The sequence below is a fragment of the Galbibacter sp. genome, assembly GCF_035306585.1.
Taxonomy (GTDB): Bacteria; Bacteroidota; Bacteroidia; order Flavobacteriales; family Flavobacteriaceae; genus Galbibacter.
The window spans coordinates 1-57,671 of sequence record NZ_DATGNU010000010.1; the positions used below are offsets into that span (position 1 = coordinate 1).

Annotated in this window: 49 protein-coding genes and 1 tRNA gene (1 of these 50 running past the window's edge); 20 read left to right on the top strand and 30 right to left on the bottom strand. The window is 39.2% G+C overall.

The window, feature by feature from the left end:
- Positions 1-2,661, bottom strand: a 2,661-nt coding sequence (locus VKY50_RS01280) for an AsmA family protein (RefSeq protein WP_324298045.1), incomplete at its 3' end; no start/stop codon positions are given.
- A gap of 334 nt (positions 2,662-2,995) precedes the next feature.
- Here VKY50_RS01280 and VKY50_RS01285 point away from each other — a divergent pair.
- Positions 2,996-4,576, top strand: a complete 1,581-nt coding sequence (locus VKY50_RS01285) for a M28 family peptidase (protein ID WP_324298047.1) — start codon at positions 2,996-2,998, stop codon at positions 4,574-4,576.
- Between the two features lie 269 nt (positions 4,577-4,845).
- On the opposite strand, the gene VKY50_RS01290 is transcribed toward VKY50_RS01285, so the two are convergent.
- The 6 genes from VKY50_RS01290 to VKY50_RS01315 all read right to left on the bottom strand — a co-directional run bounded on the left by VKY50_RS01290 (position 4,846) and on the right by VKY50_RS01315 (position 11,716).
- Positions 4,846-4,921 (bottom strand) — tRNA-His (locus VKY50_RS01290).
- Positions 4,922-4,984: 63 nt separating this feature from the next.
- The gene (bshB1, locus tag VKY50_RS01295; protein WP_324298049.1) at positions 4,985-5,701 is read right to left on the bottom strand and encodes a bacillithiol biosynthesis deacetylase BshB1; all 717 of its coding nucleotides are present in this window, start codon (positions 5,699-5,701) and stop codon (positions 4,985-4,987) included.
- Between the two features lie 57 nt (positions 5,702-5,758).
- Positions 5,759-6,928, bottom strand: a complete 1,170-nt coding sequence (locus VKY50_RS01300; RefSeq protein ID WP_324298051.1) for a trans-sulfuration enzyme family protein — start codon at positions 6,926-6,928, stop codon at positions 5,759-5,761.
- Between the two features lie 89 nt (positions 6,929-7,017).
- Complete coding sequence (locus VKY50_RS01305; protein WP_324298053.1) at positions 7,018-10,248, bottom strand: cytochrome c biogenesis protein CcsA; 3,231 nt, start codon at positions 10,246-10,248, stop codon at positions 7,018-7,020.
- 195 nt (positions 10,249-10,443) lie between these two features.
- Positions 10,444-10,911: a DinB family protein gene (locus tag VKY50_RS01310; RefSeq protein WP_324298055.1), complete on the bottom strand. Its 468-nt coding sequence runs from the start codon at positions 10,909-10,911 to the stop codon at positions 10,444-10,446.
- Positions 10,912-10,990: 79 nt separating this feature from the next.
- Positions 10,991-11,716 (bottom strand): M15 family metallopeptidase, encoded by a 726-nt coding sequence (locus tag VKY50_RS01315; RefSeq protein ID WP_324298057.1) that lies wholly within the window; start codon positions 11,714-11,716, stop codon positions 10,991-10,993.
- A gap of 219 nt (positions 11,717-11,935) precedes the next feature.
- Here VKY50_RS01315 and nirB point away from each other — a divergent pair, with 219 nt between their 5' ends.
- The 7 genes from nirB (at position 11,936) to VKY50_RS01350 (ending at position 23,514) form a co-directional block, all read left to right on the top strand.
- Complete coding sequence (gene nirB, locus VKY50_RS01320) at positions 11,936-14,449, top strand: nitrite reductase large subunit NirB (protein ID WP_324298059.1); 2,514 nt, start codon at positions 11,936-11,938, stop codon at positions 14,447-14,449.
- 67 nt (positions 14,450-14,516) lie between these two features.
- Positions 14,517-14,894 carry a nitrite reductase small subunit NirD gene (gene nirD / locus VKY50_RS01325; RefSeq protein ID WP_324298061.1) on the top strand — a complete coding sequence of 126 codons (378 nt, stop codon included), beginning with the start codon at positions 14,517-14,519 and terminating at the stop codon, positions 14,892-14,894.
- 12 nt (positions 14,895-14,906) lie between these two features.
- Positions 14,907-15,491: a DUF4202 domain-containing protein gene (locus tag VKY50_RS01330; RefSeq protein ID WP_324298063.1), complete on the top strand. Its 585-nt coding sequence runs from the start codon at positions 14,907-14,909 to the stop codon at positions 15,489-15,491.
- Between the two features lie 33 nt (positions 15,492-15,524).
- On the top strand, positions 15,525-17,294 hold the full coding sequence (locus tag VKY50_RS01335) for a PAS domain-containing sensor histidine kinase (protein WP_324298065.1): 1,770 nt from the start codon (positions 15,525-15,527) through the stop codon (positions 17,292-17,294).
- A gap of 56 nt (positions 17,295-17,350) precedes the next feature.
- Positions 17,351-17,992: a response regulator transcription factor gene (locus VKY50_RS01340; RefSeq protein ID WP_324298068.1), complete on the top strand. Its 642-nt coding sequence runs from the start codon at positions 17,351-17,353 to the stop codon at positions 17,990-17,992.
- Positions 17,993-18,453: 461 nt separating this feature from the next.
- Complete coding sequence (locus VKY50_RS01345; RefSeq protein WP_324298070.1) at positions 18,454-21,978, top strand: molybdopterin-dependent oxidoreductase; 3,525 nt, start codon at positions 18,454-18,456, stop codon at positions 21,976-21,978.
- Between the two features lie 72 nt (positions 21,979-22,050).
- Complete coding sequence (locus VKY50_RS01350) at positions 22,051-23,514, top strand: rubredoxin (protein ID WP_324298072.1); 1,464 nt, start codon at positions 22,051-22,053, stop codon at positions 23,512-23,514.
- Positions 23,515-23,535: 21 nt separating this feature from the next.
- On the opposite strand, the gene VKY50_RS01355 is transcribed toward VKY50_RS01350, so the two are convergent.
- The 5 genes from VKY50_RS01355 to VKY50_RS01375 form a co-directional block, all read right to left on the bottom strand.
- The gene (locus VKY50_RS01355) at positions 23,536-24,420 is read right to left on the bottom strand and encodes a molybdenum cofactor synthesis domain-containing protein (RefSeq protein WP_324298074.1); all 885 of its coding nucleotides are present in this window, start codon (positions 24,418-24,420) and stop codon (positions 23,536-23,538) included.
- 33 nt (positions 24,421-24,453) lie between these two features.
- Positions 24,454-24,894, bottom strand: coding sequence for a molybdenum cofactor biosynthesis protein MoaE (locus VKY50_RS01360; protein ID WP_324298076.1), 441 nt, complete (start codon positions 24,892-24,894; stop codon positions 24,454-24,456).
- A gap of 27 nt (positions 24,895-24,921) precedes the next feature.
- Entirely contained in the window at positions 24,922-26,088 is a 1,167-nt protein-coding gene (locus VKY50_RS01365) for a molybdopterin molybdotransferase MoeA (protein ID WP_324298078.1), read from the bottom strand.
- A gap of 138 nt (positions 26,089-26,226) precedes the next feature.
- On the bottom strand, positions 26,227-26,781 hold the full coding sequence (locus VKY50_RS01370; protein WP_414652267.1) for a glutathione peroxidase: 555 nt from the start codon (positions 26,779-26,781) through the stop codon (positions 26,227-26,229).
- Positions 26,782-26,853: 72 nt separating this feature from the next.
- Complete coding sequence (locus tag VKY50_RS01375) at positions 26,854-27,810, bottom strand: helix-turn-helix transcriptional regulator (protein WP_324298227.1); 957 nt, start codon at positions 27,808-27,810, stop codon at positions 26,854-26,856.
- Positions 27,811-28,133: 323 nt separating this feature from the next.
- Here VKY50_RS01375 and VKY50_RS01380 point away from each other — a divergent pair, with 323 nt between their 5' ends.
- Positions 28,134-28,625, top strand: coding sequence for a DinB family protein (locus VKY50_RS01380; protein WP_324298080.1), 492 nt, complete (start codon positions 28,134-28,136; stop codon positions 28,623-28,625).
- A 681-nt stretch (positions 28,626-29,306) separates the two neighbouring features.
- On the opposite strand, the gene VKY50_RS01385 is transcribed toward VKY50_RS01380, so the two are convergent.
- The 6 genes from VKY50_RS01385 to rpsF form a co-directional block, all read right to left on the bottom strand.
- Positions 29,307-30,080 (bottom strand): PI-PLC domain-containing protein, encoded by a 774-nt coding sequence (locus VKY50_RS01385; RefSeq protein WP_324298082.1) that lies wholly within the window; start codon positions 30,078-30,080, stop codon positions 29,307-29,309.
- A gap of 116 nt (positions 30,081-30,196) precedes the next feature.
- Entirely contained in the window at positions 30,197-31,570 is a 1,374-nt protein-coding gene (gene hisS / locus VKY50_RS01390; protein WP_324298084.1) for a histidine--tRNA ligase, read from the bottom strand.
- Between the two features lie 98 nt (positions 31,571-31,668).
- The gene (locus VKY50_RS01395; RefSeq protein WP_324298086.1) at positions 31,669-32,139 is read right to left on the bottom strand and encodes a DUF6495 family protein; all 471 of its coding nucleotides are present in this window, start codon (positions 32,137-32,139) and stop codon (positions 31,669-31,671) included.
- Positions 32,140-32,237: 98 nt separating this feature from the next.
- Entirely contained in the window at positions 32,238-32,690 is a 453-nt protein-coding gene (rplI, locus tag VKY50_RS01400) for a 50S ribosomal protein L9 (RefSeq protein ID WP_324298088.1), read from the bottom strand.
- Positions 32,691-32,703: 13 nt separating this feature from the next.
- Positions 32,704-33,003: a 30S ribosomal protein S18 gene (rpsR, locus tag VKY50_RS01405; RefSeq protein WP_008991037.1), complete on the bottom strand. Its 300-nt coding sequence runs from the start codon at positions 33,001-33,003 to the stop codon at positions 32,704-32,706.
- Between the two features lie 5 nt (positions 33,004-33,008).
- Positions 33,009-33,347 (bottom strand): 30S ribosomal protein S6, encoded by a 339-nt coding sequence (rpsF, locus tag VKY50_RS01410; protein ID WP_008991038.1) that lies wholly within the window; start codon positions 33,345-33,347, stop codon positions 33,009-33,011.
- Positions 33,348-33,558: 211 nt separating this feature from the next.
- On the opposite strand from rpsF, the gene VKY50_RS01415 reads away from it, so the two are divergent.
- The gene (locus tag VKY50_RS01415) at positions 33,559-34,251 is read left to right on the top strand and encodes a LytR/AlgR family response regulator transcription factor (RefSeq protein WP_324298094.1); all 693 of its coding nucleotides are present in this window, start codon (positions 33,559-33,561) and stop codon (positions 34,249-34,251) included.
- Positions 34,252-34,263: 12 nt separating this feature from the next.
- On the opposite strand, the gene priA is transcribed toward VKY50_RS01415, so the two are convergent.
- The 4 genes from priA to nadC form a co-directional block, all read right to left on the bottom strand.
- A complete protein-coding gene (priA, locus tag VKY50_RS01420) occupies positions 34,264-36,726 on the bottom strand; it encodes a replication restart helicase PriA (protein WP_324298096.1) in 2,463 nt (820 codons plus the stop codon).
- 65 nt (positions 36,727-36,791) lie between these two features.
- Positions 36,792-37,214, bottom strand: a complete 423-nt coding sequence (locus tag VKY50_RS01425; RefSeq protein WP_324298098.1) for a DUF2147 domain-containing protein — start codon at positions 37,212-37,214, stop codon at positions 36,792-36,794.
- 32 nt (positions 37,215-37,246) lie between these two features.
- The gene (locus VKY50_RS01430; RefSeq protein ID WP_324298100.1) at positions 37,247-38,188 is read right to left on the bottom strand and encodes a YihY/virulence factor BrkB family protein; all 942 of its coding nucleotides are present in this window, start codon (positions 38,186-38,188) and stop codon (positions 37,247-37,249) included.
- A gap of 1 nt (position 38,189) precedes the next feature.
- Positions 38,190-39,047 carry a carboxylating nicotinate-nucleotide diphosphorylase gene (gene nadC, locus VKY50_RS01435; protein WP_324298102.1) on the bottom strand — a complete coding sequence of 286 codons (858 nt, stop codon included), beginning with the start codon at positions 39,045-39,047 and terminating at the stop codon, positions 38,190-38,192.
- A 213-nt stretch (positions 39,048-39,260) separates the two neighbouring features.
- On the opposite strand from nadC, the gene rlmH reads away from it, so the two are divergent.
- The 4 genes from rlmH (at position 39,261) to VKY50_RS01455 (ending at position 43,189) form a co-directional block, all read left to right on the top strand.
- Entirely contained in the window at positions 39,261-39,734 is a 474-nt protein-coding gene (rlmH, locus tag VKY50_RS01440; protein WP_324298104.1) for a 23S rRNA (pseudouridine(1915)-N(3))-methyltransferase RlmH, read from the top strand.
- A gap of 20 nt (positions 39,735-39,754) precedes the next feature.
- Complete coding sequence (locus VKY50_RS01445) at positions 39,755-40,324, top strand: non-canonical purine NTP diphosphatase (RefSeq protein ID WP_324298106.1); 570 nt, start codon at positions 39,755-39,757, stop codon at positions 40,322-40,324.
- A gap of 198 nt (positions 40,325-40,522) precedes the next feature.
- On the top strand, positions 40,523-42,250 hold the full coding sequence (locus VKY50_RS01450; RefSeq protein ID WP_324298108.1) for a DEAD/DEAH box helicase: 1,728 nt from the start codon (positions 40,523-40,525) through the stop codon (positions 42,248-42,250).
- Between the two features lie 171 nt (positions 42,251-42,421).
- Entirely contained in the window at positions 42,422-43,189 is a 768-nt protein-coding gene (locus tag VKY50_RS01455; protein WP_324298110.1) for a carboxypeptidase-like regulatory domain-containing protein, read from the top strand.
- A gap of 6 nt (positions 43,190-43,195) precedes the next feature.
- Here the strand turns inward: VKY50_RS01455 and VKY50_RS01460 are convergent, their stop codons facing one another.
- A complete protein-coding gene (locus VKY50_RS01460) occupies positions 43,196-43,852 on the bottom strand; it encodes a TrmH family RNA methyltransferase (RefSeq protein ID WP_324298112.1) in 657 nt (218 codons plus the stop codon).
- A gap of 296 nt (positions 43,853-44,148) precedes the next feature.
- Between VKY50_RS01460 and VKY50_RS01465 the strand changes: the two genes are divergently transcribed.
- The 6 genes from VKY50_RS01465 to VKY50_RS01490 all read left to right on the top strand — a co-directional run bounded on the left by VKY50_RS01465 (position 44,149) and on the right by VKY50_RS01490 (position 50,970).
- Positions 44,149-46,674, top strand: a complete 2,526-nt coding sequence (locus VKY50_RS01465; RefSeq protein WP_324298114.1) for a PIG-L family deacetylase — start codon at positions 44,149-44,151, stop codon at positions 46,672-46,674.
- Positions 46,675-46,785: 111 nt separating this feature from the next.
- Positions 46,786-48,513 carry a sodium:solute symporter family protein gene (locus VKY50_RS01470; RefSeq protein ID WP_324298116.1) on the top strand — a complete coding sequence of 576 codons (1,728 nt, stop codon included), beginning with the start codon at positions 46,786-46,788 and terminating at the stop codon, positions 48,511-48,513.
- Positions 48,497-49,486 carry a Gfo/Idh/MocA family protein gene (locus tag VKY50_RS01475; RefSeq protein ID WP_324298117.1) on the top strand — a complete coding sequence of 330 codons (990 nt, stop codon included), beginning with the start codon at positions 48,497-48,499 and terminating at the stop codon, positions 49,484-49,486. Before VKY50_RS01470 ends, VKY50_RS01475 begins: the two co-directional genes overlap by 17 nt.
- A gap of 25 nt (positions 49,487-49,511) precedes the next feature.
- The gene (locus VKY50_RS01480; RefSeq protein WP_324298119.1) at positions 49,512-49,886 is read left to right on the top strand and encodes a hypothetical protein; all 375 of its coding nucleotides are present in this window, start codon (positions 49,512-49,514) and stop codon (positions 49,884-49,886) included.
- Positions 49,887-50,095: 209 nt separating this feature from the next.
- Positions 50,096-50,428, top strand: coding sequence for a hypothetical protein (locus VKY50_RS01485; RefSeq protein WP_324298121.1), 333 nt, complete (start codon positions 50,096-50,098; stop codon positions 50,426-50,428).
- Between the two features lie 62 nt (positions 50,429-50,490).
- Positions 50,491-50,970: a hypothetical protein gene (locus VKY50_RS01490; protein WP_324298123.1), complete on the top strand. Its 480-nt coding sequence runs from the start codon at positions 50,491-50,493 to the stop codon at positions 50,968-50,970.
- Between the two features lie 74 nt (positions 50,971-51,044).
- Here the strand turns inward: VKY50_RS01490 and VKY50_RS01495 are convergent, their stop codons facing one another.
- The 7 genes from VKY50_RS01495 to VKY50_RS01525 form a co-directional block, all read right to left on the bottom strand.
- On the bottom strand, positions 51,045-51,425 hold the full coding sequence (locus tag VKY50_RS01495; protein WP_324298125.1) for a MauE/DoxX family redox-associated membrane protein: 381 nt from the start codon (positions 51,423-51,425) through the stop codon (positions 51,045-51,047).
- 200 nt (positions 51,426-51,625) lie between these two features.
- Positions 51,626-52,777: an alpha-hydroxy acid oxidase gene (locus tag VKY50_RS01500; protein ID WP_324298127.1), complete on the bottom strand. Its 1,152-nt coding sequence runs from the start codon at positions 52,775-52,777 to the stop codon at positions 51,626-51,628.
- 13 nt (positions 52,778-52,790) lie between these two features.
- Entirely contained in the window at positions 52,791-53,123 is a 333-nt protein-coding gene (locus tag VKY50_RS01505) for an L-rhamnose mutarotase (RefSeq protein ID WP_324298129.1), read from the bottom strand.
- Between the two features lie 12 nt (positions 53,124-53,135).
- Positions 53,136-54,443 (bottom strand): L-fucose:H+ symporter permease, encoded by a 1,308-nt coding sequence (gene fucP, locus VKY50_RS01510; RefSeq protein WP_324298130.1) that lies wholly within the window; start codon positions 54,441-54,443, stop codon positions 53,136-53,138.
- The gene (locus tag VKY50_RS01515; RefSeq protein WP_324298132.1) at positions 54,444-55,235 is read right to left on the bottom strand and encodes an L-fucose dehydrogenase; all 792 of its coding nucleotides are present in this window, start codon (positions 55,233-55,235) and stop codon (positions 54,444-54,446) included.
- A gap of 4 nt (positions 55,236-55,239) precedes the next feature.
- Entirely contained in the window at positions 55,240-57,303 is a 2,064-nt protein-coding gene (locus VKY50_RS01520) for an alpha-L-fucosidase (protein ID WP_324298134.1), read from the bottom strand.
- A gap of 12 nt (positions 57,304-57,315) precedes the next feature.
- A protein-coding gene (locus VKY50_RS01525) for a glycoside hydrolase family 95 protein (RefSeq protein WP_324298135.1) crosses the window boundary here: on the bottom strand, positions 57,316-57,671 show its 3' end. Its footprint extends 2,020 nt past the window's final position; the window shows 356 of its 2,376 coding nt (coding positions 2,021-2,376); the start codon falls outside the window, past its right edge; the stop codon is at positions 57,316-57,318.

The following is a 57,671-nucleotide window of genomic DNA, read 5'->3' on the forward strand; positions in this document are numbered from 1 at the left end:
GATTGCTTTCCATTCTAGTCCTAGATCCATGACTTGACGGGCGCCTTTGACATCTAACTTTAAATCGTCAATTACATTATCCTGATAGTTCAAATGGGGCGCATCCACATGCGCTAATAACGTTTGCTTGTTTTGATCAAAATCCAAAGCCAAACTAATTGTATCCATGGCCTTCAGCCCTGGCAAAAGCACTTCACTTAGCAGCGGTCCATTTTTTAGGTGCAATTGTAGATCCACTACTGCATTTTTCCCCATCAAAGTAGAATCCGCGACAATGGAGTCCGTAGTGTAGTCTTTAAAGTAAGCTTCCAAGGCGCTGCTGAGTAGCTGTGGATTCACATTGGAACGCAGGGCTCCTTTGATAATATCATGATTGATCTTAAGACGAGTCTGACTTTCAGAAATCCTAGCACTTAGTTCCATCAACCCAATATCATAGGAACTATTTTGTACAACCACCACACCGTCCTTCAAATAACTATCGAAGGTAAAATCCTCTAAATTTCCAAGAAATTTTGCGTTCAGGTTAAAAGCGGTTCTAACATCTTTATGTGTTAAACCAAGTTTATACAAATTAGCACCCTCCACTTCCAACACAAGGTTAACCGCAGAATTCACAGTGTCCAATTTCATATCAACATCAGTACGCAAGTCTAAATTGTCATCCTTGAAAGCCATTTGAATGGAGCCTTTTCCATTGGTTATTTGACCAAGTAATTTTAGGGGACTAAGGTCATATCCGTTATAGTAAAGTGAATCAAATTCAGAAGTCAATGAAGCTGTTAGGTTATTTAAGGAACTTCCACCTCCCATACTTTTTAAAGAAACCGTAAGCGGTTTTAAGAGCGTGTCACCAACAATACGACCTAGGTTGAATTCTTGGGTTCGAAGATCCATAGCGTACTTGATGGTATCTGCGTATACTAAATTCCCTGCCAAAGACACATCGCCTTGGGTAGAGTGCAAAAGCAGATCGGCTATTACATGCTCGAGTCCCCCTGACAAACTCCCACTTAATTGTAGACTATCGGGTAATTCTAAAGCCAACTCTTCTTTGGAGATGAATCGGTACATATCAGTCCTATTGGACTGCAGCATCAATGCTGGAAGCTCTACATGCAGTTTTTCGGTTTCCATAACCGAAGTCGCTAGTCCTTGGAGATTTACCAGACTGTTATGCCATTGTACTACAAAGGATTCGATAGTAAGACTATCCAAACTACCTTTGGAGGTTAGTTTTCCACTTAACCCATCAGTGCTCAGGGTCTGCATATATGGGTTTTCTAAAAGTTCCGGTTGGAAATAACCAAGATCCTTTACATCCAACTCAAAAGGGAGATTTAAAGAAAATAGCGCAGATTCAGGATGCTTTAAAAACGTCTCAACAGAGGTATAGGTTAGATCAATATCTCCCTGTACTCGTGTAGACCCAGTAGAAAATTCAAGTCCAGATAAACTGGCGGATTCCTTTTGTATTCCTAGGTCAAAAGCTAAGTTTTTCAGCCAAAAGCGATTGGCATCCTTAAAGGTGAAGGCTTCTAAATTCGCCTTCAGTTCCCCTGGTGCATAATGTAATTCATCTGCCTTTAATGTTAGAGCTTCAATTTGAAAGTCGGAGGCATTAAAATGTTGATGTGGCTCCACCAAGGCGTCCTTATAATATATCTCATTATTGATTAGAGAGAGTTCTTGAACATCCACCTGGTAGTCTGGCCATAGAAGTGGTGTATCCACACCTTGAGAAGTAGTATCTATTGTAACTTCAGTAGTAGAAAGATCTGTATACCCAATATGAGTATCCTCCAAAACAAATGAATTCAAAGCTATCTTTGCTTTCGGGAGGTCGAAATCTGCATCTTTTAAGGCAGAATTACCCAGCTCCAAATCAAGGGATACCCGCTCCAATGGCAAGTCATAAGCTACCTTGAGGTTTTTCAAATGAAGTTCCTGTATTTTTAATTTGGGAACAGTAGATGAAGCATCAGTAGAGGCCGTACTGTTTGGTGTAGCTTTGCTTTGTTTATAAACCATTTTGCTATCGCTAAGCTCAAGGGAGGCCACATCAAAATTCATTTGGTCCAAGTCAAACACATCCATTTCCAGTAGCAAACTCCCCAGATCGAGATCCGCTAACATTCCCTTTTGTAAATCCTGATAACGCAATTTTATATCACTTAAAGCTAAGGCATCTATCAAAAACACCGTGGAAGAAGTCGTATCTACTGTCGTAGTATCCCCGCTATCAAAAGCCTCCACGATATAATCAAAATTAAACGACCCCGCCTGATCGCTATGGATGTTTGCCCTAAGTCCTGTCCATTCGAGATTTTTAATATGAACCGTACTGCCTTGGATTAGTGGCATTAAAGCCACTGATACCTGCAAGTTCTTTGAATAGATCAAACTGTCCCCTTTTTGATCTTCCATATACAATCCTTCTAGGGACAAATCACCGGAAAATGTGAGATACAACTTCTCAATACTGACCGGTGTTCCAATTTTATCCTCAATGTAAGTGACTGCTTTGGAAACTATGATATCCTGACCCCATTTGCTTTGTATGAAAATGATAAGAATTACAAATAACAAAATGAGTGACAGCGCTATTCGCAGCAGTATGCTTAGCCATTTGGGTCTTGTAATCTTTTTTTTATCTAACATACTGCTTTTTGACCTTAGAAAGAGGCAGTTCAGGGTACTGACAAATATACGCAGGTAATTGCGGAATCAAAAAGACCAAGACAGTTTTGGCTACAATAAAACTTAAGTCTATCGTTTTATAATACCGTCAAGGTAATACGCAGCGCAAACAATTGTACCTGTCCTTATAAAGCAAGCCTTAGCACAAGACCATAGAGAAGCGCAAATTATCAGTAAATCATTCCTTACAAAAACGAAAACAGTCAATTTTAACAAGTAATTAGGTCAAAAATTACCAATATATCAAAGAGTCAACTTATATTTGAAAAATAACACGCTAAATAACAATCTAAAGATGAATAAAGTTTTATTCGCAGGGCTATTTATAGCCATGTCATGTAATAGTGCGCAACACACTCAAAGCACTACGAGCAGCAATGAGGCTCAAAATGAAGTTGCTACTCATAAGCAAAGGGTTGCCTATGGAGAAACCATTACCGAGGCTGATTTAAAAAAACACCTTTACATCTATGCCTCTGATGAATTTGAAGGAAGAAACACAGGAGAACCAGGTCAGAAAAAGGCTGTGGAGTATATTAAAAATTACTACCAAGATATAAATGTTGCCGCTGCACAAGGAGGCGAGAAGTATTTCCAAAAAGTTCCTATGGAAATCAATGGAATCCCAAGTGGGACTATCACTGTTGGAGATACTGATTACACTTTAGGGGAAGGTATCATTACCTTTTCTACCATACCAAACCAATCCTTTGATATCGTTTATGCGGGTTATGGTATTGAAACTGAAGATTACTCAGATTACAAGGATCTTGATGTAAAAGGAAAATACATCCTTTTCAAAATAGGAGAGCCAAAAGATGCCAATGGAAATTACATCCTAACTGGAAGTGATCAACCAAGTGTTTGGTCCAACTGGAGAGAGACCCTAAGTCAACGTGTCGATATTGCAACGGCCAAAGGTGCTGAAGGAATTATCTACTATGACGATCAATACTACGAGCGTTCAAAACGTAGATATGATTATTTCATCCAATCAGAAACTGGTGGAAATATGGCACTAAAAAGTGATGAAAAGAAACTTCCTTACATCTTCGTTAATAAAGCTGTTGCAACCAGTATATTCCCAGAGATCGACAGCAATAACACAGCTCAAGATTTAGAAGAACAAATTACCTTAAACGTAAAAAGCGTTACTAAAGACGTCGATTCTGAAAACGTAGTTGCTTTTATTAAAGGGAAAAGCAAACCAAATGAATATGTGGTTATTTCTTCTCACCTAGATCACGTAGGTGTTGATCCAAGTGGAGATGTATTTAACGGTGCTGATGATGATGGTAGTGGTACCGTTGCCATGTTAGAAATAGCTGAGGCATTTAAAAAAGCCGAAGCAGATGGAAATGGTCCAGAAAGATCTATTGTATTCCTTCACGTTACCGCTGAAGAAAAAGGATTATTTGGATCACAATACTACACAGATCACCCAATTTTCCCATTAGCAAACACTGTTGCTGATCTAAATATTGATATGATTGGTAGAATCGATCCAGAAAGAGAAGGAGACAGAAACTACATCTACCTTATCGGTTCTGATAAACTAAGTACAGAATTACATGAATTATCGGAAGCAGTAAACAAGGAGTATACTCAAATAGAACTGGATTACACCTATAATGATGAGAACGATCCGAACCGTTTCTACTACAGAAGTGACCACTATAACTTTGCAAAACACAACATTCCAATTATATTTTACTTTAACGGAACCCATGAGGACTACCACAAGGTAACTGATACTCCAGATAAGATCAATTACGATCTATTGAGAAACAGGGCTAGATTGGTATTCCAAACTGCTTGGGAAGTTGCTAACAGACCTGATCGTCTTGTTGTAGACAAAGCTACTCCACAAGAGTAAGAAAAGCATAAAAAATCAGATTACTGATTATTTGATCAAAGTGTTTCTTCTAGCAATAGAGGAAGCACTTTTTTTATGGGGTTAATGGTAGTTCCCGATCCGTGTTAAGTGAGCGATTTTGAGAGGCAACTACAACTCTAAATTGTTTAGTAAGATTAAAGAGGTCTCCAAGTATTCTTATTTTGATGTGACAAAAGTCGAAATAACAGTTATCACTCATATCCCCCAATAAAAAAAGCTCCTTAAAAAAGGAGCTTTTAAAAGCATTCGGGTGGAAGACCGGGTTCGAACCGGCGACCTCTGGAACCACAATCCAGCGCTCTAACCAGCTGAGCTACAACCACCGTATAATTGCGGATGCAAATGTAAATTAATTTACCTCATTTGCAAAGAAAATTATCAACTTTTTTAGATAATATCACCTAACTCATTCACTCCCAACAATCGCTCTACAGTAAACCCTTCTGCGTGACTCACTCCAATGAGCCTTCCAAGGTCCTGAGCCCTGTAATCAACGCTGTCAAAAAAGTTCTTACTCGTTATTGGAGTTTCAGGTTCTTCACTATTGGGATCGTAAAATTGCGAAGAATATGCCTTGATGGATGCCATCTTTGTATCGATAAAACCGCTAACATCCACCACAAAATCAGGCTCCAAGTTTTGCCATTGTATATAGTGAAACACCTGTTTTGGTCTCCACTGATTTTGAGACACACCTTGATGGCTGGTCTGAATCTTTAAAAGTCCACTCAAAAAACAAGCATCACTGACAAGCTTACTCCCCTTGCCATGATCGATATGTCGATCCTCGACAGCATTACACAAAACAATTTCTGGTTGATACTTACGGATCATCTCAATAATTTTCAATTGATGCGCTCTATCATTGACAAAGAAGCCGTCTGCGAAGCCTAAATTCTCCCGCGTAGCTACACCAAGTATTTTAGCAGATTGCTCCGCCTCGGTTGCTCTAATAGCCGCTGACCCCCTAGTACCTAACTCGCCTCTTGTCAAATCGACAATACCCACGGACTTTCCCAGTGAAATTTCTTTGGCTATAGTTGCTCCACAGCCCAACTCTACATCGTCAGGGTGTGCTCCAAATGCCAGAATATCTAATTTCATTTAAATTTTGATTTTTTAATGTAATGTATCGCAATACAATTATTCCTTACAGCTAATCTATGCCTGTAGTTGTTCTGCTCTTACCTTTGCAATGGCCTGTTCAAAATCGGCAATCAAGTCCTTCCTATCCTCGATTCCTACTGAAAACCTTAAAACACGATCACTAATCCCTTGAGCCTCTCTTTCCTCAGCGCTCAACAAAGCGTGAGAAGTTTGTGCCGGAGATAGTATTGTACTCTCTACCCCTGCCAAGCTCATTGCAGGTTTTATAATCTGTAGTGCATCCATGAAGCTGGAAACATCGATATCTTCATTTAATTCGAAGGACATCATACCTCCATACCCCTTCATCTGTTTTTTGGCAATATCGTGATCTGGATGAGATGAAAGTCCAGGATAGAACACCTTTGAAATCGCTTCGTTCTTACTGAGGTATTTGGCGAGTTTTTTAGCATTCCTATTCTGAGCCTTAACTCGAACGCCAAGAGTCTTGATGCTACGCTCAAGAAGCCATACCGTATAATCACTTAAGGTTCCTCCTAGGTTTTTCGCTAGAGAATAAATCTGTTGTATATGTGCTTCGCTCCCACACACCGCTCCCGCAAGAATATCACTATGTCCACCTAAATATTTAGTTGCACTGTGAATTACAAGATCCACTCCGAGTTTAATTGGGTTCTGATTTACAGGAGAAGCGAAGGTATTATCGATCATTGATAGCACTCCTTTTGATTTTGCCATCTTAGCAATGGCCTGAATATCTACCACTGATAATAATGGATTCGAAGGAGATTCTAAATAAACAACCTTGGTATTGGGCTGCATGACTTTTTCAAATTCATCGACATGTCTCCCTTGCGCAAAACTATAGTTGATTCCAAAACGCTTGAATTCCTCAACGATGAAGTTATGGGTTCCTCCGTAGAGTTCCTTTTGAAGTACAACATGATCACCAGATTTTAGAAATGCCAATACGGTGGTGCTAATGGCAGCCATACCGCTCCCAAAAATAAGGGCAGATTCTGCATATTCTAAAGCCGCCAATTTCTTAGCTAAAGCCTGTTGGTTAGGTGTATTAAAGTACCTTGGATAACGTTTTTGGTCCACATGTTCAAAAGGGTAAGCGGTTGAAGGAAATAGAGGAGAAACTACTCCTCCAAATTGTTTATCTTCAAGCTCACCCACATGTGTACAGATGGTGTTGAGTTTAAAATTTTCCGTTTTCATAAGTTTTTTTGCTTAAAGTTCAAAGTTAAAGCTTTTGTCTTTAATTCAATATCCAACTTACAAGAACATCTGTTATATTATTTCAACGATCAATCGATGTTTTTCTTTTTATACATCTTCTTAAAGCGCCAGTAACTGATTGCACCAACAATAACAACAAAGGCTACTGAGTAATATACCGAGTTTGGCGTGATCACCTTGTCTCCACTAGCATAAGAATGCAGTCCAACGAGGTAGAAGTTCACTCCAAAATACGTCATCATAATACTGAAATAAGCAACAACACTAGCAAAACTAAATGCCCACTTACTTCTTAGCCCTGGCACAAGACGCATATGGATTACAAAAGCATAAACCATAATACTAACAAGTGCCCAAGTTTCTTTTGGATCCCATCCCCAATAGCGTCCCCAACTCTCATTAGCCCATTGTCCACCAAGGAAATTCCCGATAGTTAACATCACTAAACCTACAGTTAAGGCCATTTCATTGATAATGATAAGCTCTTGGACATTGATGCCCATACGTTTTTTGTTTTTCTCCGTGGTGAAAATCATTAAGAACAATGTAACTAGTCCTAAGATCATCCCAAGGGTGAAAGGGCCATAGCTTCCAACAATCACAGATACGTGGATCATTAGCCAGTAGCTATCCAAAACAGGTTGCAGATTGGCAATCGATGGATCGATCCAGTTCAGGTGTGCTCCAAACAATATAATAGCTGTCACAAAAGCCGTTGAAGCTATTGTTAAGTCACTTTTACGTCCAAATATCAATCCCAAAGCCGCAGTACTCCAACCCACAAATAAAATACTTTCATAAGCATCACTCCAAGGTGCATGTCCGCTGATATACCAACGCGCAATCAATCCTGCTGTATGCAGTAGGAAACAAACAAAGAGTGCGATTTTACCGAGCTTAATGATAGTTGTGTACACGGACTTCTCCTTGAATATTTGCAAGATAATCACCGTGAACAATAGGATACCGATAAGACCATACCAATTCAGAAGCTCTTCAAAAATATTGAATTGATTATACTTTAGCTCAACTTCAATTTTACGATCCGACGGCATAACCTCAGCACCATAGTTTTTTTGGTTTTGCTTAAATGCCTCAAGTAACTTATCCGCTTGACTGTAGTCTCCAGTGCGTTTCGCATTCTCCAAGGTCATTAGGTAAAATGACAAAGACTTGTTGATAAAGTTGGCATAAAGACTATCACTTACATGGAAATCCCCTTTCTGGTAATCCGTTAGCGAAATCCACTTATTATTTTCGTCTTCTGGTAAAGGAAAAATACGTAGAATGTTCCCACCTAAGGCCTGATTTAAAAGACCCAGTTTTAAATCAAAGTTTTTGAAATCCGTTTGAAACTGATTAGGTGTATTGGTGCTATAGGCCTCCTCTAAATATGGACCTAACTTATAATCAAGGCCTTCAAAGAAATCAACAGCTTTGAGGTACTTTTGACCCTCTGGCGCATTGACTATCTTACGAATACTATCATTCTTCTTTGTGATATAGACAAACTCCACATTATACCACAGTGGAGGGTTTTGTAACATGGAGAGTAGGATCTGATTTTCATCCATACCGTTGAATGTTTCAGAACCATGTATTTTACGCATCAATTGAGATGCAAATGTGTTTACAGGCTTCATTCTTCCTTCGTAATCCTGAATCACCAAGGCTCCAAATTTGGCAGCGTGTTCTTTGCTTACTATGGTCGTTTTTAAAATAGAATCAACCTCATGCTTGGTCGGTGCTCTATGGAGGTGGGCATTGTCAACAGCCTCTACTTCCTCTTGCTGAACATGCGCATGTTCGTGCTCATCCTTGTTGGGTTCATTCTCATAAACCTGGGCCCAAGTATTTCCTACAAGAAATAGTGCAAGAACAGCAGTCATAGTTGCTTTCTTAGCCTTAACTTTTTTAAGCATTTTTCCTAATTTTCTAAATCTTGTGTTCCCTACAAACATAATGGCGATAAGACCGATATACAATATTGTGTAACCGAGGTATGTTATCCAAGTTCCCCACCAGTCGTGATTCACAGAAAGTATGGTTCCTTTTTCATCAGGATTAAAACTTGCTTGGAAGAAACGGTGACCACCGTGATCAAGCACGTGGTTCATATAAATATCAAAATCAAAAGTACGCTCATCATTTACGGTAATTCTACTCATATAAGAAGAATAGCCTTTTTCAGTCCCAGGATATTTCTCAGCGACAAAGTCGTTTAATGTAATACTAAATGGTAATTCTACCTTAATAGAACCAAAACTCAGGTGAAAGTCTAAACCTCCAACAGAAATAGATTCTGGTTTACTAATAATCCCACTACCTCCTAGAAGTCGTACTTGTTTCGTTTCACCGTTGGTAGTGACATCTAAAATCAAAGCATCAGCCTGATTCGCCATTTTTTGCTCCGTCTCTACAATTCCGTAGTATCCCTTAACCACAGGGTCTGGTAGCACAAACTGCATTCCAGCCATGGAATATAGCGAACGATACATTAGCGGTTGTACACTATCCTTAGTCACCTCCCCTTGGAATTGGTCTGCCATACGCAAATAGGTGCCTTCAAATGGAGGTTCAATAGTACTTAAAGTATCTGTAATGGTGATATTGACAGCTCCTGGTGTGTGCTTGTTTAAAGCAAATAAGATATTGTGGACATTGGCAACTTCGCCTTCTTTTAAATAATGATCATGGCGATCTCCTCCACCAGCTTCAACAAGCTTGAGGTAAGTCTCACCATTTTCGTCTTCAACAAGCCCCTCTTCGGCTCCTTGAATAAAACCGGCATAGGAAATTTCAAAATCCTGTCCGTTGAAATCCGACTTCCAAGGAAGGGATGTTTTGCGTCCCATTTTGGAAACCATTATTTCGTCTTGCAACGATTTTCTTTTTGGCTCACCATTGATCTCCCCGTCAACCAGTACAGTCACATACTTTTTCTGGGTTAACATGTAGTCTACAGTTTGCCCCTCACGTATCGGCATGATTCCTTCATAACCTATATAACGAGTAACGCCTGCTCCTATCAGTATGATAATAAATGAAAGGTGAAGCATTAAAACGGGCCAGTTTTCTTTTTTGGCCAAGTTATAACGCTTGATGTTACCGCAGAAGTTGATCACAAAGAATAACATGATCAATTCAAACCACCAGGTGTTATATATCCAAATTTTTGAGGTTTCTGTATTGTACCAACTTTCGATAAAGGTACCCATGGCCAAGGCTACTGCAAATACTACAAACAAGATGGCCATTAAACGCGTAGAGAATAGTATTTTCTTAAGGGAGTCTAACATTAGATATTCTGATTTTACCAATTGATTTTCCGACGGCAAAAATAAGGCCTTTTTAGGAGTTTAAACGTTAAAAATTCATTTAATTATGGGGATTTGAGAGGAATCCGACAATATTGCCCTAATTAGAACCACAGCAGTCAAATTCAGTGTATCGTTAAAAAAAAAGTTCAAGAAAGTTCAGCAGATTTTGCCCCCCTAAACAAACTTTAAAAGCAGTACAATTTGACCAAGATGATAGGCGTCATGTTGTAATATGCCATGGATATGTTTGTAATAATTCATCTGGTTTGGGGCATATACTTTTGCCAAATCATCTTCAGTGATCGTCTCCAAGTATAGTATCCATGCTTGTTGGCTTTGCTGAAAGGCTTCCAATGTTTTTATCCATGCTCTATCAGAGGTGTCCATAATTTCTTTAAAATAATTATTCTTTGGAGTCTTCAACACCTCTCCATTAACGCGCTTCAAGACATTTTCCCTCCAGTTTATCATGTGATAAACAATCTCCCATATGGTATTACAATTATCAAGTGGTCTTGCCGCAGCCTTGCTTGCGGTAAGACTATTCAATTTTGAAACAATGGTCACATCCAACCATGGCTCTTGGTTATACAAATCTTCAAAAAGACTACTCATTCGCATTCCTTCGGCTGATTGATCCATGAGGTTTGATTTTTTTGCTTTAATTTATCAGTAGATTTATAGTATAAGTAGCCTTATACAGCAATTCAGCAAAACGCCTCTACTCACAGTCCCAACGAAAGTTGGCTATCGGATATCCCAAAGTGGGGCGGTAATTATAATGCCACCATTCAGATGTAATTGCTCCAAAACCATAGGCTTCCATTCCCGACTTCAAGAGCTTTCTATTATCCAACACCTGCTTAGGAAGTTCTTGATAAGCATGTCTTGCCTTTCTTCCAAAAAAGTCAAATGTAGTTCCCATATCGAGTTGCTCCCCCTCTAAGGTAGTCAAGGTGATATCTACCGCTCCACCTTTATTGTGTATGGAACCCTTTGCCGGGTTTGCCACATAAGTAGCATTTGGAACAATCTCCCACATTTTCTTTTGCACGTCATGAGGGCGGTAACAATCAAAAAACTTGATACGATACCCTTGCTCCATAAAGGCTTTGTTTGCTTTTATTAGAGCCTTGGCGGTAATCGCCCGAACGTAGCACTCCCCACATTGATATACCTGAGCTTTTAAAAAATTATTTTCAGTAGCATAGCGCATGTCGTACACAAAGTCATCACTATAATCTGCTAGTCGTACAAAGGTGGTATCGGCAAGGGTACTTAAATCGGGCACTTGTTTTTTCACCACCTCAGGCAACTTTGCAACGGTATCTACTGCTGCAACTGTGTCAACTGTTGCAAGGTTCAGCTGCTGGATTGATTTCTTTTGCGAGGGCTCTTTACAACTCATAAAGAGGCCAACTATACTAAGTACTAAAAATAACTTCATGTAAAAAACTTGTTTTTCAAATGTAGAAAAAATTTAGGGATCCCCATTTGATCGAACATTCAAATCGGAAGTTCAACCCCCTTAATTTTAAACAATCCTTAAAATGAGCGCTCAAATTTTCAATATCCTTAAAAATAGATACTCTACGTAGTTTTAACCTCTATTATCAAACTACAAATAAGTATTTATACGTATATTTGATACGTAAATCACTTATATATGAAAAAACTTATTGTAATCGGAAATGGTATGGTCGGGTATAAGTTCTGTGAAAAACTGGTGAGCTCCGACAGAAGTGATGAATTTGACATTACGGTTTTTGGAGAAGAATCAAGACCGGCATATGATAGAGTTCATTTAAGTGAATATATGAATGAAAAATCCGCGGAGCAGCTTTTGCTCGCTTCGGCAGATTGGTACAAAGAAAACAATATCAAATTACACACCTCTTCCTTGGTGTCAGAAATTGATACCAAGAACAAGCAAATTATCACCTATAAAAATGAAGCCTTCCCTTATGACTCCCTTATCATTGCAACAGGATCTTCAGCTTTTATCCCCCCTATAGAGGGACTCGATAAAAAAGGAGTGTTTGTCTACAGAACATTAGAGGATTTGGAGGCCATCAAAACCTATGTAAAACAACTCAAAAAACAGGGACGAAATGAAGCCGCTGTTTTAGGCGGTGGTCTTCTGGGATTAGAGGCGGCAAACGCGGCCAAGGCCTTAGGACTGAACACCAATGTTATAGAATTTGCTTCACGTCTAATGCCAAGACAGCTCGATGAGGCCGCTAGCACTTTATTGGTCTCAAAAATTCAACATTTAGGCATAAGTGTCCTATTAGAAAAATCTACCAAAGCTATCCTAGGTGACTCCGCCATAGCAGCTATGGAGTTTAGTGATAACACCCAATTAAAATCTGATATCTTAATCATTTCTGCAGGAATACGCCCTAGAGATGAATTGGCTAGAGCTGCTGGGATTGCCGTTGGTGATCGCGGAGGAATCCAAGTGAACAACAAAATGCAAACCTCAGAAAAAGATATTTATGCCATTGGAGAGGTTGCGCTCTACAACCAATCCATCTATGGTTTGGTAGCGCCAGGCTATGACATGGCAAAGGTGGCTGTAGCACAGCTACTGGAAGACCCGAAGCACACTATGGACTCCGAAATCGACATGTCCACGCAATTAAAACTCATAGGAACTGAAGTAGGGAGTTTTGGCGATCCTTTTATCTCAGATAAAAGTGTTTCTGTGATTACCTATGAAAACAAGTTCAAGGGCATCTACAAACGAATTAACATAAGTAAAGATGGCCAAAAACTATTGGGAGGAATCCTAGTTGGAGACACCTCAGACTACCACGCTCTTTTCCAATTGTACAGCAACCAAATAAAGCTTCCAGAAAACCCAGAAGACCTCATTTTAGGGTCTCGTGGTGCTGAAACTAGCAGCTCAGCCAATGTACTAGACCTACCGGATACTGCACAGATTTGCTCCTGTGAGAGTGTCAGCAAAGGACAAATATGCGGAGTACTTAAAGATGGAAGCTGTAGTAGCCTCTCTGATGTGATAAGCGCAACTAAAGCCACAACAGGTTGTGGTGGCTGCAAACCCATGGTAAGCGACCTTGTGGAAAGCACATTGAAATCCTTTGGTAAAGAAGTGAAACAAACCATTTGTGAACACTTTAATTATAATAGACAAGAACTCTATGACCTGATCAAAATTAATAAAATCATCACTTTTGATCAAGCTTTGAACCTATTTGGCAGCGGCAATGGATGCGAAACTTGCAAGCCATTATTGGCCTCTCTTTTTTCAAGTATCTATATGGAAACAGCCAATAGACAAGTCGAAATTCAAGATTCTAATGATCGCTTTTTAGCGAATATTCAAAGAAATGGCACCTATTCGGTTGTTCCTCGAGTAGCTGGTGGTGAAATTACCCCAGAAAAACTGATCGTTCTGGGAGAGGTCGCTCAAAAATTTAACCTCTACACCAAAATTACCGGGGGACAACGAATCGATTTGTTCGGAGCTCAATTACATGAGCTCCCCCTTATATGGAAAGAACTTATCGAGGCTGGATTTGAAAGTGGACATGCTTATGGCAAATCATTGCGCACCGTTAAAAGTTGTGTAGGTTCTACCTGGTGTCGTTTTGGTATGCACGAAAGCGTGTCCTTTGCCATTGAAATTGAGAACAGGTATAGAGGCCTAAGATCACCACACAAACTCAAAGGTGGTGTTTCCGGGTGTATACGGGAATGTGCGGAGGCTAGAGGTAAAGATTTTGGACTTATTGCTGTGGAAGGCGGTTGGAACCTTTACGTATGTGGCAATGGGGGCGCAAACCCTAAACATGCCATACTACTAGCGCAGCAATTAGATGAAAAGACGTGTATCCAATACTTAGACCGCTTTTTGATGTACTATATTCGAACTGCAGCACCGCTGATGCGAACGGCTGCATGGCTTGAGAAATTAGACGGAGGAATATCCTATCTTAAAAAAGTGATAGTAGATGATGCTCTAGGACTAGCTACAGAACTAGAAAATGAAATGCAAGGCCTGGTAAATCACTATGAGTGTGAATGGAAACAAGCTATAGAAGACCCAGAGATGAGTAAGCGCTTTAAACATTTTGTCAACTCTGACCACAGCGATGACACTCTTACTTTTATACCCTTAAGAGACCAGAAGATGCCCAGGGCATGGACTTAATTTGAGATGATAACACCCATAAATTGATTGTGATTTTAAAACATTTTCAAAACATAAATAGTAGACTATGGAACAACTACTCCAACAATACGACACCGTCCCTGAACACAAAGTTATGCATTGGTTTAAAGCGGGAATAGTTTCTGATTTTCCAGAAAATGCCGGTGCATGTGTGAAATACAAATTCAAACAAATAGCCGTCTATAATTTTGGTCGAGGTAAACAGTGGTATGCCTGTCAAAATCTGTGTCCTCATAAAATGGAAATGGTGCTATCCAGGGGAATGATTGGTGATCTTAGTGGAATTCCCAAGGTAGCTTGCCCCTTGCACAAAAAAACCTTCTCTCTAGAAAATGGTGAAAGTTTATGTGGAGATCATCTCAAATTAGCCACCTATCCCATCAAAATTGAAAACGAAAATGTGTATATTGGCTTTGTGGATTAATTACACCAACAAATGAGTCAAGAGAAATTTCAACAAGCCATTCAACAGATCGATCAACTCAATGCCGAGGATCCAAATACTGAATCTTATAATGGCATAGACTATCCTAAAGAATTGTTATATGCCCAACGTATGAGTGAGGCACTTGACCAATTTGAACCCCAGGCCAAAGAAAGCCTGAAAATTGCAGCACGAGCACAGCATATTGCACGTTGGAAGATTGATCGTCAGTCCTACCCTATGGATCGTGCAGGGTACTTAAAATGGCGTACAGATCTCAAAAAAATGCACGCGGAACTTACGGCATCGATTTTAGAAAAAGTAGGCTATAACACAGAGTTCATTAAAGAAGTTGGTGATTTAATTCAAAAAAAACTACTCAAGAAAAACAATGATGCTCAAACCCTTGAAGATGTGGTTTGCCTGGTGTTCTTGAACTATTACTTTGTTGATTTTTCTGAAAAACACACCCAAGAAAAACTCATCGGCATTATTCAAAAAACTTGGGCCAAAATGTCCGAAAAAGGACAAGCTTCAGCCTTAGCTTTGGACCTTGGCACCCCTACTCGTGCCTTGATTGAAAAAGCTTTGTCTTAGAAATCGAATACGCAATAGCACAAAGGGATGAATGTGGAGACAAAAAAACTAGATCAGACAACTTTTGTGAGATTGGAAAGACTATTCTTGATCACCATTACTTGTATTGGTATTTGTTTTTTCGTTGGCTACGGCATTGTCAACACTCAGTTAAAGGATCAAAAAAAAGACATCAGCTTACTAAGCACAACCCTAAAGCAGCGGGTTCTAAGTCAGAGCATAAGTAAAGCCCTAGTCACTATACCCTATAAATCACCAGAGAAAATAACGAAAGTAGAGTTAGGCACCGCTATAGCACAATGGAAAACCATACACAATTCTTTAATTCATAAACTACAAGATTTAAAAACCGAAGACAGGGAGTTCATCCTAGCCTTAGATGAATCATTCCAAGGATTTTATACGGGCATCAAATCAACCATTGATCAACTTGAGACACCAAGTCAAACTTCGACCCTGCAAGCCAAGGTAGAGGGTGTTTTAAAACTTGAAGAAAAGTATTTAAGCGAGCTCGATCCTCTTATCAAACATTACCAAAATCGTATCACACAACATACAGAAAGTCTTCAAACCCTTCTGATAGTTCTACTTGCCCTTGGAGTCGTGATGCTTCTAGTTGGCTTTTTCATCATCCTAAGACCAGCGGCAAAATACAGTAGTAAAATCATTAAGGAACTACTATCATCGGAAAAGAACGCCCAAGATAAAGCCCGGAATGCTGCTATTCTTAGTCAAGAAAAACAACACTCCATCAATGAGTTACAGACCATTAATTCCGCAGTGGAGCAGAGTTTGCTCTTCGCTAGAATTGATCCACTGGGATATATCATCAGTGCAGGGAGCAAATTTTCAAGGTTTTTTAATTACAACCCTAGTGATACTGAAACTCAATTTTCACAACTCATAGCTCAAGAAGAAAAGGATCAAGAGCATTTTAACAACATTCTCAAGACCCACAAAAATACAGGTTGGCAGGGAGAGGTCCAGGGAAGCAATGCTAAAGGAGAACCGTGCTGGTTCGAGATATCCATTACCCCCTACCATGGAGAAGATAACCAAGAAGCTTTACTAGTTATTTGTTTTGATATTACTCAGCGAAAAAAAGCCGAGCAACAGATCAACCAACTCACTAAAGAACACTTTGAATTGGAGATGAACCGTCAAAAAGAACTCTCATCTAAAATTATAGAGAATCAAGAACAGGAACAGAACCGCATAGCTAAAGATATACATGATGGTATTGGACAAATGCTTACGGGCTTAAAATATACCATCGAGAGTGTTCAACCTCACCATATAGAAACCACCCAGGAGAAAATCGAACAATTAAAAACCTTGACCTCTGAAATCATCAAAGGAGTCCGTACCGCGACATTTAACCTATCACCACCTGAACTTGCCGATTACGGTATCGCTGCCTCGCTTTCAAAGTTAAGCCAAGAACTCTCAAAATTTACAGCTAAAGAAATTGTCACTATAAATAAAACAGACTTTAACTTACGCCTCGAACCTTTGGTAGAAATCAACATCTACAGAATCGTTCAAGAGGCCGTTAACAACGCCATTAAATACGCAGAATCTTCCCAGATCATAATCAGCATATCTCATAGTGAAGATATGTTAAGTATTGTCATCGACGACAATGGAAAAGGCTTCGATCCTCAGGATGCTAAAACCCAAGATGCACACCAAGGCATGGGACTCACCTTTATGAAAGAACGCATTTCATACATCAACGGTCGTTTATATATCTCCTCTAGTGAAAAAGTTGGTACTCGAGTGACTTTAAACATTCCTATGTAGATCAACTGCCTTAAAGTACGTATTTTACACTACTTTTGTACTTAGAATCCAATAAGATGAAAAAACATACACTAATCCTTGTAGACGATCACCCACTTGTTATCTCTGGAATCAAAGCCATGTTAGCAGACTCCACTGAATTTGAAATTATTGGTGATGCCAACGATGGTGAGCAGGCATTAGCATTAGTACAAACCATGGTGCCGGATCTACTGGTTCTCGATATTCGTATGCCTAAGCTTACAGGCATTGAAGTAGTTCAAAAATTAAAAGACCAGGGCTCTTCAATAAAGACATTACTACTCTCTATGCATGATTCTGAAGGGTATGTCCTAAATTCCATTAGGGCTGGTGCAGATGGTTATCTGCTCAAAGGGGCTACAAAAGAAGAAATAATCAAAGCCTTTCGCATTATTGTAAAGGGCGGTAAATTCTTCACCGGAGAGGTTTCCTCAAGTATTATCAGCAATTTTATAGATCAAAAACCACTGCAGTCTAAAAACGATTTTAACTTAACCAAGCGCGAATTGCAAATCTTAAACTTGGTTTTACAAGGCATGAGCAATCAAGAAATTGCTGATGAATTAGAAATCAGTAAACGCACCGCGGAGGTGCATCGTTTTAATCTGATGAAAAAGATGGATGTTAAGAACCCTGTGGAACTCGCCAACAAAGCGCGTGAATATCAATTGACTTAAGGGCTATTCTGAAATTGTGAATTTCAACCACTTAAATTTTCCAGAAACGCATTTCAAAACGCTGCTGTTTCTAATTTGATAATTCTTCTAAAATAAGCACTTATCACTTCTACAAATTAAGTATTTCTACTTAATTTTAAATAAAAAACACGAACTATACTGAGCATTAATTGCCATCAAATTGAACTACAGTTTGAGCGTGGACATGCCTGTAAGAGTCCTATCGATACTCTTAAGTTTTACGCTATGCTATGCTCCCTTGAACTCAATTTAATGTTGCGCAGTCTTGTTCAAACGCGTTCGAAAAACCAGGCGCACCAAAAGCCTAATATCATCAAAATCAATGGGGTAAATTTAGGAATATCAAAAATTACACCCTCTTAATTTTGAGCATTGGCAAATCGTATTGCAGTTATTTTTATTGTAAAAATATTTATTGAACTTAGTAAAAAATCACACATATGAGAGGGAAAGAAACAGTAAAAACAACGTGTTCCTATTGCGGAGTTGGCTGTGGGATACTAGTGACAAAAGACCCTCAAGGAAAGGTTGAAGTTAAGGGAGACCCCGACCATGTGGTAAACAAAGGAATGTTGTGTTCAAAGGGGATGAATTTGCATTATGTCGCCAATGATATCTCTGACAGAATTCTCTATCCAGAAATGCGATGGAGCAAATCACATCCGAGAGAACGTGTTTCTTGGGATGACGCTCTAAAAAGAGCTTCTGCAGTGTTCCGCTCCATTATAAAAAAATATGGGCCGGATAGTGTTGGCTTTTACATCTCAGGACAGTGTTTAACCGAAGAATACTATATTGCTAATAAATTAACCAAAGGCTTTTTAGGCACCAACAACATAGACACCAATTCTAGATTATGCATGAGTTCTAGTGTGGTTGGTTATAAAAAAACATTTGGTGAGGATACCGTTCCCACATCCTACCAAGATATAGAACTTGCAGATTGTTTTTTACTTGCAGGTGCCAATCCCGCCTGGTGCCATCCTATTCTATTTAGGCGAATCGAAAAACACAAAGAGCAGAATCCGAGTGTAAAAATCATCGTTGTTGATCCTAGAAAAACAGATACTGCAAATTTTGCAGATCTCCACCTCCAACTCATACCTGGTACAGATATAGTCCTGTATAATGCCATTGGTAGGCGGTTATTAGAACGCGGACTAATCGACTATGAATTCATTAAAAACCATACAGACAACTATCAAGACTACAGAGAGCAAATACTTTCGGTGAGTTTAAAACAAGCCTCTAGAATATGTGGAGTACCTGAAAAGGATATTAAAAAGGCTGCCGATATGATCGGTTTATCAGAAGGATTTATCAGCATGTGGGCCATGGGTCTGAATCAAAGTGTCATTGGAACTGATAAAAATACCGCCCTGATCAACCTCTCCCTTATTACGGGCCAGATTGGTAAGCTCGGAGCCGGTCCTTTTTCACTTACAGGACAACCCAATGCTATGGGGGGACGTGAGGTTGGTGGTATGGCTAGTTTACTCGCTGTTCATAAAGAGTTAAGCAATCCAATACACCGAAAAGAAGTTGCTGACTTTTGGGGCGTCAGTAAGATATCTCCTAAACCAGGTTTGTCTGCCACCGAAATGTTTGAAGCCTTAGAAAAAGGTAGCCTAAAGGCGATCTGGATCGTCGGCACCAACCCTCTAGTAAGCATGCCTAATGTAAGAAGGGTTGAAAAGGCGTTAGCTAATGCGAAATTCGTGGTGGTACAAGACATCTCGCATAAATCAGACACAACAAAATTTGCTGATTTACTTCTACCAGCTGCTGCTTGGTTGGAAAAACAAGGCACCATGACCAATTCTGAGCGGAGGATTAGTTATCTACCTAAGGTGATCGAAGCGCCCGAAGAAGCACGAGCAGATGTAGAGATTCTGTGCGATTTTGCCGCTCATATGGGCTTTAGAGGATTCAACTATCAGTCCAGTGAGGAGATTTACAGAGAATACTGTAGGATGACAAAAAACACAAACATTGATATCTCTGGGCTAACTTACGATCGACTTAAAACCCAGGGGAGCATCCAATGGCCAGTTCCCACCCATACGCACCCTGGCACTCCAAGGCTGTTTGAAGACCATAAATTTTACACCCCGAATCAAAAGGCTAAATTCAATGTTCCATATAGTGTCAATAACGCCTCTATAGCTACCAGCGCTGAGTACCCTCTAATTCTGATCACCGGACGTATAAGAGATCAGTGGCACAGCATGACAAGAACTGGAAAGGTGGCACGGTTACAAACCCATTATGCCCAACCCAAAATTGAGATTCATCCAGTGGATGCCTACATCCACCACATCAAGCAAGGAGATATTTGTGAACTAAAAAGTAGGAACGGCAACATTCGATTAAAAGTTAAGATTACCGATGCGGTACGCGAGGGTGTTTTGTTTGTCCCCATGCACTGGGGAAAAATATTACAAAGTGACCTCGGCAGAGTAAACAACCTTACCAACACCATTATCGACCCTCAATCCAAAGAACCTGATTTCAAATTTACTGCGGTTTCCATTGCAAAGTACGTAAAGCCCGTAGAAAAAATATTGGTCATTGGGGCAGGCGCTGCAGCCTTTCGGTTTGTTCAAAATTTCAGAGACTTAAACTCCACAGACCACATTGAAGTCTTCTCGCAAGAACCCCATCCTTTTTACAATCGGGTGCTTTTGCCAGAATACATTACCGAGGAATTATCATGGGAGCAATTGAAAAAAATAAAACAAGAACAGCTCGATAAACTCAAAATTAAAATTCATCACAACAGCAGTATTGTGGCCATAGATAGAAACAACAAAACCATTGTCGATATCAACGGAAATCAATATCGTTATGACAAACTCATACTAGCCACCGGAAGTAGTTCTTTTATTCCTTCAGAGGCACAGTTGGAATTGCCTGGTAGATTTACCATGAGAACCAAAGCTGATGCAGACCGTTTTAAAGAACACCTGAATCAAATCCAGCTTCCAACACCACAAAAACATGTCGTTATCGTCGGTGGTGGACTCCTGGGGCTTGAATTGGCAGCAGCCTTAAAACATCAAGGTTTGAAAATCACCATCATTCAAAGGTCATCTCGTCTTATGGAAAGGCAGTTGGACAAGACCTCTAGCAAGCTACTTGCCTTGGATGTTCAAGAGCGTGGAGTTCAAATCTATTTTGATAATGAAGTAAGTACGGTATTTGATCATGCTGAGCATCAGGAATTGTCCATCACCCTTAAAAGTGGAAAATCATTTACAGCTCATGCTGTGGTATATGCTATTGGAACCCTTCCCAATATAGCGATAGCTAGACAAGCAAAATTAGATTGTGGTAGAGGGGTCAAAGTAAATGAGCATTTACAAAGCTCTGACCCCTCTATTTTTGGAATCGGCGAAATTGCCCAATTTAAGGATCAGTTATTTGGCATTACAGCGGCAGCCGAAGAACAGGCAGATGTATTGTCTAATTATCTCGCAGGAGACATTAGCAGTGTCTATAGTGGTTCAGTGCCCATGAACATCTTAAAGTTCAATGACCTTAACCTCTGTAGTATTGGGACACTTAAAGTTCCAGAAAATGATCCTTCCTATGAAGAGATCGTATTTTCAGATTTCAAGAAGCGCTATTATAAAAAATGTATTGTTAAGGATGATCTTTTGATAGGCGCCATCCTTATGGGAGATAAAAATGAGTTCGCAGAATTCAAGGAAATGATTTCAAAGGGAATTGAGTTATCCGATAAGAGAAACCATTTGTTACGATCCACTGCTTTAAATAAAGAAGTTAAAGGTGCACTAGTCTGCTCTTGTGGACAAGTGGGACTTGGCAATCTTCAAGAAGCCATAGCATCGGGACAGACGGATTTTACAGCATTATGTCAGCAGACGGGAGCAGGTTTGGGTTGTGGCAGCTGTAAAACAGAAATTAGAGAACTGCTAAAGAAACAAGTCGCATTAATTTAACGGCTATTAACAAAGGGGGTTGCTGCTTTTCCTCCTATTGACTACAGAGCAATAGGTTTACGCAGTATTTTTATGAAAAAGGACTATTACAGATTGCTGATAAAGGGCGGGGTTCTTTCACCTGGGGAGTTAAAAATGATTGTCACTGCACTTATGGAAGCTGGATTAAACCATATCAGTTTTGGTTCCAGACAAGATATTCTATTTTCAACCGACCTATCGAAAGAAAATATAGCGTTCAATGCTGATCTATACCCCATAGACCCACATCAAAAAGAAGAGGAGAACATTATGTGCTCTTATGTATCCACTGATATTCTGACCACTACACCCTGGCTTACTGGTGACCGTTACTTATACATCTTAGAGCAGTTTAAATTCCATCCAAAACTTAAAGTAAACATCGTTGACCCGCTACAGCGACTAGTTCCTTTATTTAGTGGCCATATTAACTTTATAGCCTCCAAGCACGAGGATTACTGGTATTGCTATCTTCAAATGCCGAATTGGGATGCCCCAGAGCTTTATCCCGCATTAATATACAGCTGGGACATTGCCACCATATCCAAAAGTATTGAAAACCTAATCCAGGAGGAATTAGAATCTATAGACACCCTTTTTGAACTCATTAACGATAGCACAGAGACCAACAATAGAACCTTTGACACCCCACTAAAGAATCCCTTTCAACCCTTCCCCTATTATGAGGGGATGAATAAAATGAGTACAGACAAATACTGGTTAGGCTTATACTGGCGAAACAACAACTATGACCTCCCATTCTTACTTGGTTTATGCGAGCTTTGCGGGGAGTCCAAAATTGGCAAAATATGCATCACCCCTTGGAAGTCCTTTATCATTAAAGGAATCCCTGCTTCTTCCAAATTAAAATGGGAAAAATACCTAGGCAGCCATGGGATTAATGTGCGTCACTCGCAACTAGAACTTAACTGGCATCTTCCTGTTGGAGACATTCAAGCGCTCAAACTGAAAAACTTTCTGGTCTCTAAATTGGATAGTTTTGACATCAGTACCTATGGACTTACCATTGGCATATCGATGGGCGGCAGCACGATATTTCACTTCACTTCCATTGTCATTCAGTGCAATCCACCCACCGCTGATCAAGCACATCTCAAACTAAGGGCTACCTATAATTTACGCTACGCAAAAAATTTCGATCCTAACAACAGGACCTATATAACCTATGCTTTAGATGTAGATAAAATAGAATTGCCTGGATTGTTAATAGAACTCAGTAAACAGTATTTTCAAGGCCTGGGTGAACTTGAAGAAATCTCTAAAAAAGAATCTAAAGAAGTAAACGCTCCCAAGGTAAAAACCCTTAGTGAACGACTGGTTTATCAGTGTACAGATTGCCTTACTGTATATGATCAAAGCTACGGCGATCCGAGTCAGAATATTCAAAAAGGCACTCCATTTGAACAATTACCAGTGGCGTATCATTGCAGTTTGTGCGAGGCGTCAAAATCAAATTTCACTCCAATACAACTGCCAAAGGTATCCACAACCTAAATTCGGAGTACAGCTGGCAAATTAATGCTGGGTTTGTCCTCTTAGGATTTTAAAGACATGAAGTAAGTGTGGGAAAACTGCTTGCATAGATTCTCGAGCACCATTAGTAGAACCGGGAAGGGCCATTACTAAACAGTTCCCTATGGTTCCCACGACACTTCTGGAAAGCATCGCATAGGGTACCCGCTGTTGACCATAAGCTCTGATGGTCTCCTCGATACCTGGAATTCTTCTTTCCAATAGTGGTTCTAGGGATTCTGGTGTAACATCTCTTAAGGAAAGACCTGTCCCGCCAGTATATATTAACAAATGATGGGTCTTGGAAAGATTGCGTGCACGCTGAGAAATAACGGTGCTCTGATCAGGGATTACCTCGTAGTGATTCACTTTCACTTGATACTTCTCTAATTCAGCAATAATAGCCTTACCTGCAGCATCAGATTTAGATCCCGCAGAAATACTGTCTGAACAAACCACCACAGCTGCGCTAAGTCCACTAGGAAACATGCGCTTATCTGTTAGATAAGGATGCTTACTTTTAATAATTTCAGCGGCGCCAAAACTTACACTTCCATTTGAACCGACCAACTGCAGAAGACTTACAGCCGCAACTGAAAGCCCATACAAGGCTTGAGTATCTAGGGAGGTTTTGTGGATGGCTTGCAGACTGAGCTGATAGACCAAGGCATCCTCAATTCGCTCTTGTGAGAGGGTAATGGCATCAAATGCTGCCATATGTACTCCAGGAATCACCCCAGATGCATTTTTAACCGCCAACTCTACGGCTACTTTTACAGCAGCAAAAACGGCTTCATTATACACTTGCCAAGCCATTTCATTCATCTGAATTTCGACCTGTGCGATGGTTTCACAATTTGCTGTAATATGCTGTCCTATATTGTCCATACCTCTGAAGAAATTAACCCTTATAATACCCTATTAGTTATTGACCTTCCACTGATGGGTTTGATCCTCAAATAGCTCTTTGCCAAAAATTGGGACTTCAGATTTGATGCGGTTAACGATTTCTTCTGTAGCCTGATATACCCCTGTTCGATGTGGAGAAGAAACAAAAACAAAAAAGCAGATCTCTCCCACTTCTACCCTACCTAAACTGTGGTAAATATGCATACAGCTAAGGTCATATTTTGCAAAGGCATCCTCTCGAATTTCGTGAAACTTTTCATCAGCCATCGACTCATAGGTCGTGTATTCAATCGCCGCAACAGTTTTGTCGTCTTTCTGATCCGCCCTGATTTGACCTAAAAAGATATTGTGTGCTCCGATACTGTGTTTGGATTGATGTTTAGCAATCGATGCTGCAATAAACTCTGGTTGGATTGCCCCTTGTATAAATACATTTTTCTTCTTCCGTTCCATACTGGTCTTTTTTTGCTTTTCGTAAAATTACTGAACTATATCCAAATAGTGAACCTCATCTCCAATTTCAATACCTTGAACCTCTTCTGGTATGTATAAAAGCACATTGGCATTGATTAAACTCTGAAGTAAAGAGGAACTTTGATTTTCAAACACTTCTAGATGCCCGTTAGTGCATACTCCCCTTAAAAACAACGCTTTATTTGAGGTGTTTACAATCTGTTGGTCACAAACCCCCTTTTTGAAACCCAAAGAGGTTTCTCCGAACATTCGCCCAAGCGCAGGCACAACATAAACCTGGAAGTTAATAAAACAGGCCGCTGGGTTTCCAGGAAGCCCAAATACCACCTTATCACCTTTAGAACCAAAATAAATTGGTTTGCCAGGTCTTTGATTGATTTTATAAAAATGTTCTTTTACAGCGTTAGCCTCAAATGCTGTTCGCATTAAGTCGTAATCCCCAACGGATATTCCGCCAGTAGCTATGATGAAATCTTGATCTTTAAGTAGATTTCGAACTGCAGCAATAGTCGCTTGGCGATCATCCTTTACATAGTGCAATACGATTTGTTCTACTCCCATCCGCTTAAGCAAGAATTGTAGCATGAACGAATTACTATCATAGGTTTTTGCTTGCTCCCAAGGTTCTCCAGGCTGCAGCAGCTCATTTCCGCTGATCAGAACCCCAACACTTGGTTTTTTATATACTTTTATTCTTGCGATTCCCAAGCCGGCCAAAAAGGAAAGAGCAGCGGTATTGAGCACCGCTCCTTTTGACAGTACAACATCACCACGCTTGACTTGTTCTCCTTGCGCCTTGATATTGGTCTTCTCTTGGAATTTAACTACCTGTATATGCGTCTTTAAATCCTCCACATGTTCCTTCATAATCACCTTATCGGCATCCTCGGGAACTCGTGCACCTGTATAGATTCGGACTGCTTCTCCTTTTTGCAGTGGAATCTGCTGACTTGCTCCAGCTTGAATTTCACCCGTAATGCTGTATGTATTGGCCTCCCATACGCGAACCGCAAATCCATCCATGGCGGATTGTCGAAAAGGAGGTAAATCTAGTTCACAAATCACATCCTGGGCTAGGACATAACCTAAAGCCTCTGTGATGCTTAACTCACAAAAATTATTGGATTTAACATGCTTCTCGATAAGGGATAACGCCTGCGTAACAGCAATCATGTGATTCGATTTAGACAAACAAATTTAAGGAATACTTCAGTGATCTTTAGCTAATTTACATAAAGATATTCACCAGTAACCCGCCCTAACTTTTGTGATTTTTATTGGGATTAAACTGCAACTAGGATCACAGTTTGTCTACTGTTCTATCCAGTCTATAACGCTCTGGTCAGTTGGCAAAGTAGTAGGTGGAATCACTTGGGAGAGTTGTCCATTTTCATCGATTAAATATTTCTGAAAGTTCCATGCCACCTCAGAATCTTCAACGCCATTTTTTCCTTTCTGGGTTAAAAACTCATAAAGCGGATCCATATCATCGCCTTTCACTGAAATCTTACTCATCATTGGAAAACTAACACCATAGTTGGCTTGGCAGAATTCTGCAATTTCCTCATTGCTTCCAGGTTCTTGATTCCCAAAATTATTAGCAGGAAACCCAACAATGATGAAGTTTTGATTTTTATAGGTATTGTACAAACTCTCCAATTGTTCATACTGCGGTGTTAATCCACATTTACTTGCGGTATTTACAATCATGACCTTTTTACCTTCTAAGTCACTTAAAGCAAAGTCATCGCCATTGATATCTTTAACGGTAAATTGATAGATTGAAGTGTCGTTCATTTCTTTTTCATTTTGAGCACTCACTACGGTAGAACACCACAATAAGCACAAGAGGATTATATTTCTCACAGGTTTATTATTTAAAAACAAGGTACAAAACTTTACAGAAAAATGATCTTTAATTCCTCCCAAATTTCAGCACTACAATCTCGAGCTTACATTAGATAAGATCTCCCGTACTCTTTCTCTCAAAGATTCAGGTTCTACAATAGTTGCGTACTCCGCGAACATTAAATACCAACGAGCAAAATCGTTTTCTATATTAGAAGTCATAAAGGTCATCTCTACTTTGTCCCCTTTTGGAGCCTCTTGTAACAGGCCATGGTAATTCGCATTGCTTTTCATATAACGCGCCACTCGTTTGTCTACAAGAATTACAATTTTAGTTTTCTCCTTTTCAGGCCGTTCCAACCTGTAATCCTCAATAGATCCATGCTGGTATAAAAAGGGTGTCGTTGTTCTTTTAATGAGCCTCATTCGGTCTGTTCTAAATTGCCTATAATTCTTTCGAAGATGGCAATAAGCCATTAAATACCAATAATTGTGCTCATGGAAAAGACCTACAGGTTCGATGTTTCTCTCGCTAGGATTGTCCGCCTCAAGGGACTGATAGATTAGAAACAATTGTGTGTTTTCTGCTATACTCTCAAAGATGATCTCCAGCGCGTCAGGAATATCCTTGTTAAACAAATCCCTAGTTTGATTGATACTAACTTTAGATTCAATGGCATCTATCCAGTCACGTTCCCCACCTCGGAGCACTGATTTAATCTTATACATCGCTGATTTAAAATAAGCCCCAAGAGTATCATCGGTAAATTGATCCATGAGTTTCTCGGCCGCCACAAAACTACCCGCTTCTTCCCTGGTAAACATTACTGGTGGCAGTCGATAACCTTCCATAATACTATAGCCCACGCCAGGCTCACTGACAATGGGAACCCCTGAAGATTCTAGGGTACGGATATCCCTATAAATTGTCCTTAAACTCACTTGAAAACGATCTGCTAGATCTTGGGCGCGAACAATTTTTTTGGACTGCAATTGAATATGTATGGATACGATTCTATCGAAGCGTTTAACGGTTTCATCACTCATAACTGATTGGCTGATAGCCCAAAGATAAAACATCCATTGAAAGTATCGCTCTTCAAAAGACATGAGTTTCAATATTATGTATTGAATTAAATTCCAGAGAAGCCCTCAAGGGTGAGGTGGCTGTTGATTGTTTTACTGTTGACACTAATATTCCCATAACGATTTGATTTTAAATCCTTCGCAAAGAAAACACCACCTTGTGACAGCCTAATGTCATCATCATTTACATTTTTTTAAATTATTTTTTTTACTACTGACACACCCTTGTCATACACCCGTTCTACTTTTGAAAAAGAAATCAAAATCACACAAATCTATTTATTATGGAAAATTCAAAAACACAAACGCAATTAGCCACAGTAATCACCCCTGATGAATTATTAAAACACTGGCAAGCACATCGCGATTTAACCCGTAGAACCATCGTGGCGTTTCCTGAAAAAGAATTCTTCACCCACACCATAGGTGGCATGAGAACCTACGCCAAGTTAATTCAAGAAATGTTAGCTATTGCTGGGCCTGGGATTAAAGAAATTGTCGAAGGGAAAACCGTGAAATTCGAGGAGGATGAGCTTCAAAACAAAAAAGAGAATTATTTAAAAGCCTGGGATGAGACCACAGCATACCTAAATGAAAACTTCCCAAAAATCAAGTTAGAGGACTTCCACCGAAAAATTAAAGCATTTGGTCAATTCGAAGGTACGGTGATCTCCACTATATTTTATTTTATGGACAATGAAATCCACCATAGAGGACAAGGCTATGTGTACTTAAGAAGTCTTAATATCGAACCGCCATTTTTTTGGGAGCGTTAATTGACATCATCTATGCCCGTATATATCTTTAAGACAAACGTCATCAATCAATCACAAGTCAAAAGGTTAAAACGTGATTTAAATCATTTGGCTAAAAAAAACGAACGGTGGAATTTTGATTTGGAGGATTGTGATAAGATCCTCCGGATTGAAACCAGAGAACCATCTGCAATTAAATTTGCTAAAGCTCTTGAAGTAAATGGCTTTCTATGTAAAGAATTATAATGGAAATAATTTCTAACATCGATCAATAACCAACCATTAAAATCTAACCAGTAAGACTTCAGGGTCAGGGTCAGATTGTTTAGTTCTGAATATTGAAATATTTTCAATCCAACCATCCTTTAACACCCATAGAACAGCATGAACAATTTGGCCTCAGATCCTGATATCCTATCACTTCACCTCTAGATCTATTGATCAGTAATATGTATCCAAAAATATTGATTCACGAAACTGCCATACCAAATGCCTAGTTTCAAAATTAAATGATGAAGTTACTAGTACGTACATTCTATTATTTGGAGTGTTTTAGCATCTTTACTAGGGATTTAGAAATATTTTGGACAGCTGTGAATTGCTTTCAGAATACTATCTTTATTGATAGCCGCAGCTTTCCTAACGATCTTTTGATCTCCTCGCTAGTTAGTAATACTGGATACTATGGCGTTTTTCTCCTAATTAATCATATAGACTAGAAATGAATTCCACACACGGATAAGGCTGATCGGTATTAATAAAGCTTACACCTAGACCTGCAAAGGTCTCCCATGCAGACTCATGATCAGGAGTAGCCCAAAAACGAAATGGCTTATGATGACTCTGAGCTATCGCTATGGCATGCTTTATTGCAGCTATCTCATCCGAAGTCATCCCTCCGTTACCATCCCAGCTAGAAAATTGCCTAAAACTCATACTCACTAGAGCTACTTTGTTCATGGCCTGTTCTGAAATAGGAGATAAATCCTGGTGATCGAACCAAATAAAATCTGGATACGTACTATATTTTTCTGGGTCGGGACGATTTCCCGAGATTACAAAACGAAGCTTAGGATGATTTATAAGTTCAGGGTAATGCCCTAATAAATTCACCAAGACATTTAGGCTAGTTTCTGCCTCAGCCTTTATATCAATTAAAATCTGTAACCCTCTATTTTTCCCAGGATCTTGAACCTTCTTTGTAGTCCCGTATTCCTCTTTAAGAGGCTTCAAATATAATTCTTCTAAAGTATGCTCTAGTATAATTTCACTTTTAGAATGGGTTACATACAAGACGCCTTGCCGTAAATACACATCAGTCTCTATGCTGTGCGCACCGCTAGTATAGGCATTCCAAAACGGACTCTCTTGCCTGTAATCATTATGGGAATGAACTCTTGCCTGTTGAAATTCTTGTGCAAAGATTCCAACAGAAAACAAAAGAAAACAAAAATATATAATTCGGCTACTTTTCATTTTACTTCCCTAACAAAACAAAAATCGATAAAATATACAAGATATCCTTACTCCAAAGATTAAAAAAGAATCAATAGATTGTAAAGGATTTACAAAATCAGATGCTCCTAAAGCAATTAGCGCTTTAGCTTTTCTATTAAATCCGTTAGATTAAGTTTATCTTGGGTCCCTGACGCCATATCTTTCAAGGTATATGTACCTTGCTCCATCTCAGATTCTCCAGCTAGAACTACAAAAGGGATCCCCCTTTTGTTTGCGTAATTCATTTGCTTTTTCATCTTGGCATCATCTGGGTATAATTCAGATTTAACTCCATTTTCTCTTAAAGCTTTAACACCCTTAAGACCATATAAAGCTTCATTTTGACCAAAGTTCAAGAATAGAACCTCACTTGGTGTAGTCACTGATGGCGGGAACAAACCAAGCTCTTCTAGCACTAGATATATGCGATCCAGACCAAAAGAAATACCAACACCACTCACATCTTTAAGTCCAAAAATACCAGTCAAATCATCATAACGTCCACCACCACCGATAGAACCAATCTTAACGCTTTGCGGTGCGGCAACCTCTATGATAGCGCCTGTATAATAGTTAAGTCCTCTAGCTAAGGTTACATCCAAATCTAAATTCGCCTTCTTAAGACCTAAAGCCTCTGTAGCTGATAGGATAAAACTAAGCTCTTCAACACCTTTAAGTCCTTCTTCAGAAGTGGCTAACATGGATTGAAGACTTTCTAATTTAGAGGTATTACTCCCTTTAAAATCAAACAAAGGCTGTACCTTTTCAATCGCAGATGCTGTAATCCCCTTCTCAAGCATTTCTTTCTTCACACCATCTTCACCAATCTTATCCAATTTATCCAAAGCAACTGTAAAATCAATCAGCTTGTCTTTGGCACCAATCACCTCAGCAATACCAGAAAGAATTTTCCGGTTATTTAGCTTAATCGTTACTCCATCAACACCTAAACTAGCAAACACAGTATCATAAAGCTGAACAAACTCTACTTCTTGCCACAATGAGGTTGAACCAACCACGTCAGCATCACATTGAAAGAACTCTCTAAAACGACCCTTTTGTGGACGGTCAGCTCTCCAAACTGGCTGTATTTGATAGCGCTTGAAAGGAAGATCAATCTCATTTTGGTGCATCACCACGTAACGTGCAAAAGGCACCGTTAAATCATAGCGTAATGCTTTTTCTGAAATCTTAGAGGTCAAGGCGGCAGCTTCTTTCTTCTGATACAACTCATCACCTACCTTAGCTAAATAATCACCAGAGTTTAGAATTTTAAAAATTAAGCGATCTCCTTCATCTCCATATTTCCCCATCAAAGTCTCTGAATTTTCAAAGCTAGGGGTTTCAATAGGCATAAACCCAAAGGTTTCAAAATGTCCTTTTATAGTACTGATAATATAGTTTCGCTTACTGACCTCTTCTGGTCCAAAGTCTCTAGTTCCTTTTGCTATGCTTGGTTTTTGTGCCATTATTGTTATGTGTTTGGAGATTTACACTAAGTTATGCCTTTGTTCTTTATTGGGCAGTGATCAATACAATACTTGCATTCTACGAGTTATACTACGCCTTATTCGATAATATCATCAAAGTAACGGAATAACTCTCCCTTGGTAATTATCGCGCCTTTTTCGATCAGTTCAAAACGATCCATCAGCTTATCATCGGAATAAGCCTTGGTTGCCGTCATGATTTCAACATTGTCACCCATATAGTTTTGTTTGAACCAAGCAAATCCATGTTTGGTCCTCAAATCAATCCCAGGTTGACCTACTCGAACAGCAATAAGATTCATTCGCTTATCGGTAAGATGAAACAAATGCATCTGTGTCGCTGATATGTTTTCAAGATACTCTATTTTAGATAGCACCCCTTCCCAGACTAAATCACTAAAGATGTCTATTTCTTCTTCAGCAACCTCTGGTTTGTTTTCTTTAATGCTTTTCCATTCCTGTGCAGTAATAGATTGGGTAGCCAAAAAGTTGATGAACTCTTGGTGCATTTCCACTAACTGCTCTTTTGTTAATCTTCTGTACTTCACTTCTACTCCGTATTTATCTGTGTACAAAAATCGAAAAGAGGTTGCAAAAAAATAAATTTTTTAACAACCTCCTCGTATGATGAAATAATTTCTTCTAATTAAGCCTCAGCTATTACTTCAAATGGGAAGTTAACAACTACTTCTCTGTGAAGTCTAATAGTAGCTTCGTAAGGACCAGCAACTTTGATGTTACCTCCTAAGATGCTAATAAATTTCTTCTCGATAGCTACTTTTGATTCTTTTTGAATTGCTTCAGCAAGATCAGCGTTAGTTACAGAACCGAAAAGTTTGTTTCCAGCACCAGATTTAGCTGTAATTTTAATCTCAAGACCTTTAAGTTGATCAGCAATTTTTTGCGCATCGTCAACAATTCTCTTCTCTTTAAAGGCTCTTTGCTTTAAATTCTCAGCCAATACTTTTTTAGCAGAAGTGGTAGCTAGAATAGCGTATCCTTGAGGGATCAAATAATTTCTGCCGTAACCATTTTTAACGGTTACCACATCATCTTTAAAACCTAAGTTTTCGACGTCGTTCTTTAATATTAATTCCATGGTTACCTTCCTTTTATTTTAATAAATCTGCTACGTATGGCATAAGTGCTAAGTGACGCGATCTTTTGATTGCTACAGACACTTTTCTTTGATATTTCAATGAAGTTCCAGTTAGTCTTCTTGGAAGAATCTTACCTTGCTCATTTACTAACTTCAATAAGAAATCTGGATCCTTATAATCGATATATTTAATACCTGATTTTTTAAAACGACAGTATTTCTTTGTTTTGTTAGTCTCTATATTCAGTGGAGTTAGATATCTGATCTCTCCATCTTTTTTACCTTTTGCTTGTTGCTCTATAGATGTTGCCATGATAATTAAGCTTTTTCGTTAAGTTTTTTTCTTCTTTTTTCTGCCCAAGCAATTGCATGTTTATCCAACTTAACAGTTAAATAACGCATTACACGCTCATCACGTCTAAATTCCAATTCGAATGGCTCAATTGCTTCTCCAGCAACTTTAAATTCAAAAAGGTGATAAAAACCACTTTTTTTGTTTTGGATAGGGTACGCCAATTTTTTAAGGCCCCAATCCTCTTTAGCTACAAACTCTGCCCCTTTTGAGGTTAAGAAATTCTCAAACTTCTTAACTGTTTCCTTTATCTGTGTATCAGATAAAACGGGATTTAAAATGAAAACAGTTTCATATTGATTCATAATATTGAATAAATTATTATTATTTTTAAGGCTGCAAAAGTAGAATTAATTATTATATTTACAAAGTGAAGCTTGAAGATTTCGATAAACTTAGGTGAAAAATACCCTTTTCGCCAACATATTTCCCCATTTTGCATCAATTCTTTGCTTCAGTGAGGTATTTTGATTAAAATTGTACACGTTAAAAACCAATCGATCACCTTTTTAGAATATGAAAATGAATTGTATCATAGTAGATGACTCAAGTATCCAGCGGATGTCTGTGGCTAGGTTGATCAAAAATCATCCGATGCTGAATTTGGTAGCTGAATACAGTAATGCCATTGAGGCAAAGAACGGTCTAAAGAAACAGGCTATAGATTTAATTTTCCTTGATATTGAGATGCCCGTGGTAAACGGCTTTGACCTTTTAGAAGCCCTTAGTGAACCACCACAAGTCATTCTCATCACAGGTAGCGCACAATATGCCTTAAAAGCATTTGACTACGATGTTACAGATTATCTGCACAAACCCATCACTCAGGAGCGCTTCGAGGCTTCCATTAAGAGAGCACAGGAAAATTTCAAGCTCAAAGTTGCCTCCAAAGAAGATGATGATCACATTTTCGTGAAAAGTAACCTAAAAAAGCGAAAAGTCTTTTTAAATCAAATAAATTGGGTAGAAGCCCTTGGAGATTACATCAAACTGGTCACTGAGGACGCCAATATTGTCATTCTATCTACCATGAAGGCATTTGAAAACGAACTTCCACCAGAGCGATTCTTACGAATTCACAAATCCTATATCGTAAACCTGGATAAGGTTCAAAAGTTCAACAGTAAGAATGTTGAAGTTAATGGTAAGCTAATCCCACTTAGCCGAAATAAGAAACAAGACCTATCTGAGGCCCTTAGCAATTCATAGTATACTGGCACATTACTGGGCGTCCACATTATAAACAATCCTTACGCTTCTATAAGCTGCTATGGCCTGAAAACTTTTATCTATTTTTAATATGGCGCGCTTACTTTTAGACAAAGACTGATGCCTTGGCAGCTTTATGATAATATGTTTGTGATACTCATTTCGAATTCGAGCAATTGCCGGGAAAACAGGACCTAAAATCTCCGTTCCACTGCCGTTAAAGACCGTTTTTAACGATTGTGCAAACCAATCACTGGACTCATTTACTTTACTAAACTCTCTGTGACGAAATACAATCTTTATGAGCCTGATAAAAGGGGGGTATTTAAATTGATATCGCTCATTAATTTGATCGGTATACATGCCTTTATAATCATTCATAGAGGCTTGCTGAAGAATCTGATGATACGGGTTATAGGTCTGAACAATCACCTTCCCCCTTTTTTGAGTACGCCCTGCCCTTCCAGAGACCTGTTGTATCAACTGAAAACTACGTTCATGGGCTCTAAAATCAGGAAAGTTCAACAAATTATCGGCATTCATCACCCCTACTAAACTCACCTTTCTAAAATCCAATCCCTTGGTGAGCATCTGCGTGCCCACCAAAATATCAATTTCCAATTGTTCAAAAGAGCGCAGTAGTTTTTCATAGCTATATTTTCCACGAGTTGTATCGGAGTCCATACGACCAACTTTTGCTTTAGGAAAGAGGTCTGCTAACTCATGGGCAATCTGCTCCGTACCAAACCCCTTGGTATCTAACTCACTACTACCACAGGCAATACAACTCTGTTGCATAGCCATAGCATGACCACAATAATGACAACGCAATTGATCCCGATAATGGTGATAGGTCAAACTCACATCACAATTTGGACACTGCGGCGAGTTCCCACATACCTGACATTCTAAAATTGGTGCATATCCCCTTCGATTTTGAAAAAGTATTACCTGCTCTCCCAGCTCTAAAGCATCCGATATAGCTTCGATCAATCGATCAGAGAAATGCCCTTTCATACGCTTTTTTCGATGCTTTTCTTTTATATCGGTTAATTCCATATCAGGCATTAAAACCCCAGCGTGTCGTCTATTAATCTCCACCAGCCCATATTTATCCCTTTGGGCATTATAATAAGATTCAACACTCGGTGTTGCCGTACCCAGGAGGACCTTGGCTTGATGTAATTTCCCGAGAACCACCGCTGCATCTCTAGCGTGGTAACGTGGGGCAGGATCAAATTGTTTAAAAGACTGTTCATGCTCCTCATCCACTACGATGAGCCCAAGATTACTAAAAGGCAATAATACAGCAGAACGCGCTCCGAGAACAATTTGAGCTTTGCTATCTGACTTTAAGATATGATTCCAAACCTCCACACGTTCATTGTTGGAATACTTGGAATGATAAACACTTACCTTTTCCCCAAAATACTGCTGAAGCCTTTTAATAAGCTGAGTGGTAAGTGCAATCTCAGGAAGCAAATAAAGTACCTGCTGGCCTTTCTCAATGGCCTGCTCAATTAATTTGACATAGACTTCAGTCTTTCCCGAAGAGGTCACCCCATGTAAAAGAACAACATCTTTTCTAAGAAACTGATCTTTAATCTGGGAAAGAGCCTTAGACTGGTATTCATTTAAGGTTTTACTCTCAAGAGTCTCCTTTCCATCGTACCGAACACGATCCGTTTGTAAATAATACACCTCCAATATTCCTTTATCGACAAGGGACTTTACCACTGCAGAAGAGACCTTACTTTCGGCCTCCAATTCTTTGATCGTAATAGGCTTTTGTGTTACAGCTTCCATGGAAAAGAGTTTAAGGATCACTTCACGCTGCTTTTTAGCCCTAGAGAGTGTTTGCATTAATTCACTTAGCGCTTCATCAGAGCCGTAATCCTGGTGCATTTTCACATACTTGATAAGTTTAGGCTTGTAGGTCTGATAAACCTCCTCCTTGAGATGAATAACCTTCTTATCTATCAAGGACTTTAAAATAGGAAGTACGTTTTTTCGATCAATGATATCACTGACTTCTTGTATCTTTAAAGAGGATTGAAATTGCAGCGCTTCATAAACCAAAGACTCTTGATCGCTAAAGAACTCCTCTCCTTGCCATTGAAATTTTTTATTTGGAAGAATAATGGTTTCACTCTCCAAAAGTAAGGCAGCTGGAATGGCCGCTCTAAACACCTCTCCCAGACTACACATATAATAGGAAGCAATCCACTCCCAAAATTGTATTTGACGCTCACAAACCACTGGAAAACGATCCAAGATCTGATCGATTTCTTTTGCCTTATAGGCCGTAGGGGCATTTTGATGAATCGCATACACTAAAGCAGTGTAAATTTTCGATTTCCCAAAGGGCACAGCCACGCGCATCCCCCTTTCCAAAAAGGCAGCCTCCCGCTCACTAACCTGATACACAAAAGTCTTGGTCAGCGGAATCGGTAATATGACATCGATAAAATGCATTTAATTGTATGGTATATTAAGAGAAAGTGATTACGGTCTTGCACCTGGTTTAAATATTAAGATGTTTATTCCACCCTTTTCCAATACTGTGTACGATATAAAAAGGCAATATAACCACGAACGTTTAAGATATTGGGATTATCCTCATCCACCCAAAGCTTACATTTGTATTGCTTACCATTCTCGGGATCTAGTATGGTCCCACCACTGTACTTATCCCCATCTTTTTCCATATCCTCAATGATAACCATCCCTTGAACTGGCTGCCCTCTTCTCTCGCCTTCACAGCGATCACAAACCACGTCCGTTCTATCTTTATTTAAAATTTCTTTGACTTTTCCGTAGATTCTCCCATCCTGCTTATAGATCTCAACAATAGATTTTTCAGCTCCTGTATCATCATCAATTGTTTTCCACAGACCAGTAACTGATTGTGCTTGTACCCCACCGATAAACAGAACTAGTATAAAATACAATAGTGCTTTCATAATTTTAGGTTTTTAATATATCTAATTTAAAGTTAGAAATTTCTACGCAAACTTCTTAATGATGCATTGAGCTCAAAACCAAGCAATACTATATTTGAATTCAACCAGATGTACAGCATAAGAATCAGTAAAGCACCAATGGAACCATACAACTCATTATACTTGGAAAAATTCTCAATGTAAATTCCAAAAAAATAAGTAGTCATAATAATAAGGATCGTGGACATGACAGCTCCTGGAGAAAAAAACTTTGTTTGTTTCCCTTCAGAGGTACCAAAATAATACAACATGGCTGTGGTGAAAAATATAATGACCACAAAAAAGAAAAAACGTCCGAGTTTCACCCCAAGCGTTTCACCCGAACCCACGGGCCCATTAGAGGCACTTGTCACCAAATCGGTCACGATATGTCCCACGTAAATTTCATAAACTACAAAACCAACCACAGAACTCAACAGTACTAGGGCCATTAACATAGCCACTCCCACAGCCACTAAATATTGCCGTACCATATTGCGCGTATTGACGGAGTGATAAGAATTTTCAAATCCTCCAAAAATGGCATTGATCCCATTGGCCATGGTGAAGATGGAGAGTAAAAATGCAGAAGATAATAACCCTCCTCGCTGATTTTTCCCAATATCTTCAATAATAGTATCGAAGAACCCTACTGTTTGTGGTGGAAGTAAACTCTCGATAAATACGATAAAATTTTCTTGAAACCCTTCCATGGGTACGTAGGGAATCAAGTTCAATATGAAAAGTAGAAAAGGAAAAAGCGCCAGGAAAAAACTGTAGGCAATAGCACTAGCCCTATCCGTAAGTGCTCCTTTGATAACGCCAATGAAGTACATTTCGGTCAAGTCATATATAGACAAACCTTCAAAGCCAGGCAGCCGAATTTTTTTCAGTAAACCTACTAAGTAGCCTACTATAGGAATTTTATCTAAGCGTTCTTCAATTTCTATGGACATACTAGAGGGCTTTTAGACTAAGGTCCAAATTCGATACGGAGTGGGTAAGGGCTCCAGAAGAAATATAATCAACTCCACATTCAGCATAGAGACGAATGGTTGATTCGTCTATCCCACCAGAGGACTCCGTTTGACATTGATCACCAATAAGAGCCACCGCTCTTTTACTCTCTTGGTAATTAAAATTATCTAATAAAATTCTATGAACCCCACCACAATCTAGGATCGTTTGTACTTCATTTAAGTCTCTAGCCTCAACGATAATTTTTAGATCCTTCTTCGTTGTTTTTAAATAATCCTTTGTCTTTTGAATAGCCTGGGGTATGCCCCCTGCAAAATCAATATGATTATCTTTCAACATGATCATATCATAAAGTGCGAACCGATGATTCTCTCCTCCTCCAATTTTAACAGCCCATTTCTCCAGTGCCCGTATCCCTGGGGTCGTTTTACGGGTATCCAGTATCTTTGTGCCTGTGCCCTCTAGCAGTTTTACATATTTGGCGGTTTTAGTAGCTATAGCACTCATACGTTGCATTGCATTAAGCACCAATCGCTCTGCTTTTAAAATTGACTGCGATGCCCCTTCCACATAAAAAGCAATATCTTCATGGTTGACCTTTGCCCCATCTTCTAGTAAAATCTCCATTTTTAAATCGGGATCCACATAGGTAAAAACCCTTTTTGCAAAGGCTACCCCTGCTAAAACACCAGTGTCCTTTACCAATAACTTTGCCTTCCCTTGTGCACTTGATGGTATACAAGCCAGAGAACTATGATCCCCATCCCCTACATCCTCTCGCACAGCATTGGCTATAATTAAATCCAATTCATTCTCAAATTGAAGTTTTGATATCATGGTACTAATTTTTTCGCTAAGTTAAAAAAATATTAGGGGGGAATGATCACAAATCACAAACACTTTACCCGTAAAATTAAAAGACTGAACATTATTTTTTCCCTTAAAGCTACTACTCTTACCGTGGATTTTAAAACAGATACCGCAGCAAAAAAAGGCAATTTTAAATAAGATCATTACAATATTTTACTAGGAGTTTCCTACATTTACCCCATGAATATTAAACTCATCGTAGTTGGGAAAACAGATGATTCACACCTTACTGAACTCATTGCACAATATACCAAACGTTTATCGCATTATGTGAATTTCAGTATAGAAATCATTCCAGACATCAAACAAACAAAGAACCTTTCAGAGTCTAAGCAAAAGACAAAGGAAGGCGCTCAAATATTATCCAAAGTCACCCCTGGGGATACTTTAATTCTCCTAGATGAAAAAGGTAAGCAATTTTCTTCAGTTGATTTTGCTGCCCAACTTCAAAAGCGAATGAATAGTAGCATCAAGCAACTGGTATATGTCATTGGAGGTCCATACGGATTTTCGGAAGAAGTTTACCAAAAATCACAAGGGAAGATCTCTTTATCCATGATGACTTTTTCCCATCAAATGATCCGATTGTTTTTTATAGAACAACTCTACAGAGGATTTACCATATTAAGAAATGAACCTTACCATCATCGCTAAAGGGTCAATAAAAGATAATTATGAAATTAGTATTTGCCACGCACAATCTCCATAAGTTAGCTGAAATAAAAGCCTTACTTCCTACTCATATTGAGCTTGTTAGCCTATCTGATATTGGTTGCGATGAACCCATCGAAGAATGGGGAGAAACCATTGAACAGAACGCTCTGATAAAAGCGAAATATATTTGGGATCACTACCAGCTAGATTGTTTTTCGGATGATACTGGTCTAGAGGTCCAGGCCTTAGATAATGCACCTGGTGTTTACTCGGCACGTTACGCTGGCCCAGAGAATAATGCCCAGAAAAATATAGCAAAGCTTTTAGAAGCACTTAAGGACAAAACCAATAGAAAGGCTCGTTTTAAAACAGTAATTGCCCTTATAATCGAAGGAAAAACCTATCAATTCGAAGGCATTGTAAATGGTAAAATCGCTGAAATACCCTCTGGAGAAGGTGGTTTTGGGTACGATCCTATTTTTGTTGCAGATGATCACAATCGCACTTTTGCAGCCCTAAGTAAAGAAGAAAAAAACAGTATTAGTCACAGAGGACGTGCCTTTGAAAAACTGGTTAACTTCCTAAAGTAATTTGCCTAAAATCATCCTTAAATCAAGCGACTTACAATCGACTTTTACACCTTCGTTACAGCTACCTAAACACAGTTAATTAATTACCAGATAATTACAAATTGATATCTACTGTAATTTATCGAAATATTTATAACTATAAATACCTAACAATCCAATAATTAAGTTTACCTTTGCCCCCTTATTTTAAATACATATATGAATAAATTTGAACAATTAGGACTGAACGAACAGCTATTAAAAGCCATTCACGATATGGGCTTTGAGTCGCCGTCTGAGGTACAGGAAAAAGCTATTCCGGTCCTATTAAGCCAAGAAACAGACATCGTGGCCTTGGCACAAACAGGAACGGGAAAAACGGCTGCTTTCGGCTTTCCTATGATTCAAAAGATCGACACAAAAAGCAAAACTACACAAGGGCTAATACTATCGCCCACACGCGAGCTTTGTTTACAAATCGCTCATGAATTAAAACAATATTCTAAATACTACCCTTGGTTAAATGTCACTGCCATCTATGGTGGTGCGAGTATTACAGAACAAGCAAGTCAGGTCAAAAGAGGATCGCAAATTGTGGTGGCTACCCCTGGACGAATGAAGGATATGATCAGCAGAAAAATGGTAGACATTTCTAAAATACAGTACTGTGTTTTAGACGAGGCTGACGAGATGTTGAACATGGGGTTCTATGAAGACATAAAAGATATTTTGTCCCATACACCCAAAGAAAAAAGCACTTGGTTATTTTCGGCTACTATGCCAAAGGAGGTTTCAAACATCGCTAAGAAGTTCATGAACCAACCATATGAAATTACGGTAGGTACGAAGAACTCCGCCTCTGAAAACGTACAACATGAGTACTACGTTGTTGGTGGAAGAGACCGTTACTTAGCCTTAAAGAGATTAGCGGACACAAACCCAGACATTTTTTCGGTAGTTTTCTGTAGAACCAAAAGAGATACCCAAAAGGTAGCTGAGAAACTTATAGAAGACGGTTACAACGCCGGGGCATTACACGGAGATTTAAGTCAAAATCAGCGTGATATGGTCATGAAATCTTTCCGTAACAAACAAATACAAATGTTAGTTGCAACAGATGTTGCGGCTCGTGGAATCGACGTGGATGACATCACCCATGTGATCAACTATCAGTTACCAGACGAAATTGAAACATACACACACAGAAGTGGTCGTACAGGTCGTGCTGGCAAGTCGGGAATTTCCATGGTAATCATTACCAAAAGTGAACTTCGCAAGATCAGTGCTATAGAACGTATTATCAAACAAAAGTTTGATGCTAAAAAGATTCCATCTGCAGATGAGATCTGTGAGATACAATTATATCACTTGGCTAGCAAGATTAAAAATACGGAGGTAAACAAAGAGGTTGAGGCCTATCTTCCAGCTATTGAAGATGTTTTAGAGGGTATTGACCGTGAGGAACTCATCAAAAAAATGGTTTCTGTTGAATTCGGACGTTTTGCGGAATATTATAAAAAAGCAGGGGATATCAATGTATCCAATAACGGACGCAGTGAGGACTTCTCCTCAGAAGGCAAAGTGCGTTATTTTATAAACGTTGGTTCAAGAGACGGATACGATTGGATGATATTAAAGGACTTCCTTAAGGAACAGTTAGGATTAGGAAAGGATGATGTCTTTAAGGTAGATGTTAAAGAGAGTTTCTCATTCTTCAACACCGATGCTACGCATACAGAAAACGTATTAGCGACATTTTCAGAATTTAAACTTGACGGTCGCTTTATTAATGTGGAAGTCTCTAAGAACGCTCATGAGAACAGAAATCGTAATGATCGTTCTGGCAAAAGGTCTCGAAAAGGAGGACGAGACTTCAACAAGGGTAAAGATCGAAACTTCAAATCTAAAAGTCATAGAGGGAAAGGAAAACCTAAAAAGAGGTTTTAGTTAATAATAAATTAAAAATGCGTCTTATAGGCGCATTTTTTGCTTTAGTTTGCTATTTTTAGCCCCACTATTTATTGCTAATTTTGTCTAAACCTAAAGAACAGAGAAACCAACTATTAAATACCACACTATGTTTAGGCGCAGGAATACTTTTTTAGTATGTTTGATTTGATGAAAAAATTTATATGTTTACTGATTCTCTTAACCAATGGTATCGGATTTTCACAAGATGACACCACCGGAGAGCTCCAAGGGGTCGTTTTTAACACCTCAGATGAATCTGTTATGGGGAATGTACACGTATTAAACCTCAATCAAGTCATAGGGACCATTACGGATGAAAATGGACAATTCAACATTAGCGCTCGTGTAAATGACACTTTATATTTATCGTATATCGGTTTTAAAGCTGTTAAGGTAAGAGTCTCCAATGACATGATAAAATATCAAAACACTAAGATAGGCTTGACAGAATTGGCGTTTGCTTTGGAAGAAGTAGTAGTACGCCCCTATCAACTCACTGGCTACCTGGACATCGATTCAAAAAATATTCCTATTAATCAATCTGCACGTTATAGTATTTCAGGATTGAGCATAGGTTATGAGGCCGGTAGCGGAAATCCAAATGCCTTTTCAAATATTTTAGGATCCATATTTAACCCTGCTGATTTTCTGCACAACCTCTTTGGCAAAAAACCAAAGCAAATGCGCAAATTGCGCAAGATGCAAGAAGATGATAAAATCCGCAGTTTACTGTCCTCAAAATTTGATCGTGAAACCCTGATGGCGCTCTTACAAGTAGATAAAGTAGATATCGAAGAAATTTTGAGAAACTGCAATTACTCAGACAGCTTTATCGAAACAGCTAATGATTTACAGATCCTCGATGCCATTAGCAATTGTTACGAAGAATACAAAGTATTAAACAGAAACAAATAAGCCCATCTACAAGGTCTTGTTTTCCTGGTTATAGCGTTTGATAATATCATCTATACTCCTAATGGATTTCATGGTCCAATTAAGGCGTTTGGCTTCGAACTCCTTTTTATTTAACTGCCAAGGAATTTCAGATTGATTTAATCGTCTTCGCAACTGGTAAAGGATAATTGCCGCAGACACGGAGATATTTAAACTCTCAGCAAAGCCCTCCATGGGAATGTGGATATAGCCATCAGCTTGTTCCATGATTACAGGAGATAGTCCAGATTTCTCAGTACCAAAGCATATCACAGACTTCTGACTAATATCAAATTCTTCTAAGGGGGTGCTCGATTGAACTGGTGTAGTGGCAATGATCCGATAGCCATCTGATTTAAGTTGGTCAATACATCGCCTTGCAGTATCAAAACGATGAACATCCACCCACTTCTCGGATCCCATGGCAATATTTTTGTCCAACCTTTTGCCAAATTGTTCCTCGATCACATAAAGCTGCTGAATACCAAAAACATCACAACTACGAAGTACCGCACTTGTATTGTGCAACTGGTATACATCCTCTATGCAAACCGCAATATGATTGGTACGCCTATGGAGCACCTGCTCAATACGCGCTCTTCGATCGCTGGTAATAAATCCATTTAAATAATCAATTAATGACATTGAAAAAGTAAGATTTAATCAGATTTGTTTACGTAATTAACTGCTTAGACAAGTAGACTACCCGATTTTTGCTTTGGCTACTACAGATGTTGAAAAAACTAAAATACAACAAATTATATCATTTTAAAAAGTAGGCAGTCTAGCTAGATTCCTTGTATTAGGATCCAAAGATTCCCGAAATGGTGAATTTGGTCTGAATATTGTGGCAAAATAAATACCATTAATAACTTTTAGTTAAAAGGTATTAACAAAAAACTATTCTTTCTATATTTGAAAGGTCACCTAAAAACAAAAGCATGTATTCAAGAGTATCCATTTTTATTATTGGATTTTTATGTACACTTCTCACACATGGCCAAGAACCAAAAACCTACACTTCCTCTGAAATTTATCAGGCAGTACAGAAACTTAATTTTTTAGGCACTGCACTTTATATAGCGGCTCATCCTGATGATGAAAACACCCAGCTAATCTCCTATTTATCCAATGGCGTTAAAGCACGCACCGCCTATTTATCCATTACAAGAGGTGATGGGGGACAAAACCTCATTGGACCAGAGCTTAGAGAACTTCTAGGGGTGCTGCGAACCGAGGAACTCTTGGCCGCTCGATCCATCGATGGTGGCAAACAATTTTTCACTCGTGCCAACGATTTTGGCTATTCAAAACATCCCGATGAAACCCTTCAGATTTGGAATAAAGAAGAGGTATTATCTGATGTGGTTTGGGTAATTAGAAATTTCAAACCAGATGTCATCATAAATCGATTTGATCATAGAAGCCCAGGATCTACCCATGGTCACCATACTTCATCCGCCATGTTAAGTATGGAAGCCTTTGATAAAGCTAATGATAAAAGTGCCTTTTCAGAACAGCTTAAACATACCGACTTATGGCAGCCAAAAAAGTTATTTTTCAACACCTCATGGTGGTTTTATGGTAGTGAAGAGGAGTTTCTAAAGGCCGACAAATCTAATATGATTTCGGTAGATGTAGGGACCTTCTACCCTAACTTAGGAAAAAGTAACAATGAAATTGCCTCTGTAGCTAGGAGCCAACATTTAAGTCAAGGATTCGGTACCCTTACCTCAAGAGGAACACATCGTGACTACCTCGAACTTTTAAAAGGTGAATTAGGTGGTGACCAAATTTTCGACGGCATCAATACCAGCTGGACTAGAATCAAAGCAGGCGAAGAAATTGCAAAAATTCTTTTACCCATTGAGAAGGATTTTAACTTCACCAATCCTTCGACGCATATTCCAGAACTTTTAAAAGCGTATAAGCTAATTGATGCTATAGAGGATAAGTACTGGCGAGCCGTCAAACTAGAACAAATCAGAAACGTTATAGCCGCATGCAGTGGATTATTTTTTGAAACCACTACCAATATTGCGCGGGCAGTACCAGGATCTAAAATTGAGATTCGGGCAAATATTCTCAACAGATCGCCATTTAACATGGAGGTATCTAAAATTAACATCCAACCTAGCAACACTGAAATTAGCTTAGAAAAAGTACTAAAGAACAATCAACTAGAAAACATTCCAATAGCTTATAAAATCCCAAACGACAGTGAATATTCCAATCCATATTGGCTCCAAAATCCAAGTACGCTAGGAATGTATAAGGCTCCCTTAAAACTTCGGGGTAAGGCGCAAAGTCCTGCAGCCATACCAGTGGTCTTAACGATCACGATCCAAGGTGTCCCAATTGATTTTAAGACCGCAGTGGTGTATAAATATGCGAAGCCAGAGGAAGGTGAATCATATCAACCCTTTGAAATCCTACCGAAGGTTACCGTTAAAGCTGCCAGTAAAGTAATGGTTTTCGCAAATCAAGAATCAAAACCCTTATCCTTAGCCATCACCGCTGCCACCAATGACATTCATGGTGTAGTGTCCTTAGATTCACCAAAGGGATGGAAAGTAACACCAAGAGAGCATAAGTTTCACATTCCTACTAAAGGAGCGGTAAAAAAAGTGACCTTTACCATTGATCCTCCTACGAAAGAAAGTAACGCGACGATCACACCCGTGGTGACCATTAACCATCAACGCTATTCAAAAGAATTAAACACCATCGATTACCAGCATATTCCAAGACAGAGCGTCTTGTTAGACCCGAGCGTTAAGGTAGTGCGCTCCAATATCGGAATAAAAGGTAGCCGCATTGCTTATATCCAGGGTGCTGGGGATGCTATACCAGAAAACTTAGAACAAATCGGGTATAAGGTCGATTTAATAGAGGCCAAAGAAATAACACCTAGTTTACTTAAAAACTACCATGCAGTAATTATCGGCATTAGAGCCTATAATATTAACAAGACACTACAATTCAAACAACACCTCTTATTTGATTTTGTAAAAAACGGAGGAAATTTAATTGTACAATACAATACTGTTAATCGACAAGGAAAAGGACCATCGAACTTAGCGCCTTTTCCTTTGGAGCTTTCTAGAGAGCGCGTAACGGATGAAAACGCCAAAGTAACATTCCTTGCCCCCAACCATCCTGTACTTAACAGTCCTAATAAAATTACAGCCAAAGATTTTCAGGGATGGGTCCAAGAAAGAGGATTGTACTTTGCCCACAAATGGGCTAATGAATTTGAACCCATATTAGCGATGAATGATACAGGAGAGAGTCCAAAAGAAGGTAGTCTTTTAGTGGCTGCATATGGAAAAGGTCACTATATTTATACAGGCCTGAGCTTCTTTAGAGAACTCCCTGCAGGGGTTAGTGGTGCATACAAGCTTCTGGCCAACATAATCTCCTTGGGAGAAGAAGAGAAAACGAACATCAACGCATTAAATAACTAATCATGCTAAAAAAATTTGAATGGAAGCGCGCTTATACCCTTGTACTGGTGTTAAATGCAATCTATATTTTTATTTTTTATTTCATAATGTTCTCTAACAAGTAGCCCTACTATGGAAATTATCGATTGGATTATTTTAGTAGGTACCTTACTCTTTATTGTAGTCTATGGCTATTGGAAAACCAAAGGTAGCCGAGATGTCAATGACTACATCCTTGGAGGAAAGGAGGCGAAATGGTGGACTGTTGGGCTATCAGTGATGGCCACGCAAGCCAGCGCTATCACCTTTTTATCCACCCCTGGACAAGCCTTCCACGATGGAATGGGATTTGTCCAATTCTATTTTGGACTCCCTTTGGCTATGATTATTATTTGTATGGTATTTATCCCCATTTACCATAAATTAAAAGTCTATACTGCCTATGAATTTTTGGAATCGCGATTTGATCTAAAAACTAGATCCTTAGGCGCTTTACTGTTTTTAATCCAGCGAGGGTTAGCCGCTGGGATCACTATATACGCTCCTTCCATTATACTTTCGGCGGTACTTGGCTGGAAAATTGAAACTCTTAATATTATCATTGGAATATTGGTAATCATTTACACGGTATCTGGAGGAACAAAGGCAGTAAGTGTGACGCAAAAGCAACAAATGTTTGTCATTATGGTTGGAATGTTCACGGCATTTTATCTAGTGATGAGCTATCTTCCAGATGACATTAACTTTGGCAAAGCTTTAAAGATTGCTGGGGCAAATGACAAGCTAAATATTCTAGATTTTTCGTTGGATTTCACCAGTCGTTATACCTTTTGGAGTGGAATTACTGGAGGGCTTTTTCTCGCCCTAGCCTATTTTGGGACCGATCAAAGTCAAGTACAGCGTTATTTAACAGGGAAATCTGTCAGAGAAAGTCAACTAGGCCTAATCTTTAACGGCCTATTAAAAGTACCAATGCAGTTCTTTATCCTTCTGGTTGGAGTTATGGTATTTGTTTTTTATCAGTACAACCACTCGCCACTGAATTTCAATCCTGCGGCGGTCCAAGCAGTTCAAAACTCGGAGTACGCTCAGCAGTACCAAACCATGGAAAAGGAGCACTTAATTTTAGAAAAGGAAAAGAAAATTGCACAGGAGCGATTCTCCGCCATGCTAGATATGAAGGACTATGCATTAATCATGTCGGCAAAAAATAGTATTCACGATATTAATATAGAAGAACGGCAAAACCGTGAACAGGCTAGAGCACTGATTCAACAAGTCGACAAAGACTTAGAGACCAACGATAAGGATTATGTGTTTATCCACTTTATATTAAACAACTTACCAACGGGTCTGATTGGACTTCTACTAGCGGTGATCTTCTCAGCCGCCATGTCCTCTACTTCATCCGAACTCAATGCTTTAGGAACCATTACCACTATGGATTTATTTAAACGGCAACAAAAGAAACAACACAATGAGCGCTATTATTTAAATGCGACTAAATGGTTTACACTTGCTTGGGGAATTATTGCCATTTGCTTTGCGAATTTCGCTACCCTACTAGATAATCTCATCCAACTGGTCAATATTATAGGGTCCATCTTTTACGGCAATGTATTAGGAATCTTCCTCATTGCTTTCTTTATCAAATTTATCCGTGGGAACGCCGTGTTTATCGCGGCTATTATCACCCAAATATTAGTGATTCTACTCTATTATTTCACGATATACCAATACGACACAGGAGAAGAGAAACTAGGCTACATGTGGCTCAATTTCATAGGTTGTGCCCTTGTTATCCTTTTAGCCCTGCTATTTGAAATTATAAATCGATCTGCCCATGTCATCAAAAAGTAAACACATAAAATGGGGCATCCTTGCCCCAGGACGCATTGCTAGAAAATTTGCGAGTGATCTCGCTACTCTTAAAGATGCCGAACTATACGCTGTGGCCTCAAGAAATATGGAGAACGCGATAGCTTTTAAAAACACCTACAACGCCAAGGTTGCCTACGGAAATTACATGGATCTAATGAATGACCCTAAGGTCGATGCCATCTATATTGCAACACCCCATGCATTTCATAAAATATACACCATTGATTGTCTTAGAAGAAAAAAGGCTGTACTTTGCGAGAAGCCTCTGGCCTTAAACAGTGCTGATGTGGATCAAATGATCCAAGTAGCACAACAAGAGAACGTTCTTCTTATGGAAGCCTTGTGGACTTGCTTTTTACCGCACTTTAAAAACGTGCTTTCCTTTATAGACTCTGGTGCCTATGGAACGGTACTTTCCATAGAAGCAGATTTTGGATTTTTACCTGAATTTAAAGCGGGCGGAAGACTATTCGACAAACAACTCGGTGGAGGAAGTTTATTGGATATTGGCATCTATCCCATCTTACTAGCTCTTAGCGTGCTAGGAGTCCCAGATCGTATCGAGGCCAACGCCCAATTCTTTGAAACAGGTGTGGACTCCGAATGTAAAATGAAGTTCCACTACCAACAAGGCAAATCAGCACAATTACGCTCTACCTTATTAGAGCAAACTCCTACACATGGTATCATACAATGTGAAAAAGGAAAAATCGTTATTCACCCTTCCTTCCACAAGCCGAGCAAGGTAAGTTTTATCGATCACATGGGTAAAGAAACCTTAAAAGACTTTGGGGTAGGCACTTTGGGGTATAATTTTGAAATTTCACACTTTAATGATCTACTCCGAAGAGGAAAAACCCAGAGCCCCATTGCATCATTTAAATTTAGTAAGGACCTGATGCAAACCATAGATAAGGTCAAAGAAATCATAGGTCTGAGTTACTTTGAATAATCCAAATAAACAGTATATTTGCGCCATGCTTTTAAGAAAAGGAAATAGCGTATTGGCATCAATACTTCTTATATGGATGCTTTTATACTTATCTGATCATGTTCCATCTACCTATCAGCTAAAGACTAGCGCTACTCTCAGTCAAACCATTCAAGAAAGCAATTTAAATTCTCGAATTAAAATCCAATTTCAATTCCAGGCGCTTACCAATATTTATCAGAAATTTGATATTAAAACGGAAACGCATAACCTTATAAGGCCATTTCAAGGGATTATAAGATTTACCACCCCACACTATAAGACGGTACTGCTCACCCAAAACAAGGAATTCGAATTAAGTAGTTTATGGGCGAGAAATAAAAACATTCTACATTTATTTCCCTTTCACGGCTTCTCTTAAGTCAGTAGGTTAGTTTGCTTAGACAAATCGACAGACATCACGTTGCGCTTTACGCCAACTATGGCATGCAGGCGATACTACATTATTTTATTACCATCTAGGCAACCCATGGGGCAAAGTAGTCCCTTGGACTTTGCAATTTTAAAACAATACCACAAAGTATATAGGAGCAGACCATCATGTATTGGCTTAAAAGTATACATCTTAATTTGATTAGTTTATCAGTACTCCTTGCTGTACAGTACTGCTGTACCAAGAGCGCTAATCCTATGGAAGGTTTCAAGAATTGGGATCCAGTTTCTTCTGTAGTAATCACTTCATCAAATCCCACACAACAACATGGAATAGAACCATTAACGCAACATTACAACTCTTGCCATCAGCTTGACAACAATCCCAACTCACCCTTTAAGTTAGTTATTAACGCTGATATCAAGCAAAATAACCGAGCAAGCAACAAGGTGAAGAAGATGAATTTTAATGGTCATCAAGGCACTAGAGGGATCATCGAATTACTTTTTCCTTTTCATGGTTTCACCTAATATAACTGATTCCACACAAGAATAATTAAAGCAAATTAAAAAATCAATTATATACGAAAATCATGAATTCAAATGCCACTTTAATTGGAATCTTATTACTACTGGTTTTTATCGTTCCAATTTTCTATGCCATCATAAAATCGAATGCTAAAAAACGAAAAAGTGAAGGTATAACCCAGAAGTTAATTAATCAACATCAACTTAGTCCCACTTACTCTTTCAACGATCTTGGAGAGCAGCAATTTATCCTGGATGCGAAGGCTAAGAAATTATTGCATTTTAAAATTGAAAAATCAAATGAACCAGCAGGAACGCTTTGGTCAATCGATGAGATAAAGGCTATAAATCCTCATTACAGCTATTATACCTCCCCATCGAATCAACGTATTATCGATAAGATAAACCTCGATGTCGTAGAGAAAAATGGCGATAAAAAGACCATTCAAATATATGATGAGACCACAGGCAATATAAATGAAGTGGATCATTATAAAGCCGCTTTAGAAAATTTAGTCAGCAAAGTCAATTCTTTGCGACACTAGAGAAATGTTTTGTTCATGGTTGAAAAGCATCCTGATGAAAGATCGTTGTATTTCTTTGATCAAGGGTGCTTTTCTTATCCCATAAATAATGGTTTAAACTTAGCTTTCTCACTTATAAATATCCATATTAATATGGCTAGCAAAACAAGTACAAGGGGTAACCCAGAGGGTGCGACCAAGGCGTTGGTAAGTATAATACCTATAAAAACTGGAAGAATGATAAGTGCTCCAAGGGCCCGTGTCTTAGGAAAGATAATTAATAATCCTCCCAGAATTTCTGCACCCCCCACCAGTGGAGTAAGCCAAACGATCTCGGCCATAGCCGTCATGTCCTTAACCAGTTCAGCGGGCAAATCCTCAGGAGTTGGCATATAATTATAAAACTTGCTTAATCCTGCATTGACAAACATGAGTCCAAACAAGGCGGACACTACCATGAGTACTTTTTTAATCATAGACACCTATATTTTAAAATAGACAATCAAATTCTTTCAAAGCAAGAGCACATATCTAACAGATAATACACTAGCCAATGCCCAGAAAAAACATCTAAATTTACTTTTTTCTTGTCACGCCCACAGGGGTATAAAACGACAAACTAAAGTGCCAAATCCGTCATCTTTTAAAAAAAATGATTTTTGAAGTACAATGGTCATTATTCTTTGAGATGATTTTTAAGATCAGTTGTTGTAGCGCAACCACATTGTTCCATGACTTGTTGAAGTTGTACCTTTAAGAGTGATATTGTATGATCTCCACCCTTTTCACCTAGCGCGGCTACTCCATACATAAAACTACGTCCCAGAAATGTAAATTCTGCTCCACTAGCCAAGCACCTGGCAATATCTGGCCCCTCTCGCAGTCCGCTATCCATCATCACTTTAATTTGATCACCATATTGTTGAACAATACGCTTCATGGGCATCAATGTAGACTCCCCGGCGTCTAATTGCCTTCCACCATGGTTGGATACAATAAGACCATCCAACCCTAAAGAAATAGCACCCTCAGCATCTCTTTCATTGGCTACCCCTTTTAACACCAGCTTTCCTTTCCATTTATCGCGTATGGGTTTAATACGCTCTTGTGTCAATCGCCCTGAGAAGGTATCATCCATAAATTTACCTAGTTGCGCCAAATCTAAATTCTTAGGCATATAAGGTCTTAAAGTTTCAAAATTGGGTTGGCCATACTTTAAGGTCCTTAACGCCCACTCGGGTCGCTTGAGAATTTGAATTATATTATTTAAAGACATCTTCGGGGGCATAGCTAAGCCATTTCGGATATCTCGAGGACGAAATCCGAAAGTAGGAACATCACAAAGTATCACCAGCACACGATAACCAGCTGCCCAAGCACGATCCAAAATATCCAGGCGTACTTGCTCATCTGCTGGGTAATACAACTGAAACCACGCCTTTCCTTGCGTTATTTCTCCAATTTTTTCAATGCTACTAGTAGTTACCGTACTAAGTATAAAAGGAATGTTATGTTCAAAAGCCGACTGCGCAAGAATCTCGGGTGCGTTAGGCCACATCAATCCTTGTAAACCTACCGGAGCAACACCAAATGGAGCATCGTAGATATGCCCAAACAGTTCGGTTTTCATATCGGAACCCAGGTGTTGATCTAAATAAGATGGTATCAACTCAACATCCCTAATTTCCTTGGTGTTCTTAATTAAATTAACATCATTATTACACCCACCATCCAAATATTCAAAAGCAAATTTTGGAATTTTTTTTATCGCGCGATCCCTAAGGTCATCGACACTTGGATAACGCCCATCGAATTTAATTTCTTTCATTTCCATTGTACGCCTAGGGCAATTGAAATATTGTATTCATCAGAAGCCATTTCTCCCCTTTATGAGCAAAAGGTAATGCCTGCTGATATTCCCACATAAGTTCTTCCCATCGTTGAACCTCAGGATGGGTCGGATCACCAATCGGGTCCGTTTCAATTGAAAAATCATCATCCACTTTGACAATCATAAATAATCTATTAGCTAACTGGTAAATCCTCATATCTCTGACCCCTGATTCCTTTATTTTTTCAATAACAATCGGCCAAACATTTTTATGATGAACAATGTAAGAAACGATCTTCTCCGGATCATTTTGTAGGTCTAAAGCAAATGCATATTCTTTCATTTTTTAGCGATTTTATATGTTTTGATAATTTTTCTGTACCCATAAACCATAATATAAGATGAAGACAAAACAAATTAAGGGAAGCACAAAAGAGAAATTGACCTCTGAGACCCCTAAAATAGTCATATCATTCACTGCCACACCACCAAGATCGATTACCATTCCCTGAAGTTTGGGCATTAAAGCCCCACCGACAATAGCCATCACCAAGCCAGCTGCTCCAACTTTGGATTCTTCCTCCGATAGTCGATCCAATGCAATTCCATAAATGGTTGGGAACATGACGGACATGCAAAAAGAGACTAGTATTAGTGCATAGAGCCCTGGGACTCCTACTAAAAATATAGTTGCCAGAACACATATGACAGCAGAAATACCAAAATACATCAGCATTTTCGATGCTGTGATATATTTTAAAACCCATGTCCCAATAACCCTTCCCAGTAGGAACAACACAAAGGCACCGAATTGGTAATTGGCCGCTTCTTCACTAGACATTCCAAAGGCTTCCGCATATTGATAAATATAAGTCCAGCACATAATCTGTGCGCCTACATATAAGACTTGAGCAATCACACCATAGCTGTACCTTTTATTTCTAAAGAGTGTTTTAAAGGTGCTCCCAAGACTTGGTATGCTACCCTGGTCTTTCACTTGTGGCATTTTACTAAGAAGAATTATAAAAAAAAACGCCAAGATAACCAGGCCTAGGATCACATAAGGATCCCTTATAACCACTAAATCCGTAGTTCGAATGAGCGCTTTTTTGGCCTCTTCCAAAACCGAAAAATCTGTAATATCGTCAGAGCGGAGTTCTTCCAATACAAATTGCTGAGCAACCAATAGTCCCAGCAGCAATCCTACAGGATTAAAAGCTTGCGCTAAATTTAGTCGGCGTGTTGCTGTTAGCGGATGACCCATAGCTAAAATATAAGGATTAGCAGTGGTTTCCAAAAATGCTAATCCAAAGGTCAGTATATAAAGCCCCAAACAAAAAAACCAAAACTCTTCAGCAATCGCTGCAGGGTAGAAAAGTAACGCCCCAAAAGCATAGAGCACCAGCCCAATGAGCACCCCGGTTTTATAAGAGTATTTACGTACAAATAAAGCGGCAGGTAGTGCCATACAAAAATAACCTCCATAAAAGGCCATCTGCACCCAGGCAGCCTCGGAGTTAGACAACTCCAACACTTTTTTAAAGGCTTGAACCATAGGATCAGTTACCGAATTGGCAAATCCCCAAAGTGCAAATAATGATGTGATTAAAATAAAAGGTTTTAAGTTCTTTTTGTCTACAATTTTTATTTTTTCAGTTTCCATTTAGTTGTTTGGTTTAATGGCGCGATCTAAGTGAGTGTATCCCCCATCCACATACAGCAATTGCCCAGTGGTATGACTAGATTTCGAAGATAATAAAAAAGCGGTGGTATTTGCTATTTCTTCTGCCGTGGTCATTCGATTTTCTAGCGGAATGTTGTCGATGATTCCTCGGAGCTTCTGCTCAGGGTTTTCAAAGCCTTGAATCCACCTTTTGTATAAAGGAGTATAGCATTCGGCTACTATAATGGCATTTACCCTAATTTTATATGGCAATAGCTCAACCGCCCATTCACGCGTAAGGGCATTCCGACCACCGTTTGCAGCGGCATATCCTGAAGTTCCACCCTGTCCAGTACTGGCTGTTTTAGAGCTAATATTAACAATGGAACCTTGATTTCTTTTAAGCTCATCAAGGCATAGGTGAGCCATCATATAATAATGCGTTAGATTCTTATTAATCGACTGAATAAACTTTTCGTAGCTTCCCCCGGCAAGGGAAACACCGTCATTCACCCCAGCATTATTCACCAGGCTGTCAATACGCTGGTGTTTTTTAATTACCGAGGACACCACACGCTTACAAGCCTTCGAATCAGTTAGTTCAGCAATTTCATAATCCACAGATCCACCCTGAGATTTTAAAGTATCGACCGCGGTACGCACATCCCGCTCAGTTCGACCGATAATGATCACTTTAGCACCTTCCTGGGCAAGAACCTGGCTAATACCAAATCCAATTCCCTTATCGCCCCCAGTTACTATAATTACCTTGTCCTTTAGTTCTAAATCCATTGTTCTAGTTTTGTAAAATTCCTATTTCTCCAAAAGTGGCATTGGGTTTTTCTCCTGCTACTTTAAGTGCTTTTAATTTTATAAACCGTGCCGTAGAAGGCTCAAAATAAATTTCCTGTCGAATTCTATTATTAACAATATTACCAAACTCTCCCTGGGATAAGACTGTCCAATTTTTCCCATCCTTGGAGGCCGAAAATTCATAGTCGGTGATAATGCCATGTGGGAATCGGGCCTGCATTGGGGTATACGAAAAGCCTTTAAGACCCATCTCACTTCCAAGATCCACGATCACCTGATTTTGATCCTCTTTTAAAGCCGTATAAAAACTATCACTTTTGGCATCGATAGCCAAAACTGATTTTTCGCCCCCTTGTACAATGCTCCAGTTCTCTTTTGAGACCTCTAATTTATGTTCGGTAATTCCAGTTCGTTGCTCGGTTTCTGGGTTAAAGGCAAACATTTTAAGCATTGCCTGCTGCTGCACAACAAAAGGAGCTGTATATTTGGAGGAATTCAGATCGGGTGTTGAACCATCAAGGGTATAATACACCTGAACATTGGGATCTGGCACCTCAAGAGTGAGGGTTCCATCTTTATCTCTTTTTATCTCTGGATCAACTAAAAGGGTAGGCGCATTATAAAGACTGATATTGGACAGAAGAATCTCTCCTTTGGAAGCCGTAATACGCACCCTAATTTTAGAGGTTCGTACCGTATCAAAGCGGAGTATCCTCTTATTTCCGATGGTGGTCTGGGTATCGATCAATTGCCATTTATCACCCACTTGAGCCTCCACTGTAAATTCAGAGACTCGTTGACCCAGCCGAATATACTCCTGAAGTAAAATTCTATTGACAGCAGTTGGTTCTTTAAAGCTTAAGACCACACTAGCGGTATCCACCCCTTGCCCACTGGCCCAATAACTCTTGTCGGATGAGTCATTTAAATTATCCGCTTTATATCCACGGCCTCTTGTACTAGAAACCTCGACTTGTGCATTTAAAGCGAGATCCTGAGCAAAATCTTTGTCGATCTGTTCTTTTAATCGCATCAGTTGGAGGGAATCTTTTGGATGTATTAATCCTCGGGTATCCACAGGTATATTTAGAAGTAAATTAGAATTTCGCCCAACGGATTTGTAATAAATATCCAATAAATGCGCCAAACTTTTCACTTGATGATCCTCTGAAGCATGATAATACCATCCTGGTCGAATAGATACGTCACATTCAGCAGGTAACCAATGTGTTCCATCGTAATGTCCTCCTCTGAGTTCTTTGTAGCGTGGCCAACCTGGATAGATTTCATCTCTTCTCATCACACTCCAATTCGTCTCATTGGCCCATCCTTCTTCGTTTCCAACCCAACGAATATCGGGTCCATTGTCCGAGAAAATGACCGCATTAGGTTGTAATTCTCGAACGATGGCTGTGGTTTGATCCCACTTGTAGTATGTTTTATTATCGATTTGTCGCTTTTCATTGGCTCCACCATAATATCCCGTTCCACCGTTAGCACCATCAAACCAAACCTCGAAAATAGGTCCATAGTTGGTCAAAAGCTCTCTTAGCTGCTCATGGAATATCTCTACATACCTATCGGTTCCATAGTATTCATTGTTTCGATCCCATGGAGAAAGATATACCCCGAACTTTAGCCCATGGCGCCTACTTGCCTCTGCCAACTCCTTTACCAGATCTCCTTCTCCATTTTTGTAAGGAGAATTTTTAATAGAATGTTCTGTTGTTTTTGTAGGCCATAAACAAAAACCGTCATGATGTTTTGCCGTAATTATCACTCCTTTCATACCAGCATTCTTCACTGTTTCAACCCATTGATCCACGTCTAATTCTGTAGGATTAAAAAGGGAAGGATCTTCTGCTCCTAGTCCCCACTCCATATCGGTAAAAGTGTTCATATTAAAGTGAAAAAATGCATAATACTCCATCTCCTGCCATTGGAGCTGACGCTCTGATGGAACTGGGCCTAAGGCCTGTGGAGGGGCTTCTGCGCAGCTTGTCAAGAACAGTGCTAAGGACAAGATAAAAAGATAATGTTTGCTCATATACGGTTGTATTTAATTGTTTGCTATAGGGGTCAGAGACGCATCCAACATAAGTGGTTGATTTGCCTCTAAAGAGAGTTTTTTCATTATATCACCATATTTGACATCAATAGTTTTAGCCACAGGTGATACTAAGCTAAGTTTTGTTAACTGATTTTGAGTCCAATCCATAGCGACTTCAATATTTCCCCTTGCTTTGATTCCACTAATGGATCCTTGATGCCAATTCTCTGGTAAACTAGGTAATATTCTAAGAAAGCCCTCGTGGGATTGAAGTAACAGTTCGATCACCCCTGCAGTATATCCGAAATTACCGTCAATTTGAAAAGGTGGGTGTTCATCAAATAAATTATCGGCTATAGAAATTT

Excerpts from the sequence above, each read along its gene's own strand:
- VKY50_RS01425 (WP_324298098.1), bottom strand. The coding sequence starts at position 37,214 with ATGAAAGCACTATTGTATTTTATACTAGTTCTGTTTATCGGTGGGGTA.
- rpsF (WP_008991038.1), bottom strand. The coding sequence starts at position 33,347 with ATGAATCAATATGAAACTGTTTTCATTTTAAATCCCGTTTTATCTGAT.
- VKY50_RS01315 (WP_324298057.1), bottom strand. The coding sequence starts at position 11,716 with ATGAAGTTATTTTTAGTACTTAGTATAGTTGGCCTCTTTATGAGTTGT.
- VKY50_RS01330 (WP_324298063.1), top strand. The coding sequence starts at position 14,907 with ATGAGTCAAGAGAAATTTCAACAAGCCATTCAACAGATCGATCAACTC.
- VKY50_RS01445 (WP_324298106.1), top strand. The coding sequence starts at position 39,755 with ATGAAATTAGTATTTGCCACGCACAATCTCCATAAGTTAGCTGAAATA.
- nirD (WP_324298061.1), top strand. The coding sequence starts at position 14,517 with ATGGAACAACTACTCCAACAATACGACACCGTCCCTGAACACAAAGTT.
- VKY50_RS01380 (WP_324298080.1), top strand. The coding sequence starts at position 28,134 with ATGGAAAATTCAAAAACACAAACGCAATTAGCCACAGTAATCACCCCT.
- VKY50_RS01520 (WP_324298134.1), bottom strand. The coding sequence starts at position 57,303 with ATGAGCAAACATTATCTTTTTATCTTGTCCTTAGCACTGTTCTTGACA.
- VKY50_RS01355 (WP_324298074.1), bottom strand. The coding sequence starts at position 24,420 with ATGGACAATATAGGACAGCATATTACAGCAAATTGTGAAACCATCGCA.
- nirB (WP_324298059.1), top strand. The coding sequence starts at position 11,936 with ATGAAAAAACTTATTGTAATCGGAAATGGTATGGTCGGGTATAAGTTC.
- VKY50_RS01505 (WP_324298129.1), bottom strand. The coding sequence starts at position 53,123 with ATGAAAGAATATGCATTTGCTTTAGACCTACAAAATGATCCGGAGAAG.
- VKY50_RS01340 (WP_324298068.1), top strand. The coding sequence starts at position 17,351 with ATGAAAAAACATACACTAATCCTTGTAGACGATCACCCACTTGTTATC.
- hisS (WP_324298084.1), bottom strand. The coding sequence starts at position 31,570 with ATGGCACAAAAACCAAGCATAGCAAAAGGAACTAGAGACTTTGGACCA.
- VKY50_RS01450 (WP_324298108.1), top strand. The coding sequence starts at position 40,523 with ATGAATAAATTTGAACAATTAGGACTGAACGAACAGCTATTAAAAGCC.
- rlmH (WP_324298104.1), top strand. The coding sequence starts at position 39,261 with ATGAATATTAAACTCATCGTAGTTGGGAAAACAGATGATTCACACCTT.
- fucP (WP_324298130.1), bottom strand. The coding sequence starts at position 54,443 with ATGGAAACTGAAAAAATAAAAATTGTAGACAAAAAGAACTTAAAACCT.
- VKY50_RS01345 (WP_324298070.1), top strand. The coding sequence starts at position 18,454 with ATGAGAGGGAAAGAAACAGTAAAAACAACGTGTTCCTATTGCGGAGTT.
- bshB1 (WP_324298049.1), bottom strand. The coding sequence starts at position 5,701 with ATGAAATTAGATATTCTGGCATTTGGAGCACACCCTGACGATGTAGAG.
- VKY50_RS01300 (WP_324298051.1), bottom strand. The coding sequence starts at position 6,928 with ATGAAAACGGAAAATTTTAAACTCAACACCATCTGTACACATGTGGGT.
- VKY50_RS01465 (WP_324298114.1), top strand. The coding sequence starts at position 44,149 with ATGTATTCAAGAGTATCCATTTTTATTATTGGATTTTTATGTACACTT.
- VKY50_RS01480 (WP_324298119.1), top strand. The coding sequence starts at position 49,512 with ATGCTTTTAAGAAAAGGAAATAGCGTATTGGCATCAATACTTCTTATA.
- VKY50_RS01285 (WP_324298047.1), top strand. The coding sequence starts at position 2,996 with ATGAATAAAGTTTTATTCGCAGGGCTATTTATAGCCATGTCATGTAAT.
- VKY50_RS01385 (WP_324298082.1), bottom strand. The coding sequence starts at position 30,080 with ATGAAAAGTAGCCGAATTATATATTTTTGTTTTCTTTTGTTTTCTGTT.
- VKY50_RS01365 (WP_324298078.1), bottom strand. The coding sequence starts at position 26,088 with ATGATTGCTGTTACGCAGGCGTTATCCCTTATCGAGAAGCATGTTAAA.
- priA (WP_324298096.1), bottom strand. The coding sequence starts at position 36,726 with ATGCATTTTATCGATGTCATATTACCGATTCCGCTGACCAAGACTTTT.
- nadC (WP_324298102.1), bottom strand. The coding sequence starts at position 39,047 with ATGATATCAAAACTTCAATTTGAGAATGAATTGGATTTAATTATAGCC.
- VKY50_RS01430 (WP_324298100.1), bottom strand. The coding sequence starts at position 38,188 with ATGTCCATAGAAATTGAAGAACGCTTAGATAAAATTCCTATAGTAGGC.
- VKY50_RS01375 (WP_324298227.1), bottom strand. The coding sequence starts at position 27,810 with ATGAGTGATGAAACCGTTAAACGCTTCGATAGAATCGTATCCATACAT.
- rpsR (WP_008991037.1), bottom strand. The coding sequence starts at position 33,003 with ATGGCAACATCTATAGAGCAACAAGCAAAAGGTAAAAAAGATGGAGAG.
- VKY50_RS01490 (WP_324298123.1), top strand. The coding sequence starts at position 50,491 with ATGAATTCAAATGCCACTTTAATTGGAATCTTATTACTACTGGTTTTT.
- VKY50_RS01305 (WP_324298053.1), bottom strand. The coding sequence starts at position 10,248 with ATGTTAGACTCCCTTAAGAAAATACTATTCTCTACGCGTTTAATGGCC.
- VKY50_RS01475 (WP_324298117.1), top strand. The coding sequence starts at position 48,497 with ATGTCATCAAAAAGTAAACACATAAAATGGGGCATCCTTGCCCCAGGA.
- VKY50_RS01500 (WP_324298127.1), bottom strand. The coding sequence starts at position 52,777 with ATGAAAGAAATTAAATTCGATGGGCGTTATCCAAGTGTCGATGACCTT.
- VKY50_RS01470 (WP_324298116.1), top strand. The coding sequence starts at position 46,786 with ATGGAAATTATCGATTGGATTATTTTAGTAGGTACCTTACTCTTTATT.
- VKY50_RS01515 (WP_324298132.1), bottom strand. The coding sequence starts at position 55,235 with ATGGATTTAGAACTAAAGGACAAGGTAATTATAGTAACTGGGGGCGAT.
- rplI (WP_324298088.1), bottom strand. The coding sequence starts at position 32,690 with ATGGAATTAATATTAAAGAACGACGTCGAAAACTTAGGTTTTAAAGAT.
- VKY50_RS01460 (WP_324298112.1), bottom strand. The coding sequence starts at position 43,852 with ATGTCATTAATTGATTATTTAAATGGATTTATTACCAGCGATCGAAGA.
- VKY50_RS01310 (WP_324298055.1), bottom strand. The coding sequence starts at position 10,911 with ATGGATCAATCAGCCGAAGGAATGCGAATGAGTAGTCTTTTTGAAGAT.
- VKY50_RS01495 (WP_324298125.1), bottom strand. The coding sequence starts at position 51,425 with ATGATTAAAAAAGTACTCATGGTAGTGTCCGCCTTGTTTGGACTCATG.
- VKY50_RS01350 (WP_324298072.1), top strand. The coding sequence starts at position 22,051 with ATGAAAAAGGACTATTACAGATTGCTGATAAAGGGCGGGGTTCTTTCA.
- VKY50_RS01360 (WP_324298076.1), bottom strand. The coding sequence starts at position 24,894 with ATGGAACGGAAGAAGAAAAATGTATTTATACAAGGGGCAATCCAACCA.
- VKY50_RS01415 (WP_324298094.1), top strand. The coding sequence starts at position 33,559 with ATGAAAATGAATTGTATCATAGTAGATGACTCAAGTATCCAGCGGATG.
- VKY50_RS01455 (WP_324298110.1), top strand. The coding sequence starts at position 42,422 with ATGAAAAAATTTATATGTTTACTGATTCTCTTAACCAATGGTATCGGA.